We start from the raw sequence: 55,823 nt of genomic DNA on the forward strand, positions 1-55,823 counted from the left end.
TGCGCGTCGGGCGTCCAGGCCCTGTTCCTGGCCGCCCACCTGCTCCAGAACCCGTGCTTCCGGCAGGTGCTGGTCGTCGGAGCCGACTGTGCCTCGCGCATCATCAGCCCCGCCGACCGTACCGCCGGCGTGTTCTTCGGCGACGCGGCCGCGGCCGTGGTCCTCAGCAGCACCGGGACCGAGGGGGCCGGACTCCTCGCGTACGACATCGGATCCGAGCTGTCCTACGCCGTCCAGGTCCCCGCCGGCGGGTCCCGTCGGCCCACCAGCGCCGACAGCGTCTCCTCCGGCGGCCACTACGTCGCCATGGACGGCCGCGCGGTCTGGGACACCGCCACCACCCGGCTGCCGGAAAGCATCTCCCACGCCGTCGGCCGCGCGGGCATGACCCCGCAGGACATCGACCACTACTTCCTCCACCAGGCCAACCTCAACATCCTGAAGGCCGCGCAGCAGCGGCTCGGCATCCCCGCCTCCCGCATGCCGGTCACGCTGGACGAACTCGGCAACACGGGATCGGCAGGCGTGCTCACCGCCCTGCACCGGGTCATCAGCACGGGCGGGCTCCGCCCCGGGCACACCTTCGTCGTCTCCGGAATCGGGGCGGGGTTCCACTGGGCGACCCTCGTCCTGCGCCAGCCCTGACCCCTCGCGGGCGTGCCACCGGCCGCCCGGCGTCCTCTTCCCCCGTTCGCCCACCACTTCCCCCGTTCACCCACCACGCGAAGGCTTCCCGCCCCATGATTCGGACCGCGGTCGTCGCCGCCGTCGCAGGACACCTCCCGCCGCGCGTCGTCACCAACCACGACCTGGCGCTGCGTTTCGACACCACCGACGAATGGATCCGAGCCCGTACGGGCATCGCCCGGCGCCACCACGTGGACCCGGGTACGACCACCAGCGACCTGGCGGCCCGGGCAGGGCGCCGTGCCCTGGAGAACGCCGGCGAGGAGCAGGCGGACCTGGTCGTCGTCGCCACCACCACCCCGGACCGGCCGTGCCCGGCCACCGCGCCCACCGTCGCCACGAAGCTCGGGCTGACGGGCGTGGCCGCCTACGACGTCTCGGCCGTGTGCACCGGGTTCCTCTACGCACTGCACACCGCGGCGACGGCCGTCCAGGCAGGGGCCGCCCGCCGGGCCCTCGTGATCGGTGCGGAGACGTTCAGCACCCTCCTCGACCCGTCCGACCGCACCACCGGCGTCATCTTCGGAGACGGCGCCGGCGCGGTGCTGCTGCGGGCCGGTGAACCCGGCGAGCCGGGATCCTTGGAATCCGTGCACCTCGGCAGCGACGGGACCATGGCCGACCTCATCACCGTGCGCGGGCGCGCCGCGGGACCCGACCACGGCGACGCCGGCCCGGACGATCCGTATTTCCGGATGCAGGGTCCCCAGGTGTTCGGGGCGGCGGTACGGCACATGACGCAGTCCACGCGCAACGTGCTGGACGAACTCGGCTGGAGCGTCGCGGACATCGACCACCTCATCGGCCACCAGGCCAACAACCGCATCCTGCACGCCGTCACCGAGCGGCTCGGCCTGCCCGCGCAGCGCGCACTGGTCAACATCGACCGTGTCGGAAACACCGCCGCGGCCTCGATCCCCCTGGCCATGGCCCACGGCCACGACACGGGCCGGCTCCGGAAGGGCCAACGCGTCGTCCTGACCGCGTTCGGCGGCGGAGCCACCTGGGGCGCCGCCGCACTCACCTGGCCGGACCTGCCTCGGCTCTGAGAACTCCCCGTCCCCGCACCGCAGCCTCGTGCAGCGCAAGCACCCCTCCCCGAAAGGCTCCCCCATGTCCGATGCCGTCCTGGCCGTTCTCATCGACACCCTGGTGACCAGGTTCGACACCCCGCCCGGCAGCGCCGACGCCCACACCCCCCTCGGACAGTCGGCCGTCGACTCCCTCGCCCTCGTCGAACTCGGCCTCCTCCTGGAGGAGCGGCTGGGCACCCCGGTGCCCGAAGGCGTCCTGCACCCCGACCAGACCCTCCGGGAGGCGGCGCAGGCACTGGCCGCGCTGGACTCGCCGCACCCCGCGGCCACGCCCTCGGCGTGACCTGATCCCCGGCCGGCTCCGCGGTCTTGCCGACCGGCGGAGCCACGCCGGGATGAGGGAGTCTCCGGGGGCTGCCCGTGCGCGCAGTCCGGGGCGCGGCCGCGGGCACAGGCCTGTGCGGGGCCGTGCGCTCCCGGGCCAGGCACCGGGCACGGAGGGTCAACTCGGGGCGCGGAAAGGGTCATAGCGTCGGGGTGTGCCGAGCCGGGCGGGACCGACCGCCGTCGGCGCGCATCCGGCATCCACACCCGCCAGAAGGGACCCCCGTGTTCGACGTCACCCAGGTACAGGCCGCCCCGAGCGCAGACCTCCTCACCCCTGACAACGCCGTCATGGTCTTCGTCGACCACCAGCCGCAGATGTTCTTCGGCACCGGCAGCGGCGACCGCGCCGCCATCATCAACAGCACCGTGGGCCTGGCCAAGGCGGCCCGGGCCTTCGACGTGCCGACCGTCCTGACCACCGTGGCGGCCGAGTCCTTCTCCGGCCCCCTGCTGCCCCAGCTCGCCGCCGTGTTCCCCGACCACAAGCCCGTCGACCGCACCAGCATGAACGCCTGGGAGGACGAGGCCCTGGTCGAGGCGGTCAGGGCCACCGGCCGCCGGAAGATCGTCCTCTCCGGGCTGTGGACGGAGGTCTGCCTGGTCCTGCCCGCGCTGTCCGCGCTGGCGCAGGGCTACGAGGTCTACGTGGTGACCGACGCCTCCGGCGGCGTCACCCCCGCCGCCCACGAGCACGCCGTCGCCCGGATGACGGCCGCCGGGGCCGTTCCGGTGACCTGGGTGCAGGTGCTGCTGGAGCTCCAGCGCGACTGGGCCCGGCAGGAGACGTACGGCGCCGTGATGGAGGTCGTCAAGGAGCACGCGGGTGCGTACGGCCTCGGGGTCGTGTACGCGCAGAGCATCCTCGGCGCGCACGCCGCCGGCTGATCCCCGTGGACACCGGCCTCCTCGTCCTGCGTCTGCTCGTCGGGCTGCTGATCGCCGGCCACGGAGTGCAGAAGGTCAGCGCGCACCTCGGCGGCCGGGGTCTGGCGGCCGGCGCCGAGGAGTTCCGCGCCGACGGCTTCCGCGGCGGCGTCCTCACCGCGCTCGCGGCGGGCGCCGGGCAGATCGGCTCGGGGCTGCTGCTGGCCGCCGGCCTCCTGACGCCCCTCGCCGCGACCGGGGCCATCGGGGTCATGACCGTCGCCCTCACCGTGAAGCTGCCCCACGGCCTGTGGGTCCAGGACGACGGCTACGAGTACCCGCTGGTCCTGATCGTCAGCGCCGCCGCGCTGGTTGCGACCGGACCCGGTGCCTGGTCGCTGGACCGGCTGATCGGCCTCACCCCCTACCCGCTGTGGTGGACGGTCCCCGTGCTCGCCGCCGGCATCGGCAGCGGCCTCCTCGCCCGACTCGTCCTGCACCGGCCCGCCTCCTAGGGCCGCCGGCGGAGCCGGCCGGCGTACCCCGCCCGCCGCACCCACCACCCACCGTCCGTTCCTCCTTCCCCGTCGTGGCGGAGGCCGGACCCGTACCGAAGGAACACCCATGCCCTACATCGACGTCGCCGAAGGCACCTCCGCCCCGGTCCGCCTCCACTACGAGGACCACGGCACCGGCCGGCCCGTGGTGCTGATCCACGGCTGGCCCCTCAACGGCGCCTCCTGGGAGAAGCAGACGGCCGCGCTGCTCGCCGCCGGCAACCGCGTCATCACGTACGACCGGCGCGGCTTCGGCCGCTCCGACCAGCCGGCGGACGGGTACGACTACGACACGTTCGCCGCCGACCTGAACGCCGTCCTGACCACCCTGGACCTGCGCGACGCCGTGCTCGTCGGCTTCTCGATGGGCAGCGGCGAGGTCACCCGCTACCTCGGCACCTACGGCTCCCAGCGCGTCGCGAAGGCCGTCGTGATCGGCGTGGTCCCGCCGTTCCTGCTCAAGACCGACGACAACCCCGGAGGCGTCGACGGAAGCGTCTTCAAGGGGATCGAGGAGGCCATCACCGCCGACCGGTTCGCGTTCATGACCTCGTTCCTCGCGGACTTCTACAACACCGACGTCCTGCGCGACCGCATCAGCGAGCAGGCCGTCCAGGCCAGTTGGAACGTCGCCGTCGGCGCCTCCGCCAAGGGCACCCTCGACTGCGTCCAGGCCTGGCTGACCGACTTCCGCGCGGACCTGCCGCGGATCGACGTCCCGACCCTGATCATCCACGGCGACGCCGACCGCATCCTGCCCGTCGACGCCACGGCGGTCCCGCTCGCGCGGCTGATCGACGGCGCCGAGCTGACGATCGTGCCCGGTGGCCCGCACGGCCTGCTGTGGACGCACGCCGACGAGGTGAACTCCGCCCTGCTGTCCTTCCTGGACTGACCGGTCACGCCCTGACCGGCGGGGCCGGCTCCCACCCCCGGAGCCGGCCCCGCCCACCCGGCACCGGCTGTCGGCCGGACCGCCGACCCACCCGACCCCGCCCCTCTGCGCAGCAAGGAGCCCCCATGCCGCTCGCCCCCGTTGCCCTCCCGGAACCCCCCGTGGCGCACCCCGCGGCTCCGGCACCCCGGATCACCGTCCGCTCCCCCGGCGAGGCCCTCGCATGAACCCGCCCACGACGCCGGGCACCCCCGGCCCCGCCATGCCCGTGGCCGGGATCGTTCCGACGGCCCGCACCGGCGGCCCGGCCACCGCCGACCTCCTGCTGCGCAACGCCAGGATCCACACCGGCGACCCCGCCCGGCCCGCCGCGACCGCGCTGGCCGTCCGCGACGGCCGGATCCTCGCCCTCGGCGACGACCACGACCTGGCCCCCCACACCGGACCGCAGACCACGGTCGTCGACGCCCTCGGCCGCCGGGTCGTCCCCGGGCTCAACGACTCCCACCTGCACGTGATCCGCGGCGGCCTGAACTACGTCCTGGAACTGCGCTGGGACGGCGTGCCCACCCTGCGCGCCGCCCTGGCGATGCTCCGCGAGCAGGCCGGCCGCACTCCCAAGGGCCAGTGGATCCGCGTCGTCGGAGGGTGGACCGCCGAACAGTTCGCCGAACGCCGGATGCCGACCGTCGCCGAACTCAACGCGGCAGCGCCCGACACGCCCGTCTTCGTCCTGCACCTGTACCAGTCGGCCCTGATGAACCGGGCCGCCGTACGAGCCGCCGGCTACCACCGGGGGACCCCCGACCCGCGCGGCGGCCAGATCGTCCGCGGCCGCGACGGCGAACCGACCGGGGTGCTGCTCGCGGCGCCCAGCGCCCTGCTCCTCTACTCCACCCTCGCCAAGGCACCCGCCCTGGACCCCGACGAACAGCGGATCTCCACCCGCCACTTCCTGCGCGAGCTCAACCGCTTCGGCCTCACCTCGGCCGTCGACGCGGCCGGCGGGTTCCAGAACTTCCCCGACGACTACGCCACGGTCGTCGGCCTGGCCCGCTCCGGCGAGCTGTCGCTGCGCATCACCTACCACCTCTTCCCGCAGACCGCCGGACAGGAGCTCGCCGACCTGCGCCGCTGGACACGGACCGTCCGGCCCGGCGACGGCGACGAGTGGCTGCGGCTGGGCGGCGCCGGGGAGAACCTCACCTGGGCGGCCGCCGACTTCGAGAACTTCTCCGAACCGCGCCCCGAACTCGCCCCCGGCTACGAGGCGGAGTTCGAGCAGGCCGTCCGCATCCTGGCCGAGCACGGCTGGGGCTTCCGGCTGCACGCCACCTACGACGAGACCATCCGCCGCGACCTCGCCGTCTTCGAGAAACTCGCCGCCGAGGGGCTCTTCCCCGCCGGCGGCCGGTGGCTCTTCGACCACGCCGAAACCGTCTCGGACGACAGCCTCGACCGGATCGCCGCCCTCGGCGGCGCCCTGTCCGTACAGAACCGGATGTCCTTCCAGGGCACCGCCTTCCTGGAGCGGTACGGCGCCGGGGCCGCCTCCCGCACCCCGCCCGTCCGCGCCATGCTGGACCGCGGGCTGACCGTCGCCGCCGGCACCGACGCCACCCGCGTCTCCTCGTACAACCCCTGGGTCTCGCTGCACTGGCTGGTCACCGGACGCACCGTGGGCGGCACGCCCCTGTACCCGGCCGCGAACCTCCTCGACCGGCAGACCGCACTGGAGCTGTACACCCGCGGAGGCGCCCGCCTGACCGGCGAGGACGGCACCAAGGGCATGCTGCGCGAGGGCTTCCTCGCCGACCTCGCCGTGCTGTCCGCCGACTACTTCACGGTCCCCGAGGCCGCCATCCCCGGCATCGAGTCCGTGCTCACCGTGGTCGGGGGCCGGATCGTCCACGCCGCCGCCGAGTACGAGGGCCTCGACGAGCCCCTGCCGCCGGTCGTCCCCGAGTGGAGCCCCGTATCCCGCTTCGGTGGCTACCGGTCGGCCGGCGCCCGCCAGGCCGACGCCATGGCCGAGGCGGTCGCCGAGTCCGAGGAACACCGCCGGTGGCGCGCCGACCGCGGCACCCTCCCTCCGGCCGGAACCGCCCCCGTCGACCCCTGCTTCGCGCACTGACCCGGAAAGGACCCGCGGATGAGTACGGAACCCGCCGGCGAGCACGGCGGCAGCGGTTCGGGGCGGCGCTTCGAAGCCGACCTGCGCGCCATGACCCGGATCAACCTGCGTCCGATGGCCTCCCCGATGCCGCTGGGCTTCTTCACCGTGGCCATCGCCTCCGTCATGACCGGCTGCCTGCAACTGGGGGTGTTCGACGCGGCGGAGCGCCGCGCCGTGGCCCTCTGCGTCCTGCCGGCGTTCGCCCTGCAGTTCCTGGTGAGCATCCTCGCCTTCGCCGCACGCGACGTCGTCGCGGCCACCCTGATGGGCGTCTTCGCCGGCAGCTGGCTCGCGTACGCCCTGGTGACGGGCACCGGCGCGGCCGGCGGGGCCCGGGTGCTGGGCGTGTTCAACCTGGCCTTCCTGGCCCTGGGGGCGCTCATGGCCGCCGTCACGCGCCCCAAACGGGCGCTGTGGGCCGTCATCGTCGCCTCGCTGCCCCGGTGGGCCGCCACCGGCCTCGGAGGGCTGACCGGCGCCGAGGCGCTCACCCGTACCGCGGGCGCGCTCGGCCTGGTGGTGGCCGTCGCGGCGGGCTACGCGGCCTTCGCCCTGATGCTGGAGGACATGCGCAGCGAAGAGGTCCTGCCGATCGGCCGCAGCGGCCCGGCCCACCACGCGGTCGAGGGCGACCTCGCCGTCCAGTTGCGCAACCTGGAACGGCAGGCCGGAGTGCGCCGCACCCTGTGAGCACCCGCCGCAGGGAGGGACGTTTCCCCGGTTGTGCCCGGCACCGCGGCGCGCTCAGGCCGGGCCCGCGGCGGCCCGGGACACCGCCTGCCACTCCCGGGGCGACATCCCGTACGCGGTGCGGAAGGCCCGGCTGAAGTGGGAGGGGCTGACGAAGCCCCACCGCTGCGCGACCGCCGACACCGTCGTCGTGGCGCCCGCGCGGCACGCCAGGTCGCGCCGGCACCGGTCGAGCCGCTCCCGCTGGACCCACCGTCGCACGGACGTCCCCTCGGCCTCGAAGAGCCGGTGCAGGTAGCGCACCGAAACGTGGTGCGCCGCCGCGATCCGCTGCGGTGTCAGGCCCGGGTCCGCCAGGTGCCGGCGGGCGTACGCCTTCACCCGGGCCAGCGTGGCGGCTGCCGCCTCGGGCGCCTGCGGTTCCGGCCGGCCCTGGCGCTCCCGGACCAGCACGGCGAGCAGGTCCGCGGCGGTCAGCGCGAGCCGGTGGCCGGTGTCGGGGTCCAGCCCGGACGCCTGTCCGGCCAGCCCGGCGAGGTATCCGGCGAGCACCCCGGCCGTTCCGGTCCGGCCGTCGAACAGGGTCCCCGTCACGGACCTGAGGTCGTCGTCCGAGACCCCGATGTCCTCCTTGGGCACGCGGAACGCGGTGAACCGGAAGCGGTCCGGCTGCTCCCGGCGGTACGGCCGGCCGGCGTCCGAGCACGTGAACGTGCCCGGAACGACCAGTGCCTGCCGCCCGTGCTGGGTGAGCCGCGCGGTGCCGGCGTGCTGGAGGGTGAGGGTGACGAACTGTCCCCCGCCCTGCGCGATGCGGCGCGGGCTGCGGACGACGGTCTGCGGGCCGGCCCCCACCTCGGAGATCTGCAGGCGCCCGACCTGCTCGCTGACGATCGTGCCGACCGTCGGCTCCGGCTCGTGCAGGGTGACGTCGAGCGGGACGAACGTACCGGACACCAGGCTGTGCCAGTAGTCGGTGCGCTCGGTTGCGGACACGGCGGCGGTGGTGGTGACCAGGGACAACGTGACTCCGGAGGACGGGGCGTGCTGGATGTGCTCCCACTCTCGGAGCACCGCGCGCCCGTGCCATCCGTCAGGTGACTTGCCTCGTGCGCGTCACGCCGGCGCCGGGCCGGCGCCCGGTGCCGCCGGCCCCGTCAGCGGCCCGGCCCCGCGTCCTGCTCCACCACGTCGCGCAGTTGGCTGCGGGAGGTGACGCCCAGCACCGGGAATGCCTGGTAGAGGTGGGTGCCCACGGTACGGGGGGACAGGAACAGCCGTTCCCCGATCTCGCGGTTCGTCAGCCCCTGGGCGGCGAGCCGGACGATCCGCTGCCGCTGCGGCGTGAGGGACCGCAGGGCGCTGTGCCGCGCCGACTCGACGGCGACGCCGGCGGCCCGCAGCTCCGCTTCGGCCCGTGCGCTCCAGTGGACGGCGCCCAGCCCGTCGAAGATCTCCCGCGCCGTCGTCAACGCCTCGCGGGCCTCGGCGATCCGGCGCTGCCGGCGCAGCCATTCGCCGCGGTCCAGCCAGGCCTGGGCCCGTTCGAAGGGCCACCTCCGTCCGGTGGGGTCGCCCAGGGCCGCGGCGAACAGGCCGTCGGCGTCCTCCGGCCCGGCCAGCAGGGCGGCGGCCCGGTTCATGGCCTGCCGCAGCCGCGCCGATGCTCCGTCGCCGACCTCGCAGGACACCCGCTCCAGCACGGTACGGGCCTCGTCGGCGCGGCCGGTGAGGACGGCCGCGGCGGCGTGGTCGGCGACCGCGTAGCAGGACAGGTGGGGGTGCAGCGGGGCGCCCGTGGCGTCGAAGAGGGCGCGCAGGTGCCGGTGGGCGGTGGCGTGGTCGCCGAGGGCGGTGGCCGCCAGGCCCGCGGCGCGGCGGGCCCGTACGACGGTCCCCAGGACGCCGGCCGGTTCGGTCACCGCCAGTGCCGCTGCCGCGTGCCGCAGTGCGCGCTCGGGCTCGCCGGTGAGGGCGTCCAGGGTCGCCAGGACCGCGGCCGCCCGTACCGAGCCGAGGGTGTGGTCGCCCTCCGCGAACCGGGCCGCGAGCCGTTCGGCACCGAGCCGGGCGTCCGCCCACCGGCCGCCGTCCAGGTTCGCCCAGGCCAGGTCGGCGGCGGTCATCCCAGCGTGGAAGGCGTCCGCGTCCTCCCACTGCGGGTTCACCAGCTCGCCGAGCAGGCTGACCGCCGTTTCGGTCTCGTCGAGCACCAGCGCCAGCACGCCGAGGGTGTGGAGTTCGGTGGGGAGCCGGCCGGGTGCCGCGGCAAGGGCGGGCAGCCGGTCGCGTATCGCGGCCCCGTGCCGGAACGGATCGGTCACACCGAGGTCCCACAGGTGGAACGGGTGGTCGGCGACCGCCCGGTCGTCGCGCAGCTCCAGCAGGGTCCGCAGCCGGTCCCGCTGGGCGGGGGAGCCCGAGTGGTAGGCGATGCCGGTCGCGATGGTGGACACGCCGGCCCCGATCGCCGCGGGGTGCATCAGCCCGTCCGCGTCGACCAGCGCGAAGGCCCGGTCCATGCGCATCGTCAGCATGGCGACGAGCCCGCTGAGCCCCGAGATCCACCCCGTGGCCGCCGGATCGCGGTTGGCTTCGAGGGCCCGCGAGGCGAGCGCTTCGGCCTGCCCGAGGTCGCCCGCCAGAACCGAGGCATACGCCGCCGTCGCGAGGCGGCGCGTCCGGTCCGCCGGGTCCGTGCCCAGCTCCGCGGCCCGCTCAAGACCCGCGACCGCCTCCGCCATCGCGCCGCGTGCCACCGCCCGCATCGCCGTGCCCTCCAGGGCCTCCGCCACCGACGCGTCGGGGGCGACCGTCGCCGCGGACAGCTGCCAGGCCCGCCGGTCGGGGTCGCCCGTGAGCGCGTCGGCCAGCGCCAGATGGGCGCGCCGCCGTACGGCGAAGGGGGCGGCGCCGTAGACGGCGGACCGGATCAGCGGGTGGCGGAAGTCGATGCGGTCCGCGTGCAGGCGGACCAGCCCCGCCTGTTCCGCCGGCTGCCAGACCTCTACGTCCGTGCCCTCCGGCAGCGCGGCCATGACGGCCGCCAGGGAGGCGCCCTCCGCAGCCGCCGCGAGCAGCAGCGCCTCGCGGGACGCCGCGGGCAGCGCACCCACCTGGTCGGCGAAGGTGCGCTCCAGCAGGTCGGTGACGGGGAGCCGGCCCGTCACGGGCACGCCGCCGTCGCTCGCCGCCTGCCGGGCGAGTTCGACGAGGGCGAGGGGGTTGCCTGCCGCCGTGTCGAGCACCCGGCGGCGGGCCGGGCCGGTCAGGGTCCAGGGCTGCGCGCTCAGGAGCTCCGCGGCGTCGGCCGGCGGGAGGGCCGGGACCACGAGTTCCGCGACGGCCGGGTCGAGCCAGTCGGGGCGGCGGGTGCCACGGGCCGCGACGAGCAGCCCGATGGGCTCGCCTGCCAGCCGCCGCGCGAGGAAGCCGAGTACCTGGCAGCTGCCGCGGTCGAGCCACTGGACGTCGTCGGCCACGATCAGCAGCCGGTGTGCGGAGGCGAGCTGCGAGGCGAGCGTCAGCACCGCCAGGCTCGTCATCATCAGGTCCGGCGGCGCCTGGTCGTCACCCAGGCCGAACGCGCTCAGCAGGGCGGCCCGCTGCCGCACCGGCAGGCCCTGCGCGCCGTCGAGCACCGGCAGCAGCAGCTGGTGCAGCCCGGCGAAGGCGAGTTCGCTCTCCGCCGCGTTCCCCCGCACCCGCAGCACCCGGGTTCCGGCGGCCGCGGCCTCGTCGGCCGCGGCGTCGAGCAGCGTGGTCTTCCCGACTCCGGGCTCCCCGAGCAGCAGCAGCGAGGCAACGGGAGCGCTGGGCGCGAGGGCTTCGACCACGGCCGCCCGCTCTTTCTGACGACCGATCAACTCACTGCTCCCGAAAACCGCCTGTACGACCGGACGCCGTTCTCCGCCGGCGCACCGCAGAGAGAAGATCCTAACGGAGCGGAACGTGACCACGGTCCTCGCGCCCGACACCGGCATCGGTACCTCGAAGAGCGGGCCCGTCGTGCGTCAGAACGCGTAGAGCGGGTTGCCGTTCAGGGCCGCGGACATGGCGCAGCCGTTGGAGAACGTGTGCTTCCACGCGAGGCGGCTGCCGCGCCAGACGCCGTCGGCCGTGACGGTGACGGGGTCGTAGTACAGCGGGCAGGCCCGGTCCGAAGCCGGGGCGGACACGAGGCGGTTGAGCTCGCCGCCGGTGGCGTCGAGGGCGTCGCACGCCGCTCGCGGATCGGGGTGCGTGCCCTCGGCCGTGTAGGCGCAGCTGAGGACGGTCGCCCGCAGGACGGTGCCCGCGGCCGCGTCGTCCCCCTCGGTGACGGTGAGGACCACGGCGGACGGGGCGTACAGGCTCGCGGGCGCCGCCTCGGCCGCGCCCGTGGCGCCGGCGAGGCAGAGGAGGGTGGCGGCGGAGACTGCGGCTAAGCGGGGACGCATGACAACACTCGCTTTCGATTCGAAGGTGGAAGTCGCACCACATCTTGCATGTGGGCTTGGATCTCCGTCGAGCTTGACAGGTGCGAAGGTGGCGCGCACATCGACGGTCGACTTGTGGACAGGTGGCGCGGGCTCCGGATGAGCCCGGGGTTCGCACAGCTCCCACCGGGTGCGGCCCCGGCCGGCCCGGCCGGGGGCACGCCCTGCGGGCGTACCCCGCGCTGGTGGCGGCGGCGTCCGGTGCGCCGGAGGGCCCGCCAGGGTGACCGGATCGATGCGGTGGGGGCGGGAGTCGCCGGAGGCGGAGGCCGCTCGCCGTGGCGGTGCGGGCCACCGGGCCGGGCCCGTTCCGAGCCCGCGCCACCCGTGCGTTCTGCACGTCGAGCCGGTGACAAACACGACTGTCGTCGGGTCTTCGCGGCGTGACACCTTGGACCGCGTCACCGACCGAGGGAGCAGGAGTGAACAAGGGGCACGCGGCGTTCTGCGACGCCGACCGCTGGTTCTACGACGCGCCGTACCGGCGGGCCGGCGAGAGCTTCCCGGCCGCCCTGGCCCCCGTACCCGAAGGGTGGACCTCGCACCGCAGCGGCGACTGGCTCGCCCTGCGCCCCGTCGGGCTGCGCCTGCCCTCCCAGGGCTGGAAGATCCACGTCTCGGCCGGTCTGGACAACGCGGAGGCGGTCCTCGGCAAGGTCCGCGCCTACTGCGTGGAGCGGGGCGTCGCCTTCAAGTTCGTGCCCAGCCGGTACCTGCTCCACCTGCGCAACGCCAAGTACGCGGACCGCGCGGCGAGCGGGAAGTTCCTCACCGTCTACCCCGCCGACACGGACGCCTGCCGGCGCATCGCCGAGGACCTCGACGCCCTGCTGGCCGGCGAGCCCGGCCCGTACGTCCTCAGCGACCTGCGCTGGAACGACGGCCCGGTCCACCTGCGCTACGGCAGCTTCACCCTGCGGCACTGCTACGACGACGACGGCGAGCTGGTCCCTGCCGTCGAGGCGCCCGACGGCCGCCTGGTGCCGGACGCACGGGGGCCGGTGTTCCAGCCGCCCCCCTGGGCCGGACTCCCCGACTTCCTGCGGCCCCACCTGGAGCGCCGCTCGGCCGTCACCCTGGAGGGCGTCCCGTACACCGTGGAGCGGGCCCTGCACTTCTCCAACGGCGGCGGGGTCTACGCGGGACGTGACACGCGTACGGGCGAGCCGGTCGTCCTCAAGGAGGGCCGCCCGTTCGCCGGGCTCGCCGCCGACGGGGCGGACGCCGTGACGCGGCTGCACCGGGAACGCCGGGCCCTGGAGCAGCTCGACGGGCTGGACTGCGTCCCCTCCGTGCGCGGCGCGTTCACCGTCGGCGACCACCACTTCCTCGCGCTCCAGTACCTCGAAGGCAGGCCGCTCAACACGTACTTCGCCCGCCGTCATCCGCTGATCGAGGCCGATCCCGCTCCCGCCGAACTCGCCGCGTACACCGACTGGGCCCTGAAGATCCACGCACGGGTGACCGAGGCCGTGGAAGCCGTCCACTCCCGCGGCATCGTCTTCAACGACCTCCACCTCTTCAACATCATGGTCGCGGAGGACCCGGACACGGGCGAACCGTCCGTCGCCCTCCTCGACTTCGAGGCCGCCGCGCACGTCGACGAGGGCCTGCGCCAGACGGTCGCCAACCCGGCGTACGTGGCACCGCCCGACCGGCGTGGCTTAGCCGTCGACCGCTACGCCCTGGCCTGTCTCCGCCTCGCCCTGTTCCTGCCGCTGACGAGCCTGCTCGTGCTGGACCGGGCGAAGGCCGCGCACCTCGCGGACGTCGCGGCGGAGCAGTTCCCCGTGCCCCGGTCCTTCCTCGACGAGGCCGTACGGGAGATCCTCGCCGACGCCGACGCCCACGCCTCCGCCGGGGCCGCGGGGGGCGGCGGGTCCGGCTCCGCGGCCGAAGGGGGGACCCGCACCGGAGCCGGACCCGTCGCGGCCCGGTCAGGAACCGGACCCGCGGCCGTTCCCGGTGGGGCGTCACCCGCTGCGGCCCGGCCCTACCTGCCGGCCGATCCGGGTGACTGGCCGGCCGCCCGCGCCTCCATGACGGCGGCCCTGCACGCCGCGGCCACCCCCGACCGCGAGGACCGGCTCCTTCCGGGGGACCCGGCGCAGTTCTCCACCGCCGGCGGCGGAGTCGCCTTCGGCCACGGAGCCGCCGGCGTCCTGTACGCGCTCGCCGAAACGGGGGCCGCGCCCTGGCCCGAAGCCGAGGAATGGCTGCTGGACCGGACGAAGGACCCGGCCTCCGGCACTCCGCTGGGCTTCTACGACGGCCTCGCCGGGCTGGCCTGGACCCACGACCGGCTCGACCACCGCGACCGCGCGGCCGCCCTCGCGGAACGCCTCCTCGACCAGCCGTGGCAGTCCGCCGGGCCCGACCTGCACAGCGGCCTCGCCGGCATCGGGCTCGCCCTGGACGCCCTCGGCACGGCCACCGGGGAGAGCGCCCTGCACGGCGCCGCCCTGCGCTGCGCCGACCTGGCGTCCGAAGCCGCCGCCGGGCTGAAGCGGGCGGGGCTGCTCCACGGCCACAGCGGCATCGCCCTGCTCCACCTGCGCCTGTACGAGCGCACCGGCGACCCCGAACTGCTCCGGCGGGCCGCCCACTTCCTGCACCGGGACCTGGACCGCTGCGTGACGAGCGCCTTCGGCACCCTCCAAGTGGACGAGGGCTGGCGGACCATGCCCTATCTCGGCGCCGGCAGCGTCGGTATCGGGATGGTGCTGGACGACTGGCTGGAGCACGCGGCGGACGACCGCTTCGAGGAGGCGCGGACCGGAATCGTCCAGGCCGCCCAGGCGACCTTCTACGCCCAGCCCGGTCTCTTCCGCGGAGCCGCGGGCATGATCCTGCACCTGTCCCGGACCACCACGCCCGGCCCCGGCACCGGGGCGGACGACATCGCCCGGCAGATCGGGGCCCTGGCCCGCCACGCGGTGCCGTACCAGGGACGACTCGCCTTCCCCGGCGAGCAGATGATGCGCCTGTCCATGGACCTCTCCACCGGCACCGCCGGCGTGCTGCTCGCCCTCGGCAGCGCCGCGACCGGCGGCCGGGCGCACCTGCCGTTCCTCCCGCCGCCGCGCTCCGCGGCGGCCCCAGAGCCGGTCCCCCACCGGGGGGGCCGTAACCCATCGGAACACCCCGGCGAATGAGAGGAATCAGTCATGACCCTTCTCGACCTGCAGTCGATGGAAACCCCCAAGGAAGAGACCACCGAGGCCGCGCACCTCACCGGCGGAGGCAGCCGCGCCAGCCTGCTCCTGTGCGGCGACAGCAGCCTGAGCATCACCACCTGTAACTGATCAGGTCCCTTCCGGGCCCGGGCGGCATGCCGCCCGGGCCCGCACCCCGTCCTGGAGGAACCGCCGCCGATGACCCCGACCGACGACCCCGGCGGGGCGGCGGCCGCCCGCAGTGCCGACCGGGCGCTGAGGGCGGCCGCGCGGCACAGCGCCGGCCGGACCGCCGCCGTGTTCGGCTGCTCGCTGGCCGCCGCCTGCGCCGCCCTCGCCGAACCCGCCGTCCTCGGCCACTGCCTCGACCTGCTCCTGCGCCGCGACCCGGCCGGCACCCGGTGGGCCCTGCTGTGCGCGGCGTTGACCCTGGCGGAAGTGCTGCTCGACGCCCTGACCACGCGGCTCACCGGCAGCGTCGACGCCCGCTCCGCCGCCTGGCTGCGCCGCCGCGGGCTCGCGGCGCTGCTGGGCACCGCGCCGCACCACGCGGAGCGCCACGCCCCCGGGGAGGTCGCGGCCCGGTTCACCGCGCACGCCGCCGGCGCCGGAACCGTTCCCGCGGCCGCGGCCACGACCGCGACGGCCCTGCTGCCGCCGCTCGGCGGACTGGCCGCCCTGTTCCTCGTCGACGTCTGGACCGGCCTGGCCTTCCTGGTCGGACTCCCCCTGCTGGCCCTGCTGCTGCGGACGTTCGCGCGCGCGTCGGGGGCCAGCGTGGGCCGGTACCAGGAGGTGCAGCTCGCCATGGCCGGACGCCTCGCCGAGGCCCTGGCCGGCGCCCGCACCGTCGCCGCTGCCGGCACCGCGGACCGGGAGGCCGCCCGGATCCTCGCGCACCTGCCCGAACTGGGCCGCGAAGGACGGCAGATGTGGCGCGTCTACGGCGCGGCCACCGCCCGTACCGGCACGCTGATGCCCCTCCTGCTGTACGTGGTCCTCGCGGTGGGCGGCCTCCGGCTCGCGGCCGGGGCGCTCGGCGTCGGCGGCCTGCTCGCCGCCGTCCGCTACGCGGGCCTCGCCGCCGGCGTCGGCGCCGTCACGGGCCGGCTGGCCGCGGTGGTGCGCGGCCGGGCCGCGGCCCGCCGCACGGCGGCCCTCCTCGACCTGCCGGAGCTCCCGCGGGGCGACCGGCGCCGTGCCCCCGCCGGCCCCGGGACCCTGGAACTGCGCGGGGTACGCGTCGAGCGGGCGGGCAGGACCGTCCTGCACGACGTCGACCTGCGGATTCCGGGCGGCGCCACCACCGCCGTGGTGGGCCGCTCGGGCTCCGGCAAGACCCTGCTGGCCGCCGTCGCCGGACGCCTGACGACCTGTGACGCGGGCCGGGTGCTGCTGGACGGCACCCCGCTCGAGGAACTCACCGAGGGAGCGCTGCGCCGGGAGGTGGGCCACGCCTTCGAGCGGCCGGCGCTGTTCGGGGACAGCGTCGGGGCGGCCATCGCGTTCGGCGTGCCGCCGGAGCCCGGCCCGGACGCCGTGCGGGCCGCCGCCCGGGCAGCCGGTGCCGACACCTTCGTACGCCGCCTGCCGGACGGCTACCGGACACCGCTCGCCGACGCGCCGATGTCCGGCGGGGAACTGCAACGGCTGGGGCTGGCACGGGCGTTCTGCCACGCGGGCCGTCTCCTCGTGCTGGACGACGCCACCTCCAGCCTGGACACCGTGACCGCCCGCGAGGTGGAGCGGGCCCTGGTGGACGGGGTGCGCGCGGGGACGCGCCTCGTCGTCACCCACCGCGCCTCCACCGCCGCCCGCGCGGACCTCGTCGTATGGCTCGACGACGGCAGGGTGCGGGCGACCGGGACGCACGCCCGGCTGTGGCGGGACCCCGCCTACCGCGCGGTGTTCGGGGCCGGCGCGGAACCTCCCCCCGAGCGGGCCGAGGGGCCGGGCGGCGGACCCGCGGCGCGGGAGGCGGTGGGGTGAAGGGGTCCGGGGCCGGCAGGGCGGGAGACGTTGCGGTGGAGGCGTACGAGGCCGGCAGGGCGGGAGACGTTGCGGTGGAGGCGTACGAGGCCGGCAGCGCGGGAGGCGGTGGGGTGGAGGCGTACGGCGCTGCGGTGGACGGGCACGGGGCCTGGGGGCGGGTCGGCGCCGAGGGGCGGCGCTTCCTGCGCGGGCGGGTCCGGACGCTGGGCACCCTCGCCCTGTGGTCCCTGCTGGAGTCCGCCCACACCTTCCTCGGCGGCTACGCGGTGGCCCGCGCCCTCGACGACGGCTTCCTGGCCGCCCGGCCCGGAACGGGCCTGGGCTGGCTCGCCGTCGCCGGGGCCGGCGCCCTCCTGGGCGGGGCGGCCCTGCGGGGGGTGTTCGCGGGGCTCGCCGACCTCGTCGAACCGCTGCGGGACGGCCTGGTCCGCCGGGCCGTGCGACAAGCGCTGGAGGGCGCCGCCGCCGATCCGGCGCGGGCCGCCCGTTCGGGGGCCGTCTCCCGCCTCACCCAACAGACCGAGATGGCCCGCGACTCCTTCGCCGGGCTGGTCCTCGTCGCCCGTTCCTTCGTCTTCACCGCGGCGGGCGCACTGGCCGGGATGGCCGCGCTCGCGCCGGTGCTGCTGCTGTTCGTCCTGCCGCCGCTGCTCTTGGGGACGGCCGGCTTCCTGGTCACCCTGCGCCCCATGGCGCGGGTTCAGCGGCGGGCACTGGACAACGACGAGGCCCTGGCCGCGCGGGCCGGCGAACTCGCCGCGGGCCTGCGGGACGTGATCGCCTGCGGAGGCGGGGCCCGGGCGGGCAGCCACCTGGAATCGCTGGTCGCCGAGCAGGAACGGCTGACCGGGCTGCTCGCCCGCTGGGCCGCCGTCCGCACCGTGGCCCTCGGGGTGGCGGGCCGGCTGCCCGTCGTCGTGCTGCTGCTCGCGGCGCCCTGGCTGCTCGGGCGCGGGCTGAGCGCGGGCGCGCTGACCGCCGCCCTCACCTACCTGGTCCAGTCGCTGCTGCCCGCGCTGGACGCCCTCATGGGCGCCCTCGGTGCTGCGGGGACCCGGCTCCTGGTGGTGCTGGACCGCTTCTGCCCGCCCCGGCCGACGGCCAGGTGGCCGGAGCGCACCCCCCGTACGGACCCGGCCCCTCCGTCACCGGGGACCGCGGGGGTACGGGAGCCCCGTCCGGGAGCGCTGGCCGGCGTCCCGGTTCCCGCGGCCGAGCTGCGCCGGGTGCGCTTCGCGTACGGCCCCCACGCGCAGCCCGTGGTCGACGGCCTGGACCTGGCCCTGCGCGAGGGGGAGCACCTCGCCGTCGTGGGGCCGAGCGGCATCGGCAAGTCCACCCTCGCCGCGCTGCTGGCCGGGATCCTGCCGCCCGACCGGGGCACCGTACTGCTGGCAGGTGCCCCGGCCGGCCACCGGCCCGGCCGGGGCCCGGACCCGCGTCGGACCCTGCTGCCGCAGCAGGCCTACGTCTTCACGGGCTCCGTCCGGGAGAACCTCGGCCACCTGTCCCCGGAGCCGGTGCCCGACGAGCGGCTGGAAGGCGCCCTGTCCGCCCTCGGCGTGGACGGGCTGGTGGACCGGCTGGGCGGCCCGGACGCGCCGGTCGACCCGTCCCGGCTGTCCCAGGGCGAGCGCCAGCAGCTGGCCCTCGCGGCCGCGTACCTCTCCCCCGCGCCGCTCCTGCTGCTCGACGAGGCCACCTGCCACCTCGACGCCCAGGCCGAGGAGCGCGCGGAACGGGCGCTCGCCCGCCGCCCGGGAACCCTCGTCGTGGTGGCCCACCGCATCTCCTCCGCCGCGCGGGCGGACCGGGTCCTCGTCCTCGACGGGACCCGCGCGGTCCTCGGCACGCACGCCGACCTCCCGGCCCGCTCGCCCCTGTACCGCGACCTCGTGGGAGGGTGGGACGGGCAGGGGTGAACGGACCGGTACGCGGGGCCCGGAGGCGTCAGACCCAGCCGGCCTGCCGGGAGATCCGGATCGCGTCTATCCGGTTGCGGGCGCCGGTCTTGCGCGTCACGGCGGCCATGTAGTTGCGCACCGTGCCGCTGGCGAGGTGCAGGGCGCGCGCGATCTCCGCGACGGAGTCCCCCTCGGCGGCCCGGGCCAGCACGCTCAGTTCGCGCGGGCTCAGCGGCACGTCGTCGGCGTCGAGGAGGGCCGACGCCAGGGAGGCGTCGACGAACCGCTCCCCGGCGGCGACCTTGCGCACCGCCCGGACCAGCCGGCCGGGCGACCCCTCCTTGTCCACGTAGCCGCGGGCCTCGGCCCGGACACCCCGGCGCAGGGAGCCGGGCGCCCCCGGCGTGGCCAGCACCAGCAGCGGGGGCGGCGGCTCGGGCAGCGGACCGGCGCAGCCGGTGGCGGCGGTGCCGTCCTGGAGGGCGGCCGACGCGCCCGGACAGTCGAGGTCGACGACGGTCACGTCCGGGCGTAAGGACTCGCCCCGCCGTGCGTGGGTCCGCCAGCCGGCACAGGTGACGTCGAAGCCGCCTTCGGATCTCAGCAGAGCGGCGAGGGCCGACCTCACGATGCTGACGCTGTGCAGGACGAGGACCTTGGTCATCCGGGCTCTCCTCGGAAGGTGATCGCTGGGCACCAGAGCGCGTGCCCAACTCCGCAGCGGAAGAACGTCGTTGTCCGGCCGTTCCGGCGACCGTGGCCGAACACCGCTCCTCGACGGGCCACCCGCCGCGCCGCCACTCCCCACGCCACGCTCCGCGCCTGCGCCCGCGACTCCGTGGGACGCGCGTGGACGCCTCGAAGCGGCAGGGCCGATTTCGGTCGCATGGCGGCACGGCGGACCGGTGCGGCGCCACCCGTCCCCGCGCCGTCCGCTCCCCCCTGGCTCCGCGCGTGGCCGGTGGACGGCACATCCGGCACCGCGTGCATCTCACCCACTGCCCCTCCTCCTGGCCCAAGGCCATGGAGCGGTCCGCAAACGAGACATGACGGCTTGTCAGAACATTTACAGACAGTCCAGGGTTGCGTTCGATTTTCGAGTCTGAAACTGTCACTCGCGTAACTCGCCCCCCTCACAGCGGACTTGGAGCGCAGCGCCCCCGGCTTCACCGCCCCGCGCAGCGTCCCGGCTCGACACCACGGGCGGAACGCCTCCTTCGCGTGCCCTTTCCTCGCGGCCACAGACGCAGAGGGCACCAGCCGCTTCGCCAGGAACAGACTGGGAGACCAGGCAACAGTGATACGCACGAGCACCCTCGCCCTGACCACAGCGCTGCTCGCCCCATCCGTCCCGCTCGGCCTCGCCGTGGCAGCCGGTACGGCACACGCCGCGGCCCGCACGTACTTCGTCAGCCCCGGCGGCAACGACAGCAACCCGGGCACGTCGCCCCGAGCCCCCCTCCGCACCCTCCAGAAGGCCGCGGACCGCGTCGGGCCGGGCGACACCGTCTCGATCATGAACGGCACGTACTCCGAGCCTTCCGCGGGGTCGAACGTGCTGACCGTCAAGCGCTCCGGCCGCCCCGGCGCCCCCATCACCTTCACCGCTCATCCCGGCCACCATCCGGTGATCCACCCGGTGAAAGCGTGGAACGGCATCAGCGTCCTCGGCGCCTCCTACATCTCCATCAAGAACCTCGAGGTCAAGGGAAACAACGCTGCCCTCACCCTGGCCGGAGCAGAACGGGAATCGAAGAAGGGCGACCCCACCTACAACACGAACTGCATCGCCGTGGAACGCGACCGCTCCACGGGCGCGCCGTCGCACCACGTGGAGGTGACCGGCAACGAGGTGCACGGCTGCGCCGGCGGCGGCATATCGGCCATCGGCTCCGACCACGTGACCATCTCCGGCAACCACGTGTTCGGGACCTCCTGGTACACGGTGTACGCAACCAGCGGCATCTCCGTCCTGACCCCGCGCGACGTGGGGGGCGGCGACGCCAGGACGTACAAGATCCGCATCACCGGCAACCGCGTCCACGACAACGAGACCAAGATCAAATGGGCGAAGTGCGGCTGCTACTCGGACGGCAACGGCATCATCGTCGACACCCTCAAGGGCGACGCCGATCACCCCGCCTACAGCGGGCGCGTACTGGTCGCCAACAACCTCTCGTACGACAACGGCGGCTCCGGCATCCACTCGTACAAGAGCCGGCACGTCGACATCGTCCACAACACGGCCTTCGCGAACGGGCGCAGCACCCGCATGCACAGCTACGCCAACATCTTCGCGCACGACAGCACCGACGTGCGGCTGCTCAACAACATCGCGTACGGGCGGCCGGGCCAGGCGACCAACAGCACGTCCCGCAACGTGAACGTCACCTACGACTACAACGTCTACTTCGGCGGCAAGGCCCCCGAGGTCCGGGGCCCGCACGACGTCATCGCCGATCCGAAGCTCATCAAGGCGGGCACCGGGGCGGACGCGGACTTCCGGCTGAGCGAGGGCTCCCCCGCCGCCGGCACGGGTACGCCGTTCGCGGCCGTCACCACCGACTTCACCGGAGCCCGCCGGACCGGCGGGGCGCCCGACCGGGGAGCCTACGGCTTCGGCGCCCAGCGCAGCGGCGCCCCGGGCCACGCCCCGGGCCGTGCCGCCGACGCCTCCTCCTCCCCCGCCCCGCAAGGGAACTCCCCTGCCACGAGCGGACCGTCCGCCGCCGGTGACCCCGCCGCCTCACCGGGCGTGCAGACCGGCGACGGCACCGACGGCGGCTCCGGGCTGAAGCCGCACGGCGGAAGCGGTCCGCTCGCGGTGACAGGCGGCTCCGACCCCGCACTCCCGCTCGGCATCGCGGCGGTGGTCCTCGCCCTCGGCGGCGGGCTCCTCTTCGCGGCGCGGCGCAAGCGCTCCTGATCCCTGCGGATCACCACGGGCGCCCAGGACGTGGTGCCGGCCCGCCCCTCCCCCCAGGGTCGGCACCACCGCGCGCCCGCCGGGCCCGGACGTACGAGCCTGAGTCCCCGAACGGGCTGCGGCCCCCTGGCAGACTGGCCACCATGGCGACGGCAGCAGCGCACGGCGAAGCGGCGACGCTCACGGATGGGTCGGTTCCCGACCCTCCGCGCGTCGCCTGGCGCAAACAGATGCGGCAGCGGGTGTTGAACGCCGCTCGCGACCTCACCTGCGAAGCCGGCTGGGACCAGGTCAGCCTCGTGGCCGTCGCCGCCCGCGCCGAGGTGTCGCGCCCGTCGGTGTACAAGGAGTTCGGCAACCGCGCCGGCCTGGGCCGCGCGCTGGTGGTCCGGGAAGCCCAGGAGTTCCTGGCGGGTGTGGCCGACGCCCTCTATCCCGGCGTGCCCGACTCCCACGCGTGCCTCCGGGCGGCCATCGTGTACGTACTCCAGGAGGCCGACCGTCAGCCCCTCGTACGGGCCGTCATCACCGCCGCCCGGAAAGGCTCCGACAGCCTCCTCCCCTACCTGACCGCCCGGGCGGACCCGATCTTCAACGCCGGTCAAACCCTCGTCCAGAACTGGCTGTCCACGCGATACCCGGAACAGCACACCGACTCCGTCCACATGGCCGCGGACGTCATCGTCCGCATGACCATCAGCCATCTCATCCTGCCGGCCGACGAGCAGGACCTCACCGCGGAAAGACTGGCGACCGCGGCCCTGAAACTGCTGCGGTGAGCCGAACGCCGGTGTTCGGTGGAGGCGGCGCGGCCGCAGGCCGGGCCCGCCGAGGTGCTCGTCCGGGTGGCCGCGGCGGGGTGAATCCCACGGACCTCGGTGACGACGTGTTCGGGCTGCCGCGCCACCCACACCCCGCCGGGAGCCACGCCGAGTACCTCACCTCCCGCGCACGGCACCTGGTGCGCAAGCCCCCCGCGTTGTCCCACAGCCAGGCGGCCGCCTTGCCGCCGGCCGGTCTCACCGCCTCGTCCGCGCGCCTGAGGGTGGTCAAGTGGCGGTCGCCGGTGCGACCAGTGCCTGGACGGTTCCGGTGGCCAGGTCTCGCAGCCAGGTGTGGGCGCGGTCGTTGTCGTAGCGCTGGTGCCACAGCAGGTACAGGGGGACGTCGGGCAGCGGGAGCGGCGGCGGCAGGGTGGCGAGGCCCAGTCGTTCGCGGGCCGTGCGCGTGACCGCGTCGGGGAGGGTCACGACCAGGTCGGTGCTGAGGGCGAGTTGCAGGGCGAACGAGGCGGTGGGCCCGGCGGCGACGACGCGTCGTTCGAGGCCGCGGGTGGTCAGGGCGTCGTCGATCGGGTCACGCAGGCTTCCGCGCCGCGAGACGGTGAGGTGTTCGGCGGCTGCGTAGCGCTCGAGGCTCAAGGGACCTTCGGCGAGCGGGTGCCCCGGGCGGACGGCCACGACCAGCCGGTCACTGCCGACGAGGCGGTGGCGGATGTCGGGCAGCGTGGGAGGGCTGGAGCTGGATTCGAGGTCGACCTCACCCCGGCGCAGCTCGGCGTCGTCGGTCCCGGGTTCGGCGGACAGGCGCAGCCGGACGCCGGGGGCCTGTCGGTGGACGCCGGTGATCAGGGCGGCGCCGCAGGCCGCGGTCAGGGCGTCGTGCCAGCGCACGGTGAACACCCGGTCCAGAGCCGCCAGGTCGAGTTCCTGCTGTGCGGAAAGCAGGTGGTGGGCCTGTTGCACGAGTTCGTGGACCTGGGCCCGCATGGCCAGCGCGCGGGTGGTGGGGACCATGCTGCGGCCGGTGCGGACCAGGATCTGGTCGCCGGTGGCCTTGCGGATGCGGCCCAGCGAGCGGCTCATCGCCGGTGCGGTGACGTGGAGGCGTGCTGCCGCGCCGGCGACGCTGCCCTCTTCCAGCAGCGCGTCCAGGGCGGTGAGCAGGTTCAGATCCAGTTGCATGAGAGTAAGCCTACAAGTGCCAAGCATGCACTTGTTGTTAATGATCGGGCGGCCTACCTTCGACGTGCGGGACGAGGAAAGCGCCCCGCCCCCACCGATCCCGAGGAGCCCGCCATGAGCACAGCCATGTCTTTCGACGCCGGTACGACTCTCCTTTCCGACGTGACGGCTGCGGTGGAGGCGGCCGGCGCCACGCTGCGCGACCGCCACACCGCGCACGCCCGGGGCGTGAGTCTGGACGAGGTCGTCGGCGAGCTCCACGCCAATGACCGCGCGGTGCTGGACGTGCTGCGGGAACCGCTGCTGCGGTCCCGGCCGGGGTCGCGGTGGGCGGAGGACGAGCTGGCAGGCGGCGCTCTCCCGCCTGGGGAATGGTGGGTCGTCGATCCCGCGGAGGGCAACATCAACCACGTCCACGGCATGGAGGACTGGGCGGTCACCGCCACCCTGGTGCGCGACAACCAGCCGGTGCTCACCGTCGTCCACCTGCCGCTGACCGGCGACACCTACACCGCCGTCGCCGGGGGCGGTGCCCATCTCAACGACCGGCCCCTGAAGGCGTCCGCCAAGACCGACCTGGGCGCCGCGCTCATCGGCACCGGCCAGGCCAGGCCCGGCGAGGACGAGCGCACCTTCCGGAGGATCGGTGACTCCGTCACCGCCATGCTGGTCAACGGTCTGGTCGTACGCGTGTCCGTGCCCGCCACCCTGCAGCTCATCCACGTCGCCGCCGGGCGCATGGACGCGTTCTGGCAGTTCTCCGACGTCCGCTCCGGGCTGGTTGCCGGGGCCCTGCTGGTCTCCGAGGCCGGAGGCAACGTCACGGACCTGACGGGCGAGCCCTGGAAGGCCGGCAGCCGCGACTTCCTCGCGGCCGCCCCCGGCATCCACGGCGCTGCCCTCAAGGTCCTGTCGCCGATCGTCTGACCGGACATCTCCGCTCTTCCCCACCCCGAGACCGCAAGGAGCATCACCGTGTGACGAGCATCGGCATCCTGGGCGCCGGCCGCGTCGGCACCCTTCTCGCCGGCAAGCTCTCCGAGGCCGGACACCACGTCGTCCTCGGAACCCGGAGCCCGACCGAAGACACCACGGCCACCGCCGAGGGCGCAGGTCCCCGCGTCTCCTTCGCGGACCAGCGCACCACGGCCCGCACGGCGGAGATCGTGATCAACGCGACGCCCGGCGACAGCGCCCTGGAGCGCCTCGCCGGCCTGCGCACCGAACTCGCCGGCAAGGTCCTCGTCGACGTCTCCAACGCCACCCGCGACGCCGCCGACGGCCTGCCCGGTGACCTGTGCCACCCCGGCAGCAGCCTCGCCGAGAAGCTCCAGGGCGCCCTCCCCGACACCCGTGTGGTGAAGACCCTCAACACGATGCTGTTCAGCGTGATGACCGCTCCCGAGACCCTGGCCACCCCACCGACCGCCTTTCTCTCGGGCAACGACGAACAGGCCAAGAAGACGGTCACCGGCCTGCTCGGCGACCTGGGCTGGCCCCCTGCCTGGATCGAGGACCTCGGCGACATCACCATAGCGCGCGCCACCGAGGCCCTGGTCCTGGTCGTGCCGCACATCCTGCGCCGGCACGGCTTCGCGCCGTTCGCCGTCTCCCTCGCCCGCTGACCCCGGACGACGACATCCCCTCTCGCGTACGGCCCGCTCCTCGGTCCACAGGCCGAACGTGTCCGGCAGCGGCCGCTGTCAACCTGCGCACCGAGGTTGTTGCCGTTGGATGGAAGCCCGTGAACTCCGGTTCTCGCCCCGGGACCGGCCGGGCCGGGATCGGGCCGGCGTGCGGCGGCCATCCGGGGGACTGACCGTCGGCGAGGCGGGCCGAAGGCACGGGGCCGGGTATGGCTGGAGGCGTGTCCGATCGAGACGACTTCCTGACCTGGGTAAAAACGTCGCTGTACGAGGCGGAGGTCGCGCTGCACAACGGCGACGCCGCACCCCGGCGCGCGCTGTGGTCGCGCGACGAACCGGTGAGCGTGCTGGGGGCGTGGCGCAACGCCGTCGGCCGGGACGAGCTCGACGCCCTCTTCACCGGCCTCGAATCCTCCTTCTCACACTGCACGTCGTACCGGTACGAGCTTCAGGCGTACGACGTCCGCGGCGACATGGCGTACACCGTCGGCCTGGAGCACACCTCCGCCTCCGTCGACGGCGAGCCCCGTACGTACACGCTGCGGGCCACCCAGGTGTACCGCCGGGAGAACGGCAGCTGGCACGTCGCCCATCGGCACGCCGACACCGTCACCGGCTGACCGCCCGGCTGCGCGATGCGCTGCCGCGGGAGACGTGGCGTGGGTGTGGCCGCGGACCGCTCCTGCGGCGGGCCGCCGGACTCCCTCCCCCAGCGCGCCCGCCTCATCCGATGGCCGCCCCGGTGAGGCCGCGGGCCTTCGGCCGCCAGTTAGGGTCGAGCATCCGAACGGGGGAGGCAGGATGACCGAGATGAGCGGGAGGGCCCGGCGAAGGGTGGCCGGAGGTGCGTTCGCGGCGGGGCTGCTGGTGCTGGCGTTCGCCGGCACGGCGTCCGGACCCCGACAGGACACACACCGCCTTGCCGTGGCCCGGGCGCCGCTGGAGGTGGTGCGCGAGGCGGCACAGCGGGCGCTGGACTCGGGTGCCGCCTCGACCCACATCACGCAGTTCGAAAGCCCGGTCAACAGCTCCGGACAGTTCCCGACCGAGCCGTACGACTATCCGGGGTCCCCGTCCTCGTGGCGGGACGGCACGGACGCCACCGGGGGCGGCACCGCGTGGCGGATCGGGGACGATTACTACGGCATACCGGGCTCGGGGAGCGAATGGGGGCACCCGGAAGTGGCCTGGGAGACCCGCATGTCCCTGTCGGTCTCCGTCTCGCGCGAACTGGAGCTGGTGCGTGCGGTGACGGGGGCCAGGGCGGTCGGCCCGGAGTCCGTACTCGGCCGGCACGCCCACCACTTCATGGCGGGCCCCTCGGTCGACGAGGTGCACGAGCTCCGCGCGGCGGGCCTCAAGCCGACGCCCGGCACCTCGAACCCCGAGCACGTCGCCGTCGACGCCTGGGTCGACGACCACGGCGAGCTGGTCCGGATCATCGTGACCGACCTCGGGCACCGCGTTCTGATCGACTTCGAATCCTTCGGCGGCCCGTCCGTCACCCTTCCTCCCGGCGCCCGGCCGATGCCCTACCCATAGGCCCGCCCTCACCGCGGCTCGTCCGGGGGTCGTGTGCGGCGGACGGGTTGAGTCTCCAGTGGCTGGAGCGTCGACACTGGAGCGCATGTTCGGCGACGTTCCCCCTTACTCCATCGGCGCTCTGTCCCCGGGCACCTCCCCTTCCAGCCCTGGCTCGTCCGAGCACTCCGCAGCCGCTGAGCGCCGCCCGCGACGCCGGTCCGCTACGGGGTGCCGAACCGCGCCGCGTCCAGGGGGCCCGCGCTCCAGGTGCTGTCCGCGTGAGGGGTGCCGCGGAGGGATGCCACGCCGAGGATCTCGGCCACGGAGTTGGCCGCGATCCTGTGCCAGAGGCGGGAGCGGCGGATCATCGTGTGCCGGCCGCCGGGCATCCGGATGCCCCGGACACGGGTCCCGGAGGCCTCGGCACGGCGGAGGTAGGCCCAGGTGTCCGTGGCCGACGTGACCGAATCGGCCGGATCGTGCAGGGCGACGACCGTCCGGCCGGCCAGGTGGCGGACCGGTTCGCCGGGAGGGCACCAGGGGGCGAGTGCGACGACGCCCCGGACCTGGGGGTCGTCTGCGGCGCGCAGGGCCGCCCGGGCGCCCATGGAGTGCCCGAGGAGCCCCACCGGGACGGGGCCGACGAGCTCGTTGAGTTCGGCCAGGGCCCGGCGGGTGTCCTGCACCGGGTCGGCGCGCTCTCCGTTCCAGCCGCGCGTCCGGTAGCGGACGAACCCGACGAGGACGTCGGCGTGCCGGAAGTCCTGACGCAGGGTGCGGGCGAAGGCCTTCATGCGGAGGTCGGGCAGGTTGAGGGCCGGCGGGGGTGCGAGGGAGTCGGCCCGGCCCCCGTGCAGGATCAGCACCGCTCCGGCGGCGGCCGGGAGGCGGGGTGCCGGCAGGTCGAGAGCGGAAGGGTGGATGTCCCGGGTGCTGCGGGGGTCGTTCAACGTGGCTTCTCCGGTCGGCCGTGGGTGCGTTCGTGAAGGCGAGGGGGGACTCGGCGGGTGCGTGGGGCCGGTGGATTCGAAGAATGCCGGCGGCAGCCTGTCTACCAGGCCCCTGGCACGTACGATCGTTCGGTTCCCGTCCCCGCGAGGAGTGTCTGCCGATGAGTGCCCCGATCCGTCTGTACGACGAGCCGACGAGCCGGTCGCCCGCCGTCCGGGTGGTGTCCCGGATCGAGGAAGACGAGGAGCTGCACGCGTTGCTGTGGTGTGCGGGCCCCGGCTGGCGCATGGTCAGCAGTGCCGTGCTCGGGGGCGGCATCGGAGAGCGGTCATGGGTGCTGAACGCGCAGGTTTCCCATGGTTACCGGCGCAGTGATCCGCACCGGCATCTGGCCGAGCTGGCGGGCCGGTACGGGATGGCCGGTCCGGGTGTCGGACTGATGACGGCGGCCGATGTACGGGGCTACGGGCGGGCGCGCGACGGCGGCGTGGAGGCGTTCACCACGGCGGGGCTCGGGGTGCGCGGGTGGGCGGCGTCAACCGCCGACGGGGAGATCGGGCCCCCCGAGCCCGGGACCGTCAACATCGTCGTGGCCGTGCCCGTCGCCCTGAGCGACGCGGCGTTGGTCAACGCGGTGGCCACGGCCACGGAAGCGAAGGTGCAGGCGCTCCTCCAGGCTGGGTACGACTGTTCCGGAACCCCCACCGATGCGGTCTGCGTCGCTGCTCGGGTGCCGGCTGGAGGAGCGCCGGTGTACGACTTCGCCGGGCCGCGGTCCGTGTGGGGGGCCCGCCTGGCACGCGCCGTCCACGGAGCCGTGCTCGCCGCCGCGGAGCGAGCCGACGGGTCGGTTCCCGGGGTGGCGCTCAGGTGAAGGTGATGCGGAGGGTGTCGGTGGTGTGTTCGCGGTCGACGATCGCGTTGACGCCGTAGACCGCACTGATCAGGTCCGGGCTCAGCACGTCTTCCGGGGTTCCCGCGGCGACCACCCGTCCGTGGTCGAGCACGACGAGGTGGTCGCAGTACCGGGCGGCGAGATTGAGGTCGTGCAGGGCGACGACGCTGGTCACGTCCAGGGATGTCAGCAGGTCGAGGAGTTCGAGCTGGTGGCGGATGTCGAGGTGGTTGGTCGGTTCGTCGAGGAGGATCTCCCGGGGCTCCTGGGCGAGGGCGCGGGCGAGTTGGGTGCGCTGCCGCTCGCCGCCGGACAGGCTGTGCCAGCCGCGGTGCTGCTTGTCCGCCAGGTCGGTGCGTTCCAGTGCCGCGTCGACGATCCGCCGGTCGTGCTCGTTCAGGGAATCGAAGCGGCCGCGGAAGGGGGTGCGGCCCAGTTGCACGACCTGGCGGACGCTGACCTGGTGGTGGGCGGACACGTCCTGTTCGACGACGGCGAGCCGGCGGGCCAGGACCCGCCGGTGCAGGTCGGCGAGGCTCGTGTCGTCGTAGCGGACGGTTCCGGCCTCGGGACGGCGCAGTCCGGCGAGCAGGCGCAGCAGGGTCGACTTTCCCGAGCCGTTGGGGCCGAGCAGGCCGACGGTCTTTCCGTCGTGTGCGGCCATGTCGATGCCGTCCAGCAGCCGGTGGCCTCGGACCGCCCAGGAGAGTCGGGTGGTGGTGATGGTGCCCATCAGGACTCCAGACGCTTGAGGATCAGGGCGAAGGCGGGCGCGCCGAGGAGTGCGGTGATGACGCCGGCGGGCAGTTCGTGCGGGGAGAACGCCGTCCGGGCGAAGGCGTCCACCCAGATGAGGAAGACGGCGCCGGTGATGGCGGACAGCGGGAGCAGGGTGCGGTGTGCCGGGCCGGCCAGGATGCGTACGGCGTGCGGGACGAGCAGTCCGATGAAGCCGATCGCGCCGGAAGCGGCGACGGCGGCCGCGGTGACGACCGAGGTCAGCACCATCAGCCAGACGCGGGCCGCGGTGACGTTGATTCCCAGGGCCGCGGCGGAGTCCCAGCCGAAGGTGAAGGCGTCGAGGGCGGGTGCGAAGAACAGGATGGCGAGCACTCCGGTCAGGATGATCACGGCGGTGACCGTCACCCCTTCCCACCGGGCGCCCCCGAGCGTGCCGAGGAGCCAGTAGGTGAAGCCGCGGGTGGAGTTCGCGTCCCCGCTGACCATGAGCACGACCGAGGTGAGGGCGGCGAAGAACTGGGACACGAGCACGCCCGTCAGCACCACGCGGGAGGGGCTGGCGACGCGTCCTCCGCCCAGCAGGAGCAGGAGCAGGCCGAAGGAGACCAGGCCGCCGGCGAAGGCGCCGGTGGACAGGGAGACGCTGCCGCCCAGACCCAGCAGGAGTACGGCGACCGCGCCGGTCGAGGCTCCGGAGGAGACTCCCAGCAGGTACGGGTCGGCCAGGGGGTTCCTGGTCACGGCCTGCAGAACCGTGCCGGACACCGCCAGGGCCGCGCCCACCGCGGCGGCCAGCAGCACCCGGGGGAAGCGCGACTCCCAGACCAGGGCGTCCAGCAGCCCGGGGAGGGGCGGGGCCGGGGCGAGGGCGCCCAGGCCGAGGTGCCGCAGGATCGTGGAGACGACGTCCAGGGGGCGGATCCCCGCGCTGCCCAGCAGCGAGGCGGCGACCACCGACGCCGACAGCACCGCGCCGGCCAGGACGAAGAGCACCGCCGTCGAGGCGCGCCGCCGGCGCACCGGAGCGGTCCCAGAGGTGGTGAGATCGGCTCCGGTGGGCGCGGCGGTCTTGTGTGGACTCGTTGTCATGACGGCGGCCGGTCACCCGAGCCTGTTCAGGCCGTCGACCAGCACGGGGACCACGGACGCGCTGCCGTAACCGGGGTCCATGTGCGAGCCGGGGACGGAGATGAACCGGTCGCCCCTCACTGCGGCGAGCTTGCGGGTGAGGGGGTCCTTCTTCAGCAGGTCGATCTTCTCCTTGGCGGTGTCGTTGGGCTCGCCCCGGGTCAGGTCGGCCAGGATGATGACGTCGGGGTTGCGGGCGGCGACCTCGTCCCAGCTCACCTCCGCCCACTTGGTCTTCGCGTCGGCGAAGACGTTCCGTACGCCGACGAGGTCCGAGATGTGCTGCGGCAGGCCACCGGGGCCCGCGGCCCACGGAGTGCCCTCGTAGGTGGAGTAGAACCACATCACCTTCAGCGGAGTGTTCCGCTTCTTCACGGCGCGCAACGCCTTCTGCACGACGGCCTGCTGCTCGGCCGCCAGCTTCTCCCCGGCGGCGGGCACGTTCATGATCCTTCCCAGCCGGCGGTACTCCTCGAACAGCATGCCGAAGTCGGCGCCCGACACGCTCTCGTGGAAGGAGCAGTCGAACTCGGTCAGGTAGGTCGGCACACCCAGGTCGTGGAGCTGCCTGCGGTCGCCGGACTGCTCGGCGGTGAACATGCCGGCGAAGGAGCCGTAGACGAAGTCCGGCTGCGCTTCGAGCAGCTTCTCGTGCTTGATCTCCTGCCCGGGCGCGGACAGCAGCGGAATCTTCCCGTACTGGGCGGCGATCGCGGCCGGCGGCTTCTCGATCTCGTAGCCCGACCCGGCGATCCGGTCGCCCACGCCCAGGTGGATGAGGATCTCGGCGGCGGTCTGGTTGAGGGTGACGACCTTCCGCGGTGCGGCCCGGTAGGTCACGTCTGTGCCGCAGTTCCGGAGGGTGAACGGGTAGGCCGTCGTCGCGCGCGTCTGCGTCGTCGTGGCGCGCCTGCCGTCCTCGGGGGCCGGCTCCGCGGTGCATCCCGTGAGCGCGAGACCCATCAGCACAGCGGTCGTGATGGTTATCATTTTCGTTTTCATGGCAGGAAGGTTCCAGTTCGTGGGGAGGGCAGGAGGGTACGGGCGGTTCTGCCCGGCCGGAGGGGTGGGGCGGCGTTACCGCAGGAGCGAGCCGAGCCGACGGGCGACCCGCTCGTCGAACAGGCCGTTGGCCGCCATCCAGTCGTCGTTGAAGACGGTGTCCAGGTACTTGTCGCCGCCGTCGCAGACCAGTACGACGATGCGGGTGCCGGGAGGCGCGGACCGCGCCCGCTCCAGGGCCCGGTAGACCACGCCGCCCGCGGAGCCGCCGATCAGGATGCCGAAGTTCCTGGCCAGGTGGCGGCAGGTCTCGAAGGCCTCCGCATCGCTGACCTTGATCCCCTCGTCGAAGACCTCGTAGTCGACGACGCGGCCGATCTCCGAGCCTTCGGGTGTCCCCGTGCCGGACTGGTGGTAGGGCGCGCCCTCGCCGCCGAAGACGACGGAGCCGACCGGCTCGACCCCGATGACCTTCAGATCCGGGATGCGCTCGCGGAGGAAGCGGCCGGTGCCGCAGAGCGAACCGCCGGTGCCGACGGCCCCGTAGAGGTAGTGGATGTCGTCGCCCAGGTCGTCGTGGAGTTCGCGGGCGAGGGACCGGTAGCCGTTGGGGTTTCCCTCGTTGCGGTGCTGCGCGGTCCAGTACGCGCCGTGCTCGGCGGCGAGTCGCTCGGCCGTGGCGTCGCGTTCGGCGGTGGCGAGTCCTCCCCCGGCCCCGCTCCCGTCCCCGGCGACGTTGAGGATGTCGGCGCCGTAGGCCACCATTCCCCGCAGCTTGTCGGGGCTGGAGTGGTTGTCGACCACGGCGGTGAACTTGTACCCGCGTTCGGCGGCGATGAGCGCGAGGCCGAGACCGGTGTTGCCGGAGGTGGACTCCACCAGCCGGCCTCCGGGGGCGAGGAGTCCGGCTTCCTCCGCCTCGTCGACCATGTTCCTGGCCATCCGGATCTTGGCGGTTCCGGTGGGGTTGAACTGCTCCAGCTTCAGCAGGACGGTCGCCCCGCCGTCCGCGACGGGCAGCTCCAGGAGCGGCGTCCGCCCTATCAGGTCGGAGATCTTGCTGGTGATCACGGCTTTCCCTTCGCGCAGATCTCGGTCAGACACCGGACGAAGACGTCGTTGTCCTCGGGGGTCGACAGTGAGGCTCGGATGTAGGTCTCGAATCCGGGCTCGCGCCACGCCTTGACGATGATTCCGGCGCGGTGGAGCTCCCGGGCAACCCGGTCGGCGGGGTTGCCGGTGTCGATGAAGAGGAAGTTGGCCGAGGACGGGACCACGCGCAGTCCCGCCCCGCTCAACCGGTCGGTGAGCCTGGCGACCTCCAGGGCGGTGCGGCGGACCGTGTCCGCCAGGTGCGCCTGGTCGCCGAGCGCGGCGATCGCGGCCTCCTGGGCCGGATGGTTCACGTTGTACGGGGTGCGGACCCGGTCCAGGGCCCGGATCAGGGCCGGGTCGGAGGCGATGCCGTACCCGACGCGGACGCCGGCCAGGCCGTACGCCTTGGAGAAGGTGCGCAGCACGATCCACGGCCTGTCCTGGCCGCGCAGGGCCTCCAGGGCGTCGGGGTACGCGGGGTGCTCGGGGTCCGCGGGGTGCCCGGGGTACGCGGGGTTGAGTCGGGCGAACTCGCCGTACGCCTCGTCGAGAACCAGCAGGGCCGATTCCGGGGTGGCGGCGAGGACGTGCTCCAGCTGGCCGGCGCTCAGCGTGGTGCCGCTGGGGTTGCACGGGTTGGCGAGGAAGACGAGCTTGGGGCCGCCCGCCAGCGCCGTGCTCCAGGCGTCCGCGTCGAACCCGAACCCCGCGGTGACCGGGACCTTCTCGACCCGGGCGCCCATGACGCGGGGGAAGGTCTCGTGCAGGCTGAACCCGGGTGTTTGGGTGACCACCAGGTCACCGGGGTCGAGTACGGCCTGGCAGAGCAGCTCCAGGATGTTCTCCGAGCCGTTGCCGAGCACGATCCGGTCGGCGGGCACGTCCAGGCGCGTGCCGATGGCCTCGGCCAGCCGTCGGCCGGTGGGGTCGGGGTAGCGGGAGACGCCGTCGGCCAGGGCCAGCCGCAGCGCTTCGGCGACCGCCGGCGAGGCGCCGTACGGGCTCTCGTTGTTGGACAGTTTGATGACGCGGCCCGAGCCGCTGAGGGCGGCCACGGTGTCCGGGTCGGCGCCCGGATCGTAGCCGGGCAGGCCCGCCACTTCCGTGCGTATCAGGGAGGCGGACGGGGCTGGCGCGGTGGCGTGATTCATGGAGACTCCGGTTCCGGAACGGGTGCGCGTGACGCGGCGCGGTCGAGACGGCCGGCGCGGCGCAGGAAGGCGGCCAGGAGGAGGGCGGCGGTGACCGCGAGGCCCGCGGTCTGTCCGATCCAGACCCCCTCGACACCCAGGCCGGCGGTCACGCCGAGCAGGTGGCCGGCGGGCAGCCCGATCAGCCAGTAGCCGACGAGGGAGATACGGAAGGGGCCCGCGGTGTCGCCGATGCCGCGCAGGATGCCGTTGCCGATGTTCTGCATCGCGTCGAAGACCTGCATGAGCGTGGCGATCAGCAGCCCGGTCACGGCCAGGGCCACGATGTCCGTGTCGTCGGCGTGCTCGGCCGAGATGAACAGGGACACGACCTGATGCGGGATCACCAGGTACACGACGGCGACCACGAGCGTCGCGATCACCCCCCAGGCCGTGCCGAGGAGCCCCATGCGGCGTACCGTCGCGTAGTCGCCGCGGCCGTCGGCCTCGCTGATGTGGACGGACGCCGCGTGCGAGAGGCCGGCGGAGATCATGAAGACGATGTAGACGATCTGGTTCAGTACGGTCTGCGCGGCCAGGGCGCCGACGCCGAGGGTGCCGATGAGCAGGGTGAGGACGCTGAAGAACGCCGCCTCGGAGGCGTAGGTGCCCGAGATCGGCAGACCCAGGCGCCAGACGGAGCGGACCGCGTCGCCGTTCCAGCGGCGCGCGTCGGGCGAGGTGAGGTGCGGGCGCAGGGCGCTGTCGCGAAGGATCACGGCCAGGAACGCGAGGAAGGACAGCGTGAACACCGTGACGGTGGCGATCGCGACGCCGGTGGAACCGAAGGCGGGCAGGCCGAACGCGCCGTGGATCAGGATGTGGTTCAGAGCGATGGTCACGCCGATGGAGCCGAGGGTGATGGCCAGGAGCGGGCCGGGCCGCTTGAGCCCGGTGGTGAAGTGACGCAGGTTCTGGAACCACAGGCAGGGCAGCATGCCCGGCGCCAGGACCATCAGGAATTTCCCGGCCTTGTCGACCACGGCCGGGTCCTGGCCCAGCAGGACCAGGAGCGGGCCGATCAGCCAGAGTGCCGCGCAGAACACCACCCCGCACACGGTCGCCCAGAAGAATCCGGCGAACAGCAGGGCGCCCACGCGCTGCCGGTCGCCCTGCGCCTGGGCCTCGGCCACGAGATTGCCCACTCCGGTCACCAGGCCCGTGCCGGTGGTGCGGAGCTGGTTGAACAGCGCGAGGGCGAGGCCGGCCGCGGCGATGTCGAGTGCTCCGAGGCGGCCCAGCATCACGATGTCCACGGTGGTCAGTGCGACGTGGGCGAGGTTGGTGAGGATGAGCGGGAGCGCGAGCCTGAGCAGCGTGCGGGAGTTCGTGACCCACCAGGGGGTGCCGGTCTGCGTGGGGGCGGTGGGGGTGGGCGTGTGGGCCGGTCGGGGCGGGTTGGTCGTGCTCACCAGAAGTCGACCTTCTCCCCGCGGCCGGCCGCCAGCGCCAGGTCGGCCACGTACCGTCCCAGCGCGGCGTCGGTGACCGCCATGCCGCTGTTGTAGGCGAAGACCACGTCGTCCGGGTGCCGTCGGGCGGGTGCCCGGCCGAGCAGAACGTCGGGCAGCTGGGCGTCCACCTGCGGCAGGCTGCCGTCCTCGCCCCGCAGGTCGTCGCAGGTGGCGTGCATCTGCGCGGTGTCGGTGGCGATGCGGTAGTCCGCGCCGTGGCACACGTCGGCGTGCACCCCGTACCCGAGGAGCACCGCGACCGAGCCCGGCTTCATCCAGTCCCGCCGGACCTCCTCGGTCGCGGTCAGGCCGGAGGCGCCGATCACGATGTCCGCTTCCGCGGCGGCCTCCCGGAGGTCCGTGACGATCTCGACCTCGCGGCCCTCGACGCCGTCCTGGACGGCCCGCAGACCCTCGGGGTAGGTGCCGAACACCTGCAGCCGCTCCAGCTCGGGCAGTGCCGCGAGCAGCATCGGCAGTGCCGCCTGTCCCTGCACGCCGGTGCCCACGACCAGGGCGTTGCGTGCGTCGGGGCAGGCCGCGCGGGCGAACAGCGCGGTGGTGGCCGAGGACCGCAACGGGCCGAGCCGCACCACGTCCATCAGTGCGATGGGTGCCCCGGTGGTGTCGTCCACGAGGAGGACGAACGAGAGGAAGCGGTAGCTGTCCCGGCTGCGGCGCGGGTCGAACTCGTAGACGGCCTTGAAGCACACCGTTCCGCTGCCGCCGTCCCGGGCCACCATCGAGTAGCTCAGCGAGCGGTGTGCCGGATCATCGATGATCGTCTTGACCGGGTTGTCCGAGCCGCCTGCACGCAACGCGCGGTAGGCCTGCTCCACGACGGCGATGACCTGCCGGCGGTCGAGGTCCAGACCCTCCTGCGCGGACTGCGGCAGCAGCCACAACTGCCCCGGTGGGGCGTAGCCCTGTGTCATGCGGGCTTCTCCTTCGTTCGATGTCACGTGGGGATGGGTGGGGGGCGCGGCGCGTCAGATTCCGTCCAGCCGCCAGCGCGGCCGCGCGCCTTCGCCGCCGAGCCGGATCACGGCCTTCAACGGCAGTGCGGCGTCGTGGAACGGGGACTCGTTGGAGTCCATCTGGTAGCCGGCGGTGTTGAGGTAGACCAGGTGGTCACCGCGCCGGACCGGCCGCGGGAAGCCGATCTTCCGCCAGGTCAGCATGTCGCTCTCCAGGCAGGTCGAGCCGGCGACGCAGGCCGGAAAGGCCGCGTCGGCACCGGCAGCCTCGGCCTCGGCACCGGCCTCGGCACCGGTCTCGGAGGGCAGCAGCAGCGGATCCGGAAGGTAGTCACTGTTGAACCACTGCTCGGAGAGGCTGAAACTGCTGCCGGCCACGGTGACGATGGCGTATCCGTCGGTGCCGCGCCGGTCGTCGACCTGCTGGACGCGGTACATCGTGAACCCGGCCTGGTCCAGCAGGGCCCGGCCCGGCTCGACGACGAAGCGGATCCCGTGGCGGGCCGCCTTCGCCGCCAGGCTGTGCCCGCCATCGACGGGGGACGCCATGATCGCGCGTACCGCCTCGGTCGCGTTCTGGCCGCCGTACGGATAGAAGTCCTTGAAGTCCTTGAGCCCGTGGTAGTGGGCGGGTTCGTTCTGCCGGAGGAAGTCGTCCCAGAGCCGCTGTTCGACGTAGCGGACCGGCAGTCCGCCGCCGATGTCGACGAGCTGGGCCGAGGGCGAGCCGCGCCGTCTGGCATCGAGGCAGTGCCCGATCATCTCGTCCGCCGCCGTCGCGCGTTCCGCCGGGGAATAGCCGTTCAGGTGGAAGGAGAATCCCCGGAGGCGGATGTGGGCGGCCAACTCCCCGCACAGGCCTACGGCCACGTCGCGCTCGGCCGCGGACAGCCCGAAGCGGCTCCCGGGCTGGATGGTCGTCCGGGTGCGCAGCAGGACGGCGGCCTGCCGCCGTGCGAGCCGCGCGGTTGCCGCGAGGCGGCGCAGCTCGCTGACCGAGTCGACGGCAACCAGGCATCCGTGCTGCACGGCGAGGGCGTGCAGCGCGTCGTCCTTCTCCGGGCCGGACACCCCGATCCGGTGCCCTGGCACGCCGCCTGCCAAGGCCTTGACCAACTCGGGCGCGCCGGCGACGTCGACGCCGATGCCGAGGGAGGCGGCCGAGGAGACGTAGCAGTCGGCCTTGTTCGCCTTCTTGGCGAACAGGATGTCGGCGGTGACGCCCGCCTCGGTGAAGGCCTGCCGGAGCGTGCGGACGTTCTCCTCGAAGATCTCGGGCAGCACGACGTGCAGCGGTGACCCCAGGCCGTCCAGGAGGTCGGCCAGCAGGGGCCGGTCATCCGCCAGGAGGGCGGAGACCGCGGGATGCAGGAGGGGGGTGAGAGCGAAGGGCCGCCGGGCTGCGGCCGGGGGGCGCTCGAGCACCTGTTGCGAGATGAGCACCCTGCACTTCTATACGATTATGACACTCATTTTCAATACGGGGCTTGAGAGGCCCCCTGGAGGCGGGGGGCGAAAGCGCAGGATCAGGACCAATCGGGCGCCCGGCGTTGCGGCGCCGCCGAGTTGGAGGTCGGCGGTCTCCGGTTCGGCGGAGGGATCGGGCCCGCAACGGTCGGGGGCTGGGAACACGGACCTGGTGAGGATCCTGCTCCACGAGCACAGCGACTCCGAGCACCTGGACGCAGCGTTCGGTCTGGCCGTCCGGATGCGCGCCGGGCTCATCGCCCAACTGCCGCTCCAGTACGGCGCGAATTCCGGTCAGAGCAGCTCCGAAGACCTCATCCCCCCCAGTGCGGCGGTCGACTCGGGTTCACCAGCTCTGTTCGAGGCGCTCCTGGACCACGAGATCCGCGCCGGTATCCCAGGACCGGACTCCTGGAGGCCCGGGACCTGGCGCGCCGCTGGCACGAGACGGGGGTCGAGGCCGAGCTGCGACGCCGTACCGGATCCCGGGATGCCGTCGGCCGCAAGCGGGTTCAGGACGGCGACCGCCCATGCCGAGGGAGTGGGAGGGGGGTGGGCGTCTTCGCGCGTTCGGGTCCGGGTCAGGGGGCGGGGAGGATGCGGCGGGTCTCGTAGGCCCACATGGCGATCTCGACGCGGTTGCGGGCGCCGAGTTTGGACATCAGGCTCGCGAGGTGCGTCTTCACCGTGCTGAGGCTGATGTGCAGTGCGTCGGCGATCTCGGTGTTGGTCAGCCCGCGGGCGACGGCCAGGAGCACCTGCTCCTCGCGGGCGGTGACGGGGGAAACCGGCTGGGTCACGGGCCGGCCGGCGGGCAGGTCCGCGAACGCCTGGAGCAGACGGACGGTGACGCTGGGCGCGATGAGCGCCTCGCCGTCGGACGCGGAGCGTACCGCCTGCGCCAGGAGGTCCGGTCCCGTGTCCTTGAGGAGGAATCCGCGGGCGCCGGCACGCAGCGCGCCGTAGACGTACTCGTCGAGGTCGAACGTCGTGATGACGACCACGGCCAGCGGGTCGGCGACGCCCGGGCCGGCGACGAGCCGGGTGGCTTCGAGCCCGTCGAGTACGGGCATGCGGATGTCGAAGAGGCAGACGTCGGGGCGTAGTTCGCGGGCCAGGCGGACCGCCTCGCGCCCGTCGGTGGCTTCGCCGACGACCTCGATGCCGGGCTGGGCGTTCAGCATGATCCGCAGCCCGGTGCGGATGATCGTCTGGTCGTCAGCGACGAGGACGCGAATGGACACGGCGCTCGCTCCTCGCTGTCGGCAGTTCGGCTTCGACACGCCAGCCCCGGTCGGTATCCGGACCGGCTCGGAGTGTGCCGCCGAGCAGGGTCGCGCGCTCGCGCAGCCCGGTGAGTCCGTATCCGTCGCGGCCCCGGCCGGTGCGCCGGCCGTCGTCGCGCACGCTCACCCGTACCGTGTGCCGTTCCGCGGCGACCCGGACGACGAGCTCGGTCGCGTCGACGGCATGGCGCAGCGAGTTGGTCACCGACTCCTGCACGATGCGGTAGACGGCGGCGTCCACGGCAGGGGGCAGCGCGTCCAGTTCGCCGTCGAGCCCCAGGTCGACCCTGAGGCGGCCGCCCGGGGTGCGCACCAGGCGTTCCAGGTCCGCGACTCCGGCGGGGGGCGCCAGCTCGGCACCGACCCCGCGGTCGCGGAGGGCGGCGACCATGGCGCGCATTTCCTCCAGCGTGCGGGCCCCCTCCTCCTCGACTCCCTCCAGTGCCTGAACGGCGGCGGACGGGTCGGTGCCCGCGAGCACCCGGCCCGCCTGGGCGATGATCACCATGGCCGAGACGTGGTGGGCCACGGTGTCGTGGAGTTCCCGGGCGAGCTGCTCGCGCTCGCGGGAGCGCACCTGGTCCAACTGCCGGTCGCGAGCGGTCACCCGGAACCGCACGGCGGCCCCGAACACGCCGGGCAGCAGCAGGAAGACGAGGCCCACGACCTTTTCCACGACCGGGGTCCCGTCGGTGACGACGCACAGCACGCCGGCCGCGAGGATCACCGCGCCGCCCAGCACGACCTCGCGTCCCGATCCCCACCGCGGCAGCGCGTACACCAGTACGAGCACGACGGCGCCGGTGTACAGGCCGACGGGCTCGCGCGGTGCCGCGACGAGCGAGGCGAGCGGAAGCAGGACCACCGCGCCGAACGCCAGCGTCACCACCGCCAGCGGGCGGGTCCGCCGCCACAGGGGCAGCAGGCACAGCCACACGGCGAGCAGCACCGCCACCGGCCGCCACACGACGTCCTCGCGCAGGGTGGCCTCCAGCACCACACCGGCCAGGCCCGCGGCGAGCAGCGCCCAGTCCCGCCACACCCGGGCGGGCGCGCCGGGCGGCCGGGGTTCGGTCCACAGGGTTCGCAGGTCGTCTCGGAGCACGGTTCTCAGCGTAGGCGCCGCGGCGTGCCGCGCATCGGCCGAAAGGACGGGCTCCCACTCCGACTTGGGGCCGACGGAAGCGCGGCCCGGGGGCCGATGCCGCCAAGCGCCGTGGCGACGAACCTCGGCATCGGCGGCCGTACAAGGACGGCCGACGAGGTGGTTGGAGGACCCCATGCTCTCGAAAGCCCTGTTGCGCCTGGGCGCAGGCGCCGCCCGGCATCCCTGGCGGGTGATCGCGGCATGGCTGGTCGCCGCCGCGCTCGTCGTCCTGGCCGCCGTCGCGTTCGGCGGGCGGACCGCGGACTCGATGACCGCTCCGGGACTGGACTCGCAACGGGCCGCGGAACTGATCGAGCGGGCCGGCACCGGGCAGGAGGGGATGACCGCCCAGGTGGTCGTCACCCCCCTCGCCGGCGGTGCGACGTTCTTCGGCGACGACGGCGCGCGCACCGCTCTCACGCGGCTGCAGACCGAGGTGAAACGGCTGCCGCACGTGCTCGGTACGAGCGACCCGGCGGGGGCGCTCGACGCGGGCGGGGACACCGCCGTGCGCGGCGGCCTCGTCTCGGCGGACGGGCGGATCGCGGTCGTCCGGGTGCAGTACCCCGACCAGAGCCGGCTGTCGGCCGACGACCTCGACGCCCTCGTCGGTCTCGGCGACCGGCTGCGCGCCGAACTGCCCCTGCGCATCGAGATGGGCGGGAACCTCTTCTACGCCTTCTCCGACCCCGACGGCGGCGTGAGCGAGCTGATCGGCCTGCTCGCGGCGGCCGCGATCCTGTTCCTGGCGTTCGGCTCGCTGGTCGCCGCCGCGCTGCCGATCGGCATGGCGGTCTTCGGGCTGACCGTGGGGGTCGCCACGATGACGGTGCTGGCGGGGGTGACGGACGTCCCGACCTTCGCGCCGGTCCTGGGCAGCATGGTCGGGCTCGGAGTGGGCATCGACTACGCGCTGTTCGTGCTCGCCAGGCACCGGGAGCACCTCGCGCTCGGGCTCGTTCCCCACGAGGCGGCGGGGCGCGCGGTGGCCACGGCGGGGCGGCCGGTGGTCTTCGCCGGCGGCGTGGTCGTCGTGTCGATCCTCGGGCTGGCGGTCGCGAACGTGCCGTTCATGACGGTGGGCGGGCTCGCCGTCTCGATCGTCGTCCTGATCATGGTGGTCGCGTCGGTGACGCTGCTGCCGGCCTTCCTCGGCGCGGCCGGCGCGCGTCTGGGGCGGGCGAACCGGCTCGGCCGGATCGGCGGGGCTCTGCGGGGCGGGAAGCGCGGCCGGCTCGTACAGCGGCGGGACACGGGGGCGGGCGCCGCTCCCGCCGCCGGGTGGCGGCGCTGGGTCGGGCACGTCAGCCGGCACCCGGTGCCGTACGCGGTCGGCGCGGCGGGGCTGTTGCTGACCGCGACACTGCCCGTACTGGGCCTGCGCGTCGGCCTCCCCGACGACGGCTCGCTGCCCCCCAGCCGTACCGAGCGCCGCGCCTACGACCTCGTCGCCGAGGGGTTCGGCCCGGGTACCAACGGTCCCCTCGTCATCGCCGCGGACCCCGCCGGTGATCCGGGAGTGCTGGACCGGCTCGTCGGGGCGGTCGCGAAGGATCCGGGCATCGCGTCCGTCGCTCCGACGCGCATCGACCGGGGCACCGGCATCGCGACCCTGGTGGTGTTCCCGACCACCAGCCCTCAGGACAGGGCCACGACCGACACCATCGCCCGGCTGCGCGCCGACGTGCTGCCGGCGGCGATCGGGGACGGCCCGGCCAGGGCCCACGTGGGCGGCGCCGCGGCGAGCCTGTCCGATGTGGGCCGGCGTACCAGCCAGCGCCTGCCGGTGTTCGTCGCCGCCGTGCTGGCGATGTCGTTCCTGCTGCTGATGCTGATCTTCCGGTCGGTACTCGTACCGCTCAAGGCGGTACTGCTGAACCTGCTGAGCATCGGCGCGGCTTACGGCATCATGGTCGCCGTCTTCCAGTGGGGTTGGGGCGGCGCGCTCATCGGGCTGGAAGCGACGGTTCCGATCGTGTCGTTCATCCCGATGTTCCTCTTCGCCATCCTGTTCGGCCTCTCGATGGACTACGAGGTGTTCCTCCTCTCCCGCGTACGCGAGGAGTACCTGCGCACCGGCGACAACGGCACGGCGATCGTCGAGGGCGTCTCGGGCACCGCACGGATCATCACCTCGGCCGCGCTCATCATGGTGGCGGTCTTCCTGTCCTTCGCCGTCGCCGAGGATCCGTCCGCCAAGATGTTCGGGCTCGGCCTGGCCACCGCGATCTTCATCGACGCCACGGTCGTGCGGATGGTGCTGGTGCCGGCGACCATGACGCTCCTCGGCCGGGCCAACTGGTGGCTGCCGAGGTGGCTGGACCGGATGCTTCCCGGCGGGGCGGTCGGCGGCGAGGGTACGGACGGCATCCGCGGCACCCGGGGCACCGAGGTGGATGTGGAACCCACGGGTGGGACCCCGCGTCCGGGGCTGGTCGACCGGTGACCCGTCCTCCTGCCGGCGCTTGGCGTCCGGCGCGCCGTGGCGCGGCGCCCGGTGGGCACGTCGAGTCGTGACCGTCAGGTGGTCCCGGTGAGGTCCTTCGGCTTGGGCCGGGCCACCGGGGCGCGCATCCTGCGCACCCCCTCGCGGGATGCCTGACGACTGCTCATATCCGCTGGCCGGCGGCACCCTTCACCGTCACGGGTCCGTCCGGGGGGTCGGGGCGCCCGCCGTCCCGGGACGGCGAGCCCTGCGGTGGGTACTGCGCAACTGCCGTACGGCCGGCCCCGTGTCGGCCCGGGGCGGCCGGGTGGGTCAGTAGCGGACCCAGAGGGTGATGATGTCCGGGCGCTCGGGGCTGAAGGGCTCGCAGAAGAAGACGGGACCCCAGAAGTTGTAGCCGGCCCGGCCGGCGGCCACGCATTCGGTGTACGAAGCGTGGTTGCTGCGGGCGTAGAAGCCGGTGCCGGGAACGGCCTCGGCGGTGCCCGCGACGCCGAGCGCGAGGGCTCCGGCGGTGACAGCGGTGGCGAGGGCGGCTGCTGTGCGGCGGTACATGGCATGTCCTCCTGAAAATGCCGGGGATGCCCGGCAGAGTGCCTGACGATGCGATGTAGTGCGGTACGTGCAGGCTGCGCAGCCGAGCATGAACGTACCGTCACGAACCCCGCCGCACAATAGGTCTAGGCCAATACGCCCGGCTCACGCTACGGGCTCCCCGACTGGCCTGAGCGCGCCACGCGAGCGAGTCCCGCCCACGTGTTCCCGGGTCCCTGCGGGCGGCCCGGGCCGCTCGGGCCCCGGTACCCCAGGCGCCGGCCGGCCGGCGGCCGGAGCCGGCCATTCGCATCGACGTGCCCGGAGTTCAAGCGGGCAACCAGGCCGGCCACCACGGGGGGACGTCGTCAAATCACGGACCGTTCTGTCGGAGCTGTGCGAAGCGTCTGGCTCATTGCCAGCCGCCGTGCCGTGGTTCCGAGTGCTCGCCGAACAGTGGGTCGTAAACGCCCCCGTCATCGGTAGTCACCCGGTAGTCGGGCTCGGTTCGTGCGGCTGCCGCCTGCAATCGGATCACGAGGTCAGCGACAGGAACGACGCGCAGGGCAAGAGCCTCAGCCACACGGGCACGTTCTTCCCCGATCTGCGGGTTGTCTCTGGCCAGGGACCTCTCGGCATGCCGGGCGGTAGCCTGCATGACCTTCACATCACCGCCGCCGGAGAAGGCGAGGCAGTCCCGCCAACCCAGCCCGACGATGACCTCCAGCGCCCCTGCCAGGTCATCGGCGATCAATCCGGCCTCCCCGTCGGAACTCGCGAACACCACCGCCCGGCTTCCGTCTTCCTCCGGACACAGGAAGTAGGCCCCGCCCGTGAAGTCCCCTGCAATCGGCTCCAAAGCCGCGCCGGAAGCAAGCCTGAGACCCTCTCCGTACGCCTTCCGCTCCACATCGAACTCGAACGACGACCGCAACAACCTGCGGACAGTCGGCATGCTCTCAATGAGATCGAGCAGAGGATCATTGGTGGTCATGGCTCGACCATAGCCACAGCCCCCGACACCCCCCGCCCTGCGTTGCATTCCCCGGGCATCACCGTCCACATGTCCGTCTTCGCGCGCCCCTGGCTGGTCTGACGGCACTGCGGTGTCGGGCGTGTTTTTGTGTTCTGCCGGTGGCGGCCGATGGCCTTCGACGGGGGCGGCTGACTTGGACGCGCGGTGGCTTGAGTTCGTTCTTCTGTGGGGGGTGGCCTCGGTGAGGGGTGGTCGGCGGGTTGCAGGGTATGCGCGGGCCGGAACCACCCTTTGTCAGGCGAAGGAAGGTGAGCAGTCAATGAGCGCCGTCGGAAGCCGTCCCGGCCATCGCAGCGACGAGTCGGTGGGCGAGCTCGTGACGCGGGCGTCGCAGCAGATCTCGGAACTGGTCCGCGAGGAGATGCAGCTGGCCCGTGTGGAGATGACCCAGAAGGGCAAGCGCTACGGCAGGGGCGGGGGGCTGTTCGGGGGTGCCGGCATCGTCGGCATCCTGGCCGCCCAGGCCCTGGTCGCCGCCGCGATCGCGGCCCTGTGGCTGGTCCTGCCGGTGTGGGCGTCGGCCTTGGTCGTCGGCGTCGTGCTGGCGGCCGTGGCGGCGGTCCTGGCCGTGGCCGGCAGGAAGCAGGTCGCCCGGGCCGGCAGTCCCGCACCCGAGATGACCATCGACAGCGTCAAGGCCGACGTGGCCGAGATCAAGGAGAGGGCACACCGATGAGCCAGCAGTCCCCCAGCGAGCAGTCCGCAGCGACGCCCGAGCGGCTGCGCGAGCAGGTCGAGCACACCCGCGACGAACTCGGGCGGACCGTGGAGGCGCTGGCGGCCAAGACGGACCTCAAGGAACAGGCCAGGGAGAAGGCCGCCGACCTCAAGGAGCAGGCCGGGCAGAAGGCCGCCCTGGCCGCCGAACAGCTCCGGCACACGGCCGTCCAGGCAGCGGAGACGATCAAGGACAAGACCCCGGACTCCGTGCTCGACAAGGCCGCCCACGTCCGTGAGAGCGTGAGCCATGCCGGCCGGCTGGCGGCCGCCAAAACCCCGGAACCCGTACGCCAGAAGGCCGGGACGGCCGCCGCGATGGCGCGGGCCAACCCCGCGCCGCTCCTGGCCACCGTCGCGGCCGTGCTGGTTGTTCTCCTCCTGCGCCGCGGCCGTCGACGCGGGTGAGGGAGCCGGCCCCGGGGGGGCCCCCCCGGGGGGGGGGGGCGGGGGGGCCGCCCCCCCGCCCGGGGGGGGCGGGGGGCGGGGGGGGGGGGGGTGGTGGGGGGGTTTGGTGGGGGGGCCGGGGGGGCCCGGGGGGGGCGCCGGGGGGGGGGGGCCCCGCGGGGGGGGGCCCGGGGGGGGGGGGGGGCCCGGGGGGGGCCCCCCCCGGGCCGGTCGGCCAGGGCGGGCTTCGGTGCGGGGTTCGGTGCCTGGTTCGGTGCGGCGGAGTGGGCGGGGCCGGCCGGGCGGGTTTGGGCTGCCCGGCGCTCGTAGCGTCGTCCGCGTCGTGGTGTGCGGTCCGTCGACGGAGCCGATTTCGGCCACTCCCCGCCGTTCCCCCGCCGTGAGGCATCGACCGGGCGGTCGTGGGCAAGAGCGCGCCATGCTCTTCTCACTGCTCACCGTGCTCCCGCTGGGAGTCGCCATGGTCCTGACCGCCGTCGCCGACCTGAGCCCCCACGGCCGTCACCGCCAGACCCGCTGACGTCCCGCACGCGAGGGGGCGCTACGAGGGGGGCGAGGACGGCTCCCCCAACAGCCATTCCCCGACCGAAGGGACGCTGTCCAGCAGTCGCGCGACCTCCATGCCCTCTTCGCGTGAGGTCAGCCTCGGGAGCGGGGCGAAGTCGTCGGGCAGCACGTCCAGCAGGCTCATCACACGGTCTCCCGTACGCAGGTTGATCAGCAGCTCGCACCGCACCTGGCGGGGAACCCCGGGGCGGTGGGGCAGGCTGTTCCACAGAGCGGGCCACAGGTAGTGGGTGCCGTCGGGCTGCGCATTCGCCTGCACCCACGCGGGGTCCAGGCGCTGGTTCAGGCCGAGGGCACCCGCCCGCTCCTCCAGCCGGAGGAGCGTGACCGAATCGATGGCCTTCACCTCACGGGGCAGGGGCTGCTCGACGTCCATCGGCCCATCCTGTCCGATACCGGGTCACGCCCGTCGGCCGGGGCGGGCGGCGGCGCACGCGAAGTGGTCGACTGCGGACGGAGCGTGCGTCGGGTGCCCCTGGTCCGGGGGAACACCCCGCGCGAGGTCCGCGGGACGGACCGTAGGCTGCGGCCATGACTGACATGCAGACGCTGACCCCTCACGAAGCCTTCGAGATACTGCTGGCCGGCAACCGCCGTTTCGTCGCCGGTTCTCCGGAACACCCCAACCAGGACGCCGCCCGGCGGGCCGAGACCGCGCCGGCCCAGAGCCCCTTCGCGGTGATGTTCGGCTGCTCGGACTCACGGCTGGCCGCCGAGATCGTGTTCGACCGGGGGCTGGGCGACCTCTTCGTGGTCCGTACGGCCGGGCACGTCGTGGGCTCGGAGGTGCTGGGAAGCATCGAGTACGCGGTGCAGGTGCTCGGCAGCCCCCTGGTGGTCGTCCTCGGTCACGACGCGTGCGGTGCGGTCGCGGCCACCCGCGCGGCCGTCCAGGACGGCACCCCGGCCGGCGGCTACGTGCGCGACGTCATCGAACGCGTCACTCCCAGCGTGCTCGCGGCCCGCGCCGCCGGTCACACCGAGGACGGTGACTTCATCAACGTGCACATCGAGCACACCGTCGACCTGCTGCTGGACCGCTCCCGCCTGCTGGCGGAGGCCGTCGCCGCAGGCCGGGTCGGCGTCGTGGGCCTCTCGTACCGTCTGGCCGACGGCACGGCGCACCTGGTCACCGCCCGCGGCCTCGAAGAGGTGCCGGCGCAGCTCTGACGGCACCGGCCGCCCCGGCTCCGCGGGGGCGGCCGGCGCCTCCCTTCACACGGCCGGCACGGTGGCACCCGGACACCCGGGCCACCGTGCCGGCCGCGTGATGGGAAGATACGGGGGTGCAGGCAACGAACCATGACATCGAGAAGGCGGCGGCCGTGCTGCGCGCCGGGGGCCTGGTGGCCCTTCCCACCGAAACCGTGTACGGCCTGGGCGCCAACGCCGAGGACCCGGCCGCCGTCTCGCGGATCTTCGAGGTCAAGGGCCGCCCGCCCTCGCATCCGCTGATCGTCCACATCGGCGGTGCGGAGCAGCTCGGCGACTGGGTGGAGGAGGTGCCGGAGACGGCTCGTCTGCTGGCCGAGCACTTCTGGCCCGGCCCTCTCACCCTGGTCCTGCGGCGCGGGCACCGGGTGCCGCTCGAAGCGACCGGCGGGCTGGAGACCGTAGCCGTACGCGTGCCCGACCACCCCGTCGCGCTGGCGCTGCTGTCCGCCTTCGGCGGCGGCGTCACGGCTCCGTCCGCCAACCGCTTCGGCTCGGTCAGCCCCACCACCGCGGAGCACGTGCGCACCGAACTCGGCGGTGGCGTCGACTTCGTGCTGGACGGCGGATCCTGCCAGGTCGGCGTCGAGTCGACCATCGTCGACGTCACGGGCGACGTCCCCGGCATCCTGCGGCCCGGCGGGGTGACGGCCGAGGACCTCGAAGCGGTACTGGGTTACCCGCCGGCGCTTCCCTCGGCCAGCCCCGTGCGGGTGCCGGGCCAGCACCCGTCGCACTACGCGCCGCGCGCACGGGTCGTTCTGACCGACCCCGACCGTGTGATCGCCGAGGCGGAGACCGCTCAGGAGAACGGGCACCGGGTGGGCGTCTTCCTTCCCCCGTCCCTCGCCGACGTGCCGGTGAAGGCGCACGCCGTCGTCCCGGTCCCCCGGTCGATGGCCGGCTACGCGCGGGAGCTGTACGGGTTCCTCCGCGAACTCGACGAGCGGGGGTGCGACCTCATCGTCGCCTCCTTGCCGGTCGAGGAGGGGCTCGGGCTCGCCATCGCCAACCGGCTCCGCCGCGCCGCGGGGCCCCGCGAGACCGCCTGACCTTCGCCGGCGCCGGCTGGGTGCCCGCCCCGGTCGGCGGCCGGGTGGTACGCGTACGCGGGGGGGCGCGGCCGGCCGGCTGCGGTCCGTCGGGGCGGGTGGGAATCGTGGTCCGGGCGGCGACGTTGCCGCAGCATGGGCGATGCATCCGGCCGCTCCCGGGCGGGGTCCGGCACCTCCGCGTACTCCGCCGCTCGCGCGCGCCTGGAGGCCGACCGGGCCGACACCCTGGCCCGGTCCGCCGCGCTGCACCGCGACTTCGAGGGGATCGTCGCGGCAAACGCCCTGATCGCGGTCGACGACGAGCACGACCCCGAGGGCGGCACCACCGCCTTCGAACGGGCACACGTGGCGGCGCTGCTCGCGCAGGCGCGGGAACACCTGGAAGAGGTGGACCGGGCTCTGGAACGCCTCGCACGGGGAACCTACGGTCGGTGCGAGGGGTGCGGCCAGGCGATACCGCCCGAGCGGCTGGAGATCCGGCCCGCGGCGGTGACGTGCGTACGGTGCGCCGAGTCCCCTGGGGGGTGAGGGGGCGGGTGGGTCGGCCCGTCGGCGTGGGGTCGGCCGTCCCAGGGCAGTCGTACGGCCTCAAGTTCGGTGTCGCCGAGGAGGGCTTCGATCAGGGCGGTGGGACCGGCCACCTTGGTCGCCCACAGGTCGTAGTCCGTGCACACCACCCAGGAGCGGTCCTGGGGCCAGAGGTTGGACGGGCTCCAGCCGTCTTCTTCCGGGTGGTCGTACAGCACCTGCGCGTCTGCGAGCGCGCCGGCCCGGATGTGGAGGCGGTCGAAGTCCTCGGCCCCGTGCAGCAGCGGGCTGTAGTAGGCCGAGACGGAGGTCGCGGGGCCCCGTCACCGACCTCACCCGCGCCATCGACCTGCACGGCCGTGTCCACACCCTGGACCTGTCGGCCGTGGGGTTCATGGACTCCTCCGGCCTGCACATGCTGCCGGCCCTGCGCCGTCGCGCTCGCGCCGAGGGCGGTGCCCTCGAACTCGCCGGCGTGCCCTGCCAGGCCCTGCGGCTGCCGGACCTGACCGGACCGGCACCCGGTCCCTGTTCGCCTACGCCGACGGCCGCCGCCATTCCTGACGCGCTGCCGCGGCGGTGTCAGGCGGCGGTGAAGTGGACGTGGATGCTCTTCCCGCCGCCCGGGACCGGGCGGACGTCGACCTCGTCGGCCAGGTGGTTGACCAGCGGCCAGCCGTAGCCGCCCGCGACGTCCCGGTCGGGAGGACGGCTTCGCGGCGGCTCGGGGCTGGAGTCGGTGACGTCGATGTCGATCCCGCACCGGGACCAGACGATGTCGAGGGCGCAGGGGCCACGGGCGTGGTGGACGGCGTTGGTCACCAGCTCGCTGACCACCAGGAGGACGGTGTCCTGAAGGGAGCGGGGGGCGAGGTGGTCGGCGGCCCGTGCGTCGTCGAAGAACCGTCGGGTCTCCTCCCGTGCCCGGGCCGCGGCACCCTCGGTGCCGCACTCGCAGTGCCGCCGTACGGGGTTCCCCATCACCCCACCTCCGCCCTCGCCAGCCTGCCCGGACCGGGCTGCTACCCCTCGTAACCGGTCCGCATCCCCGTGCGGACCCCTCAGGTGGGCTGGGGGTGGCCGAAGAGGAGGTCGTAGCCGGGTGGGAGCTGGAGCAGGACGCGGTTGAGGAGGTCTTCGTCGATGGCGTCGGCGACGACGCTGAGGACGGCGCTGACGTCCCAGGCCGCGGTGCGTTCGGTCGCGCCGTCGATCCAGGCGGCGGTCGCGCGTACGAACCGCTGCGCGTCCAGGGGCTCTGCGGCCTGGAGGGGGTTGAGCAGGATCAGGGCGTAGGTCTCGGGCAGTCGGGCCGCGACCTGGGCGCGGTCCTCTCCGACGAGGTGGGCGCCGAGCAGGGCGAGGACGACGCGCGCGGCGCGGTCGGCCTCCTCCTCGGAGGGGTACTCACCGCGTTCTTGGACGCTGTGGATGAAGGCGTCCCATCGCAGGGACATCGCTGGTTCCTCCTCCGGCGTGCGCTTGCGCCCCCGCGGGCTGCGGTGCGCGGGGGCGGGGAACGGCGGTGGCGGAGGGCGGGAGCGGGGGGAGGGGGTACTCCCGTCCTCCGCCGGGTGGCCCGACCGCCGGCCCAGGGAGCCCGGCGGTGCGGCGCGGCTCGGAACGGCTCGGACCGGCGCGCCTCGGGGCAGCGGGATTCAGGCGTTGAGCTGCTTGCGGCCGCCGTCACCGATGGCGATCTTGCGCGGCTTGGCGCGTTCGGCGATCGGGATCCGCAGGGTCAGCACGCCGGCGTCGTACTCGGCGTCGATGTGTTCGGTGTCGAGGGTGTCGGCGAGCATGACCTGCCGCGAGAAGACGCCCAGCGGACGCTCCGCCAGCTCCATCTGGGCCTGTTCCGACCTCGCCGTGGGCCGGCGTTCGGCCTTGACGGTGAGCATGTTGCGCTCGACGTCGATGTCGATCGCGTCCTTGGCGACGCCGGGGACGTCGAAGGCGATGACGTACACGTCCCCGTCGCGGTACGCGTCCATCGGCATCGCGGACGGCTTCGACCAGGTGCCCGGACCCATGAGCTGCTGGGTGAGACGGTCGAGCTCACGGAACGGGTCGGTGCGCATCAGCATGGAAACCTCCTGATGTGTCTGCAATGGGTGCCAGTGCGCTTCAGGCTCTTCCTTTCTAGCACGTCATCGAAACGATGACAATGCGGTCTGACATCGAATGGATGACCAGGCGAGGCCTGGTTCGGCTGGGCGATCTCGTACGCGGTCGCGCAGCGAGCCGGTCAGCGTGGTGCCGCGCGGCGCGGATCATCCGTCGACCGGGCCGCCGTCCTGGCGTGGTGGGGCGGAGGCCGTCGAGTCCGTGAAGGTGATGGCATCGCTGGTGGTGAGGAGGGCGGACATGTTCTGCCGCATCATGCGGAGTGCCGCCTCGGCCAGGGCGGGGTCGATGTGGGCGACCGCGTCGACGGGGACGACGACGTCGTAGTGCCGGATGTGGGCGTCCAGGGCCGAGTACAGCACGCACTGTTCCGTGACCTGCCCGCAGAGGACCACCCGGCGGACCCCGAGCTGGCCCAGGAGGTAGGCGAGCGGGGTCTCGTAGAAGACCGAGTGCCGTGCCTTGACCACGAAGAGGGAGTCCTCGTCGGGGGTGACCGGCTCCACCAGGTCGCGGTGGCGGCCGGACAGGGCGGTTTCGAGGATCTCTCCGTGGTGGGAGCGCCAGCGTCCGAAGTTGTCGTTGACGTAGATCACCGGGGAGTCCGCGGCCCGGGCCCGTTTCAGCAGCGCGCACACGCCCGGCAGGGCGTCCCGTACGGACGGCACGAGTGCGTCGGCGTCCTCGTGCTCGTAGCTGTTGAGCATGTCGATCACGATGAGGGCCGTTCGGGCCATGACGATCGCCTCCGTCCGGCACCTGCCCGACGCGGGCCGGGGCAACCCCCTCGGTCAGTCCTGCCGGAGCACCCTGATGCTCGTGGCCCGGGGGTCGACGGCGTCGGGCAGGACCATCCCCGCCTGCACGCCCGTGCGCAGGTAGCGCAGGACGTCGCCGGTGAGGCGCTCGCCGGGGAGGGCGGCGGGGATGCCCGGCGGGTACGGGGTGAGCATTTCGGCGGCGATGCGGCCCTCGGCGCGCTCGCCGGCCACCTGTTCCGTAGGTCCGAAGAAGGCGTCACGGGGAAGGACGGCCTGTTCCAGGCGGAGTCCGGCAGGGTCGGGGACGTGTACGCGCCGGCCGGTGCGGAGCTCGGGAGCGTGGGCGGCCAGATCGCGGAGGGCGGTCAGCAGGAGGTCTGCCGTCTGTTCGTCGTCGGCGTGGGTGAGCTGTGCGCTGATGCGGCGGTGGTCGGCGAGGTGGAGGTTGATGCGGTGGTGGGCGCGCAGCCAGTCGGCGGCCGTGTAGCCGGTCACCTGCCAGTCGCTGATGTCGGCGGTGATCTGGAGGGGGTCGAGGTCGTTGGCCAGGCCGGGACCGCAGAAGTCCTCGCGGCCGTGGACCCGTATGCCGTCGATGCCGGCGATCCGGTCACGGACGTCGGCGGCGAGGGCGAGGGCGTGGTCGTAGAGGTCCTTGCCGTGCTCGGCCATCTGGCGGCGCCAGCCGTCCAGGGCGGCGTAGACGAGGACGGAGGGGCTGGTGGTGCCGAGGAGGTCCTCGCGGCTCTTGAGGACCTCGGGTGCGACGAGGTCGCCCTGGAGGTGGAAGACCGAGCTCTGTTCCAGGCCCGAGCCCATCTTGTGGACGGAGGTGACGCACACGTCGGCGCCGGCGTCCATGGCCCAGGTGGGCAGGTCGGGGTGGAAGGGCAGGTGGGCTCCCCAGGCCTCGTCGACGATGAGGGGTTTGCCGCGGCGGTGGCAGAGCTCGGCGATGGCCGCCAGGTCGGAGCAGGTGCCGTAGGGGGTGGGGGTGGTCACGAGGGCGCCGCGGGCATCGGGGTGGGCGTCGAAGGCGGCTTCGAAGGCGTCGGCGGACGGTGGATGGGCGAGGTGACGTTCGGCGTCCCACTGGGGCTCGACCCAGACGGGCCGGATTCCGCAGAGGATGAGGCCGGAGACCACGGACTTGTGGGCATCGCGGCCCACCAGCAGTTCCTCGTGGGGACCGGCGACCGACAGCATCGCGGACTTCACCGAGAGGGAGCTGCCGCACGTGGAGAAGAAGGCGTGGTCGGCGCCGACCGCGTCGGCCATGAGCTCCTGGGCCTCCTCGACGACGCGGTGCGAGGACGTCCGGTCGTCCAGACCGCTGGTCGCGAGGACGTCGGAGCGGAACACGTCCTCGCCGAGGACCGCCCGTACGCGGGGGTCGGCGCCGCGGCCCTGCTTGTGGCCGGGTGGCGTGAAGGGGGTCTGGCCGGCCGCGTGGTAGGCGGCGAGGGCGTCGAGCACGGGGGTCTTCGACTGGTCCATGACGAGCACCTGCCCGGCTCATGGGGGATCACACGGCCCGCCGCTCCGTGTGGCGGCGGGTTCCGGGGGTAGCCGGACGTCATGACCATCACCGACACCACTCCGCTGCGCGCCGTCGCGCTCGTGTGCACCCTTTCGCCGTCGCCCGCCTCGTCGAGCTCCCAGCTGCTCGCCGAGCAGACCATGACCGCGCTCGCCGAGCACGGCGTCACCGGGAAGGTGATCAGGATCGCGGACCACGACGTGAAGGCGGGGGTCGAGACGGACATGGGCGAGGGGGACGCGTGGCCGGAGATCCGCACGACGATCCTGGGGTGCGACATCCTGGTCCTGTCCACGCCGATCTGGCTCGGCCACCCGTCCAGCGTCGCGCAGCGCGTGCTGGAGCGACTGGACGCGGAGCTCGGGGAGAGTGACGCCGAGGGGCGCATGCTCACGTACGGGAAGGTGGCCGCGGTGTGCGTGGTCGGGAACGAGGACGGCGCGCACAACGTCAGCGCCGACCTGTTCCAGGGCCTGAACGACGTCGGCTTCTCCCTCGCGCCGAACGCCGTCACCTACTGGGTCGGGGAGGCCATGCAGGGCACCGACTACCGGGAGCTCGACGAGACCCCCGAGAAGACCGCGGCCACCACCAGGACGCTCGCCGCGAACACGGCGCACCTCGCCCGTCGGCTCAAGGCGGCCGCGTACCCGCCGGCCTCCTGACGGCCGGGCAGTGGAATGGATCCACCCCTGGGGGTAGGAGCGGGGCATGAGCGAAAACGGCGGACTGGCAGTGGTGACGGGCGCGTCGAGCGGGATCGGGTTCGAACTGGCCCTCCAGCTCGCGGACCGCGGATACGACCTGATCATGAACTCCGCGGACGGGGAACGGCTCGAACACGCCGCGGCCGAGATCCGGCGCCGCACGGGCCGGCACGTCTTCACACTCCGGGCGGACCTGCGCCGGTACGAAGAGGCGGAACGATTCTGTGAGGCGGTCGCCGCGACCTCCCGTCCGGTCGCCGTGGGAGTGCTCAACGCCGGGGTCGGGCAGGGCGGCGCATTCCTGGACACCGATCTGGAGGACGAGTTCGAGATCGTCGACCTGAACGTGCGCTCCACGGTGCACCTGGCCAAACGGCTGTTGCGCAGCATGGCCGCACGGGACGAGGGGCGCCTGCTGATCACCTCGTCCATCGCCTCGACGACGCCCGGGTCCTTCCAGGCCGTGTACAACGCCTCGAAGTCCTTCCTCCAGTCCTTCGCGCAGGCGTTGCAGAACGAGCTGAAGGACGGCCCCGTCACCGTCACCTCCCTCATGCCCGGCCCGACGGACACCGACTTCTTCCGGCGGGCCGACATGGAGGACACCAAGGTCGGCGCCGGAAGCAAGGACGATCCGGCCCAGGTCGCGCGGCAGGGGCTCGACGCCCTGTTCTCGGGCAAGGACAAGATCGTCGCCGGCTCCCTGAAGACACGGGCACAGGGATGGGCCAACAAGGTCCTGCCCGACGGTCTCAAGGCCGAAGGGCACCGCAGGATGGCCGAACCCGGCTCGGCCACCGACGACTGAACCGGCGTCCGGCATCCGGCGTCCGGCACCCGAAGGCGGCCGCGGCGTTCGCCGTGCGCAGGCGCCCGGATGGTGTGACCGTCCTACCGGTGCCGCCGGTCGGGGGAAGGTGGTGGGCCCAACGGAGTAGTGGGGGTTGCCGGATCGCCGTGGTGGGGGGTGCCGGTGGTTGCGTGGTCCTCTCCGACTGTCCCCCACGGCGAAGGCCCGTATGCCCACCTCGTTCCACCTGCTGGCGGAAGCCCCGGCGCAGTTGCTCCCGGCCAGGGAGCTCATGGCCTTCACCCTGGCGGCGCACATCGTCCTCGTACCGCTGGGCGTCGCCTTCCCGTTCATCACCCTCGTGATGCACCACCGGGGGCTGCGCCGCCAGGACCCGGCGGCGCTGCTGCTCGCCCGGCGGTGGTCGGCCGTGATGGCGGTGCAGTTCGCGCTCGGCATCGTGACCGGCACCGTGCTCTCCTTCGAGTTCGGCCTGCTCTGGCCCGGTCTGATGGGCCGGTGGGGCGACGTGTTCGGCATCGGGTTCGGCGTCGAGGCCTGGGCGTTCTTCCTGGAGGCCGTGCTCATCGCGATCTACCTGTACGGGTGGCGGCGGCTGAAGCCGCGGACGCACTTCCTGCTCGGGCTGCCGCTGCCGGCCGCCGCGCTGCTCGGCGCGTTCGGCATCCTCGCCGCCAACTCGTGGATGAACACCCCTCAGGGGTTCACGCTCGACGCGCAGGGCGATCCCGTCGACGTGAACGTCTGGAAGGCGGTCTTCACGCCGATGCTCGGGCCGCAGTACTGGCACTTCGTGGTCGCGATGGTCCTCACCGCGGGCTTCATGGTCTCCGGCGTGTACGCGACGGGCTGGCTGCGGGGGCGGCGCGACCACTACCACCGGCTGGGTTTCGCCGTGCCGTTCACCATCGCCGCCGTGGCGACCCCCGTGCAGTTCGTCCTCGGCGACTCCCTCGCACGGTCGGTGTTCCACGAGCAGCCGGTGAAGTTCGCCGCCATGGAGATCGTCTGGAAGACCGACACCCGGGTTCCGGAGTACATCTTCGGGAGGCTCCAGGAGGACGGGACCGTCAAGGGCGGCATCCGCATCCCGATGCTCGACTCGCTGCTGGCGGGGTTCAGCGTCGACACCGAGGTCCGC

General features: G+C 73.6%; 53 protein-coding genes (2 of these 53 cut by a window edge). 29 read left to right on the top strand and 24 right to left on the bottom strand.

What is annotated here, in order from left to right; all coding sequences use genetic code 11:
• The 8 genes from ACIQUR_RS32060 to ACIQUR_RS32095 form a co-directional block, all read left to right on the top strand.
• A protein-coding gene (locus ACIQUR_RS32060) for a 3-oxoacyl-ACP synthase III family protein (protein WP_403672037.1) crosses the window boundary here: on the top strand, positions 1-645 show its 3' portion. The gene continues 387 nt to the left of window position 1, outside the view; only the last 645 of its 1,032 coding nucleotides appear in the window; its start codon lies off the left edge, out of view; its stop codon occupies positions 643-645.
• A gap of 95 nt (positions 646-740) precedes the next feature.
• Positions 741-1,736 (top strand): beta-ketoacyl-ACP synthase III, encoded by a 996-nt coding sequence (locus tag ACIQUR_RS32065; RefSeq protein WP_403672040.1) that lies wholly within the window; start codon positions 741-743, stop codon positions 1,734-1,736.
• Positions 1,737-1,800: 64 nt separating this feature from the next.
• Positions 1,801-2,064: a phosphopantetheine-binding protein gene (locus tag ACIQUR_RS32070; RefSeq protein WP_403672043.1), complete on the top strand. Its 264-nt coding sequence runs from the start codon at positions 1,801-1,803 to the stop codon at positions 2,062-2,064.
• Between the two features lie 266 nt (positions 2,065-2,330).
• Positions 2,331-2,993: a hydrolase gene (locus ACIQUR_RS32075; protein ID WP_403672046.1), complete on the top strand. Its 663-nt coding sequence runs from the start codon at positions 2,331-2,333 to the stop codon at positions 2,991-2,993.
• Positions 2,994-2,998: 5 nt separating this feature from the next.
• On the top strand, positions 2,999-3,487 hold the full coding sequence (locus ACIQUR_RS32080; RefSeq protein ID WP_403672048.1) for a DoxX family protein: 489 nt from the start codon (positions 2,999-3,001) through the stop codon (positions 3,485-3,487).
• A gap of 109 nt (positions 3,488-3,596) precedes the next feature.
• Positions 3,597-4,424: an alpha/beta fold hydrolase gene (locus ACIQUR_RS32085; RefSeq protein WP_403672051.1), complete on the top strand. Its 828-nt coding sequence runs from the start codon at positions 3,597-3,599 to the stop codon at positions 4,422-4,424.
• Between the two features lie 223 nt (positions 4,425-4,647).
• Entirely contained in the window at positions 4,648-6,558 is a 1,911-nt protein-coding gene (locus ACIQUR_RS32090; RefSeq protein WP_403672054.1) for an amidohydrolase, read from the top strand.
• Between the two features lie 18 nt (positions 6,559-6,576).
• The gene (locus ACIQUR_RS32095) at positions 6,577-7,290 is read left to right on the top strand and encodes a GPR1/FUN34/YaaH family transporter (RefSeq protein WP_403672057.1); all 714 of its coding nucleotides are present in this window, start codon (positions 6,577-6,579) and stop codon (positions 7,288-7,290) included.
• Between the two features lie 54 nt (positions 7,291-7,344).
• Here the strand turns inward: ACIQUR_RS32095 and ACIQUR_RS32100 are convergent, their stop codons facing one another.
• The 3 genes from ACIQUR_RS32100 to ACIQUR_RS32110 form a co-directional block, all read right to left on the bottom strand.
• Positions 7,345-8,313 (bottom strand): helix-turn-helix domain-containing protein, encoded by a 969-nt coding sequence (locus ACIQUR_RS32100; RefSeq protein ID WP_403672310.1) that lies wholly within the window; start codon positions 8,311-8,313, stop codon positions 7,345-7,347.
• 134 nt (positions 8,314-8,447) lie between these two features.
• Entirely contained in the window at positions 8,448-11,156 is a 2,709-nt protein-coding gene (locus tag ACIQUR_RS32105) for a helix-turn-helix transcriptional regulator (protein ID WP_403672060.1), read from the bottom strand.
• 147 nt (positions 11,157-11,303) lie between these two features.
• On the bottom strand, positions 11,304-11,729 hold the full coding sequence (locus ACIQUR_RS32110; RefSeq protein ID WP_403672063.1) for a subtilase-type protease inhibitor: 426 nt from the start codon (positions 11,727-11,729) through the stop codon (positions 11,304-11,306).
• A gap of 461 nt (positions 11,730-12,190) precedes the next feature.
• Here ACIQUR_RS32110 and lanKC point away from each other — a divergent pair, with 461 nt between their 5' ends.
• The 4 genes from lanKC (at position 12,191) to ACIQUR_RS32130 (ending at position 18,858) form a co-directional block, all read left to right on the top strand.
• Entirely contained in the window at positions 12,191-14,923 is a 2,733-nt protein-coding gene (gene lanKC / locus ACIQUR_RS32115; protein WP_403672066.1) for a class III lanthionine synthetase LanKC, read from the top strand.
• A 12-nt stretch (positions 14,924-14,935) separates the two neighbouring features.
• Positions 14,936-15,073: a SapB/AmfS family lanthipeptide gene (locus ACIQUR_RS32120; RefSeq protein WP_403672069.1), complete on the top strand. Its 138-nt coding sequence runs from the start codon at positions 14,936-14,938 to the stop codon at positions 15,071-15,073.
• Between the two features lie 69 nt (positions 15,074-15,142).
• Positions 15,143-16,933: an ATP-binding cassette domain-containing protein gene (locus ACIQUR_RS32125; protein WP_403672072.1), complete on the top strand. Its 1,791-nt coding sequence runs from the start codon at positions 15,143-15,145 to the stop codon at positions 16,931-16,933.
• A 35-nt stretch (positions 16,934-16,968) separates the two neighbouring features.
• Positions 16,969-18,858 carry an ATP-binding cassette domain-containing protein gene (locus ACIQUR_RS32130; RefSeq protein WP_403672076.1) on the top strand — a complete coding sequence of 630 codons (1,890 nt, stop codon included), beginning with the start codon at positions 16,969-16,971 and terminating at the stop codon, positions 18,856-18,858.
• A 28-nt stretch (positions 18,859-18,886) separates the two neighbouring features.
• Here the strand turns inward: ACIQUR_RS32130 and ACIQUR_RS32135 are convergent, their stop codons facing one another.
• Complete coding sequence (locus ACIQUR_RS32135; RefSeq protein ID WP_403672079.1) at positions 18,887-19,504, bottom strand: response regulator transcription factor; 618 nt, start codon at positions 19,502-19,504, stop codon at positions 18,887-18,889.
• Between the two features lie 633 nt (positions 19,505-20,137).
• Here ACIQUR_RS32135 and ACIQUR_RS32140 point away from each other — a divergent pair.
• Together ACIQUR_RS32140 and ACIQUR_RS32145 are read left to right on the top strand one after the other, a co-directional pair.
• Positions 20,138-21,766: a right-handed parallel beta-helix repeat-containing protein gene (locus ACIQUR_RS32140; RefSeq protein WP_403672081.1), complete on the top strand. Its 1,629-nt coding sequence runs from the start codon at positions 20,138-20,140 to the stop codon at positions 21,764-21,766.
• 143 nt (positions 21,767-21,909) lie between these two features.
• A complete protein-coding gene (locus ACIQUR_RS32145) occupies positions 21,910-22,545 on the top strand; it encodes a TetR family transcriptional regulator (protein WP_403672084.1) in 636 nt (211 codons plus the stop codon).
• A 270-nt stretch (positions 22,546-22,815) separates the two neighbouring features.
• Here the strand turns inward: ACIQUR_RS32145 and ACIQUR_RS32150 are convergent, their stop codons facing one another.
• Positions 22,816-23,730: a LysR substrate-binding domain-containing protein gene (locus ACIQUR_RS32150; RefSeq protein ID WP_403672087.1), complete on the bottom strand. Its 915-nt coding sequence runs from the start codon at positions 23,728-23,730 to the stop codon at positions 22,816-22,818.
• Positions 23,731-23,844: 114 nt separating this feature from the next.
• Here ACIQUR_RS32150 and ACIQUR_RS32155 point away from each other — a divergent pair, with 114 nt between their 5' ends.
• The 4 genes from ACIQUR_RS32155 (at position 23,845) to ACIQUR_RS32170 (ending at position 26,918) form a co-directional block, all read left to right on the top strand.
• Positions 23,845-24,657 (top strand): inositol monophosphatase family protein, encoded by an 813-nt coding sequence (locus ACIQUR_RS32155; RefSeq protein WP_403672090.1) that lies wholly within the window; start codon positions 23,845-23,847, stop codon positions 24,655-24,657.
• 50 nt (positions 24,658-24,707) lie between these two features.
• Positions 24,708-25,355 carry an NADPH-dependent F420 reductase gene (locus ACIQUR_RS32160; protein ID WP_403672093.1) on the top strand — a complete coding sequence of 216 codons (648 nt, stop codon included), beginning with the start codon at positions 24,708-24,710 and terminating at the stop codon, positions 25,353-25,355.
• Positions 25,356-25,597: 242 nt separating this feature from the next.
• Positions 25,598-25,996: a YybH family protein gene (locus tag ACIQUR_RS32165; protein ID WP_403672096.1), complete on the top strand. Its 399-nt coding sequence runs from the start codon at positions 25,598-25,600 to the stop codon at positions 25,994-25,996.
• Positions 25,997-26,177: 181 nt separating this feature from the next.
• Positions 26,178-26,918 (top strand): hypothetical protein, encoded by a 741-nt coding sequence (locus tag ACIQUR_RS32170; protein WP_403672099.1) that lies wholly within the window; start codon positions 26,178-26,180, stop codon positions 26,916-26,918.
• Between the two features lie 203 nt (positions 26,919-27,121).
• On the opposite strand, the gene ACIQUR_RS32175 is transcribed toward ACIQUR_RS32170, so the two are convergent.
• Positions 27,122-27,850 (bottom strand): alpha/beta fold hydrolase, encoded by a 729-nt coding sequence (locus ACIQUR_RS32175; protein ID WP_403672102.1) that lies wholly within the window; start codon positions 27,848-27,850, stop codon positions 27,122-27,124.
• Between the two features lie 161 nt (positions 27,851-28,011).
• Between ACIQUR_RS32175 and ACIQUR_RS32180 the strand changes: the two genes are divergently transcribed.
• On the top strand, positions 28,012-28,725 hold the full coding sequence (locus ACIQUR_RS32180) for an adenosylcobinamide amidohydrolase (protein WP_403672105.1): 714 nt from the start codon (positions 28,012-28,014) through the stop codon (positions 28,723-28,725).
• Here ACIQUR_RS32180 and ACIQUR_RS32185 read toward each other — a convergent pair.
• The 10 genes from ACIQUR_RS32185 to ACIQUR_RS32230 all read right to left on the bottom strand — a co-directional run bounded on the left by ACIQUR_RS32185 (position 28,718) and on the right by ACIQUR_RS32230 (position 40,191).
• Complete coding sequence (locus ACIQUR_RS32185; RefSeq protein ID WP_403672108.1) at positions 28,718-29,479, bottom strand: ABC transporter ATP-binding protein; 762 nt, start codon at positions 29,477-29,479, stop codon at positions 28,718-28,720. The genes ACIQUR_RS32180 and ACIQUR_RS32185 overlap by 8 nt on opposite strands.
• On the bottom strand, positions 29,479-30,507 hold the full coding sequence (locus ACIQUR_RS32190; RefSeq protein ID WP_403672312.1) for a FecCD family ABC transporter permease: 1,029 nt from the start codon (positions 30,505-30,507) through the stop codon (positions 29,479-29,481). The genes ACIQUR_RS32185 and ACIQUR_RS32190 overlap by 1 nt, the downstream gene beginning before the upstream one ends.
• An 81-nt stretch (positions 30,508-30,588) precedes the next feature.
• The gene (locus ACIQUR_RS32195) at positions 30,589-31,605 is read right to left on the bottom strand and encodes an ABC transporter substrate-binding protein (RefSeq protein ID WP_403672111.1); all 1,017 of its coding nucleotides are present in this window, start codon (positions 31,603-31,605) and stop codon (positions 30,589-30,591) included.
• 87 nt (positions 31,606-31,692) lie between these two features.
• Complete coding sequence (locus ACIQUR_RS32200) at positions 31,693-32,688, bottom strand: PLP-dependent cysteine synthase family protein (protein WP_403672114.1); 996 nt, start codon at positions 32,686-32,688, stop codon at positions 31,693-31,695.
• The gene (gene hisC / locus ACIQUR_RS32205; protein ID WP_403672117.1) at positions 32,685-33,863 is read right to left on the bottom strand and encodes a histidinol-phosphate transaminase; all 1,179 of its coding nucleotides are present in this window, start codon (positions 33,861-33,863) and stop codon (positions 32,685-32,687) included. Before hisC ends, ACIQUR_RS32200 begins: the two co-directional genes overlap by 4 nt.
• Complete coding sequence (locus ACIQUR_RS32210; RefSeq protein WP_403672120.1) at positions 33,860-35,314, bottom strand: MATE family efflux transporter; 1,455 nt, start codon at positions 35,312-35,314, stop codon at positions 33,860-33,862. Before ACIQUR_RS32210 ends, hisC begins: the two co-directional genes overlap by 4 nt.
• On the bottom strand, positions 35,311-36,291 hold the full coding sequence (locus ACIQUR_RS32215) for an ornithine cyclodeaminase (protein WP_403672123.1): 981 nt from the start codon (positions 36,289-36,291) through the stop codon (positions 35,311-35,313). The genes ACIQUR_RS32210 and ACIQUR_RS32215 overlap by 4 nt, the downstream gene beginning before the upstream one ends.
• Before the next feature lie 54 nt (positions 36,292-36,345).
• Positions 36,346-37,776, bottom strand: coding sequence for an alanine racemase (locus ACIQUR_RS32220; RefSeq protein WP_403672126.1), 1,431 nt, complete (start codon positions 37,774-37,776; stop codon positions 36,346-36,348).
• A gap of 605 nt (positions 37,777-38,381) precedes the next feature.
• Complete coding sequence (locus ACIQUR_RS32225) at positions 38,382-39,044, bottom strand: response regulator (protein WP_403672129.1); 663 nt, start codon at positions 39,042-39,044, stop codon at positions 38,382-38,384.
• Positions 39,019-40,191 carry a sensor histidine kinase gene (locus ACIQUR_RS32230; protein WP_403672132.1) on the bottom strand — a complete coding sequence of 391 codons (1,173 nt, stop codon included), beginning with the start codon at positions 40,189-40,191 and terminating at the stop codon, positions 39,019-39,021. The genes ACIQUR_RS32225 and ACIQUR_RS32230 overlap by 26 nt, the downstream gene beginning before the upstream one ends.
• 175 nt (positions 40,192-40,366) lie before the next feature.
• On the opposite strand from ACIQUR_RS32230, the gene ACIQUR_RS32235 reads away from it, so the two are divergent.
• Complete coding sequence (locus tag ACIQUR_RS32235) at positions 40,367-42,679, top strand: MMPL family transporter (RefSeq protein WP_403672134.1); 2,313 nt, start codon at positions 40,367-40,369, stop codon at positions 42,677-42,679.
• Between the two features lie 312 nt (positions 42,680-42,991).
• Here ACIQUR_RS32235 and ACIQUR_RS32240 read toward each other — a convergent pair whose 3' ends face one another.
• Both ACIQUR_RS32240 and ACIQUR_RS32245 read right to left on the bottom strand, forming a co-directional pair.
• The gene (locus ACIQUR_RS32240) at positions 42,992-43,234 is read right to left on the bottom strand and encodes a hypothetical protein (protein ID WP_403672136.1); all 243 of its coding nucleotides are present in this window, start codon (positions 43,232-43,234) and stop codon (positions 42,992-42,994) included.
• Positions 43,235-43,625: 391 nt separating this feature from the next.
• On the bottom strand, positions 43,626-44,207 hold the full coding sequence (locus tag ACIQUR_RS32245; RefSeq protein ID WP_403672139.1) for a hypothetical protein: 582 nt from the start codon (positions 44,205-44,207) through the stop codon (positions 43,626-43,628).
• A gap of 301 nt (positions 44,208-44,508) precedes the next feature.
• Between ACIQUR_RS32245 and ACIQUR_RS32250 the strand changes: the two genes are divergently transcribed.
• A complete protein-coding gene (locus tag ACIQUR_RS32250; protein ID WP_403672142.1) occupies positions 44,509-44,925 on the top strand; it encodes a phage holin family protein in 417 nt (138 codons plus the stop codon).
• The gene (locus ACIQUR_RS32255) at positions 44,922-45,374 is read left to right on the top strand and encodes a DUF3618 domain-containing protein (RefSeq protein WP_403672145.1); all 453 of its coding nucleotides are present in this window, start codon (positions 44,922-44,924) and stop codon (positions 45,372-45,374) included. The genes ACIQUR_RS32250 and ACIQUR_RS32255 overlap by 4 nt, the downstream gene beginning before the upstream one ends.
• A gap of 541 nt (positions 45,375-45,915) precedes the next feature.
• Here the strand turns inward: ACIQUR_RS32255 and ACIQUR_RS32260 are convergent.
• A complete protein-coding gene (locus ACIQUR_RS32260; protein WP_403672148.1) occupies positions 45,916-46,317 on the bottom strand; it encodes a hypothetical protein in 402 nt (133 codons plus the stop codon).
• A gap of 155 nt (positions 46,318-46,472) precedes the next feature.
• On the opposite strand from ACIQUR_RS32260, the gene ACIQUR_RS32265 reads away from it, so the two are divergent.
• From ACIQUR_RS32265 to ACIQUR_RS32280, 4 genes are all read left to right on the top strand, one after another.
• On the top strand, positions 46,473-47,111 hold the full coding sequence (locus ACIQUR_RS32265; RefSeq protein ID WP_403672151.1) for a carbonic anhydrase: 639 nt from the start codon (positions 46,473-46,475) through the stop codon (positions 47,109-47,111).
• 116 nt (positions 47,112-47,227) lie between these two features.
• Positions 47,228-48,205: an L-threonylcarbamoyladenylate synthase gene (locus tag ACIQUR_RS32270; RefSeq protein ID WP_403672154.1), complete on the top strand. Its 978-nt coding sequence runs from the start codon at positions 47,228-47,230 to the stop codon at positions 48,203-48,205.
• 135 nt (positions 48,206-48,340) lie between these two features.
• On the top strand, positions 48,341-48,736 hold the full coding sequence (locus ACIQUR_RS32275) for a TraR/DksA family transcriptional regulator (RefSeq protein WP_403672157.1): 396 nt from the start codon (positions 48,341-48,343) through the stop codon (positions 48,734-48,736).
• A gap of 349 nt (positions 48,737-49,085) precedes the next feature.
• Positions 49,086-49,418, top strand: a complete 333-nt coding sequence (locus tag ACIQUR_RS32280) for an STAS domain-containing protein (RefSeq protein ID WP_403672315.1) — start codon at positions 49,086-49,088, stop codon at positions 49,416-49,418.
• Here ACIQUR_RS32280 and ACIQUR_RS32285 read toward each other — a convergent pair.
• The 5 genes from ACIQUR_RS32285 to ACIQUR_RS32305 all read right to left on the bottom strand — a co-directional run bounded on the left by ACIQUR_RS32285 (position 49,319) and on the right by ACIQUR_RS32305 (position 53,121).
• Positions 49,319-49,717, bottom strand: coding sequence for an ATP-binding protein (locus ACIQUR_RS32285; protein ID WP_403672160.1), 399 nt, complete (start codon positions 49,715-49,717; stop codon positions 49,319-49,321). The genes ACIQUR_RS32280 and ACIQUR_RS32285 overlap by 100 nt on opposite strands.
• A gap of 80 nt (positions 49,718-49,797) precedes the next feature.
• A complete protein-coding gene (locus ACIQUR_RS32290) occupies positions 49,798-50,193 on the bottom strand; it encodes a DUF2267 domain-containing protein (RefSeq protein ID WP_403672163.1) in 396 nt (131 codons plus the stop codon).
• 201 nt (positions 50,194-50,394) lie between these two features.
• The gene (locus tag ACIQUR_RS32295; protein WP_403672166.1) at positions 50,395-50,823 is read right to left on the bottom strand and encodes an Hsp20/alpha crystallin family protein; all 429 of its coding nucleotides are present in this window, start codon (positions 50,821-50,823) and stop codon (positions 50,395-50,397) included.
• Positions 50,824-51,009: 186 nt separating this feature from the next.
• Positions 51,010-51,600, bottom strand: a complete 591-nt coding sequence (locus ACIQUR_RS32300; protein ID WP_403672169.1) for a cysteine hydrolase family protein — start codon at positions 51,598-51,600, stop codon at positions 51,010-51,012.
• A gap of 54 nt (positions 51,601-51,654) precedes the next feature.
• Positions 51,655-53,121, bottom strand: a complete 1,467-nt coding sequence (locus ACIQUR_RS32305; RefSeq protein ID WP_403672172.1) for an aminotransferase class I/II-fold pyridoxal phosphate-dependent enzyme — start codon at positions 53,119-53,121, stop codon at positions 51,655-51,657.
• Positions 53,122-53,202: 81 nt separating this feature from the next.
• Here ACIQUR_RS32305 and ACIQUR_RS32310 point away from each other — a divergent pair, with 81 nt between their 5' ends.
• From ACIQUR_RS32310 to ACIQUR_RS32320, 3 genes are all read left to right on the top strand, one after another.
• Entirely contained in the window at positions 53,203-53,829 is a 627-nt protein-coding gene (locus tag ACIQUR_RS32310) for a flavodoxin family protein (protein ID WP_403672175.1), read from the top strand.
• A 46-nt stretch (positions 53,830-53,875) separates the two neighbouring features.
• Complete coding sequence (locus ACIQUR_RS32315; protein WP_403672179.1) at positions 53,876-54,679, top strand: SDR family NAD(P)-dependent oxidoreductase; 804 nt, start codon at positions 53,876-53,878, stop codon at positions 54,677-54,679.
• A gap of 211 nt (positions 54,680-54,890) precedes the next feature.
• A protein-coding gene (locus tag ACIQUR_RS32320; protein ID WP_403672182.1) for a cytochrome ubiquinol oxidase subunit I crosses the window boundary here: on the top strand, positions 54,891-55,823 show its 5' portion. It continues 516 nt past the right edge of the window; only the first 933 of its 1,449 coding nucleotides appear in the window; its start codon is at positions 54,891-54,893; its stop codon lies beyond the right edge, outside the window.

The organism is Streptomyces sp. NPDC101132 (assembly GCF_044759225.1).
In the GTDB taxonomy this organism is placed as follows: Bacteria; Actinomycetota; Actinomycetes; order Streptomycetales; family Streptomycetaceae; genus Streptomyces.

What these genes read in the sequence shown, in the direction of transcription:
- ACIQUR_RS32265 (WP_403672151.1), top strand. Translation starts at nt 46,473, where the DNA reads ATGACTGACATGCAGACGCTGACCCCTCACGAAGCCTTCGAGATACTG.
- ACIQUR_RS32245 (WP_403672139.1), bottom strand. Translation starts at nt 44,207, where the DNA reads ATGACCACCAATGATCCTCTGCTCGATCTCATTGAGAGCATGCCGACT.
- ACIQUR_RS32135 (WP_403672079.1), bottom strand. Translation starts at nt 19,504, where the DNA reads ATGACCAAGGTCCTCGTCCTGCACAGCGTCAGCATCGTGAGGTCGGCC.
- ACIQUR_RS32195 (WP_403672111.1), bottom strand. Translation starts at nt 31,605, where the DNA reads ATGATAACCATCACGACCGCTGTGCTGATGGGTCTCGCGCTCACGGGA.
- ACIQUR_RS32185 (WP_403672108.1), bottom strand. Translation starts at nt 29,479, where the DNA reads ATGGGCACCATCACCACCACCCGACTCTCCTGGGCGGTCCGAGGCCAC.
- ACIQUR_RS32095 (WP_403672057.1), top strand. Translation starts at nt 6,577, where the DNA reads ATGAGTACGGAACCCGCCGGCGAGCACGGCGGCAGCGGTTCGGGGCGG.
- ACIQUR_RS32070 (WP_403672043.1), top strand. Translation starts at nt 1,801, where the DNA reads ATGTCCGATGCCGTCCTGGCCGTTCTCATCGACACCCTGGTGACCAGG.
- ACIQUR_RS32300 (WP_403672169.1), bottom strand. Translation starts at nt 51,600, where the DNA reads ATGGCCCGAACGGCCCTCATCGTGATCGACATGCTCAACAGCTACGAG.
- ACIQUR_RS32285 (WP_403672160.1), bottom strand. Translation starts at nt 49,717, where the DNA reads ATGGGGAACCCCGTACGGCGGCACTGCGAGTGCGGCACCGAGGGTGCC.
- ACIQUR_RS32085 (WP_403672051.1), top strand. Translation starts at nt 3,597, where the DNA reads ATGCCCTACATCGACGTCGCCGAAGGCACCTCCGCCCCGGTCCGCCTC.
- ACIQUR_RS32170 (WP_403672099.1), top strand. Translation starts at nt 26,178, where the DNA reads ATGACCGAGATGAGCGGGAGGGCCCGGCGAAGGGTGGCCGGAGGTGCG.
- ACIQUR_RS32065 (WP_403672040.1), top strand. Translation starts at nt 741, where the DNA reads ATGATTCGGACCGCGGTCGTCGCCGCCGTCGCAGGACACCTCCCGCCG.
- ACIQUR_RS32215 (WP_403672123.1), bottom strand. Translation starts at nt 36,291, where the DNA reads ATGACACAGGGCTACGCCCCACCGGGGCAGTTGTGGCTGCTGCCGCAG.
- ACIQUR_RS32260 (WP_403672148.1), bottom strand. Translation starts at nt 46,317, where the DNA reads ATGGACGTCGAGCAGCCCCTGCCCCGTGAGGTGAAGGCCATCGATTCG.
- ACIQUR_RS32150 (WP_403672087.1), bottom strand. Translation starts at nt 23,730, where the DNA reads ATGCAACTGGATCTGAACCTGCTCACCGCCCTGGACGCGCTGCTGGAA.
- ACIQUR_RS32305 (WP_403672172.1), bottom strand. Translation starts at nt 53,121, where the DNA reads ATGGACCAGTCGAAGACCCCCGTGCTCGACGCCCTCGCCGCCTACCAC.
- ACIQUR_RS32315 (WP_403672179.1), top strand. Translation starts at nt 53,876, where the DNA reads ATGAGCGAAAACGGCGGACTGGCAGTGGTGACGGGCGCGTCGAGCGGG.
- ACIQUR_RS32310 (WP_403672175.1), top strand. Translation starts at nt 53,203, where the DNA reads ATGACCATCACCGACACCACTCCGCTGCGCGCCGTCGCGCTCGTGTGC.
- hisC (WP_403672117.1), bottom strand. Translation starts at nt 33,863, where the DNA reads ATGAATCACGCCACCGCGCCAGCCCCGTCCGCCTCCCTGATACGCACG.
- ACIQUR_RS32255 (WP_403672145.1), top strand. Translation starts at nt 44,922, where the DNA reads ATGAGCCAGCAGTCCCCCAGCGAGCAGTCCGCAGCGACGCCCGAGCGG.
- ACIQUR_RS32120 (WP_403672069.1), top strand. Translation starts at nt 14,936, where the DNA reads ATGACCCTTCTCGACCTGCAGTCGATGGAAACCCCCAAGGAAGAGACC.
- ACIQUR_RS32145 (WP_403672084.1), top strand. Translation starts at nt 21,910, where the DNA reads ATGGCGACGGCAGCAGCGCACGGCGAAGCGGCGACGCTCACGGATGGG.
- ACIQUR_RS32110 (WP_403672063.1), bottom strand. Translation starts at nt 11,729, where the DNA reads ATGCGTCCCCGCTTAGCCGCAGTCTCCGCCGCCACCCTCCTCTGCCTC.
- ACIQUR_RS32250 (WP_403672142.1), top strand. Translation starts at nt 44,509, where the DNA reads ATGAGCGCCGTCGGAAGCCGTCCCGGCCATCGCAGCGACGAGTCGGTG.
- ACIQUR_RS32125 (WP_403672072.1), top strand. Translation starts at nt 15,143, where the DNA reads ATGACCCCGACCGACGACCCCGGCGGGGCGGCGGCCGCCCGCAGTGCC.
- ACIQUR_RS32240 (WP_403672136.1), bottom strand. Translation starts at nt 43,234, where the DNA reads ATGTACCGCCGCACAGCAGCCGCCCTCGCCACCGCTGTCACCGCCGGA.
- ACIQUR_RS32295 (WP_403672166.1), bottom strand. Translation starts at nt 50,823, where the DNA reads ATGCTGATGCGCACCGACCCGTTCCGTGAGCTCGACCGTCTCACCCAG.
- ACIQUR_RS32290 (WP_403672163.1), bottom strand. Translation starts at nt 50,193, where the DNA reads ATGTCCCTGCGATGGGACGCCTTCATCCACAGCGTCCAAGAACGCGGT.
- ACIQUR_RS32155 (WP_403672090.1), top strand. Translation starts at nt 23,845, where the DNA reads ATGAGCACAGCCATGTCTTTCGACGCCGGTACGACTCTCCTTTCCGAC.
- ACIQUR_RS32235 (WP_403672134.1), top strand. Translation starts at nt 40,367, where the DNA reads ATGCTCTCGAAAGCCCTGTTGCGCCTGGGCGCAGGCGCCGCCCGGCAT.
- ACIQUR_RS32275 (WP_403672157.1), top strand. Translation starts at nt 48,341, where the DNA reads ATGGGCGATGCATCCGGCCGCTCCCGGGCGGGGTCCGGCACCTCCGCG.
- ACIQUR_RS32180 (WP_403672105.1), top strand. Translation starts at nt 28,012, where the DNA reads ATGAGTGCCCCGATCCGTCTGTACGACGAGCCGACGAGCCGGTCGCCC.
- ACIQUR_RS32090 (WP_403672054.1), top strand. Translation starts at nt 4,648, where the DNA reads ATGAACCCGCCCACGACGCCGGGCACCCCCGGCCCCGCCATGCCCGTG.